Source organism: Staphylococcus sp. Y174-1 (assembly GCF_049897865.1).
Classification (GTDB): Bacteria; Bacillota; Bacilli; order Staphylococcales; family Staphylococcaceae; genus Staphylococcus; species Staphylococcus saprophyticus.
Genome location: NZ_JAFCXB010000001.1, coordinates 1,176,281 through 1,233,951, shown reverse-complemented (window position 1 = coordinate 1,233,951; position 57,671 = coordinate 1,176,281). Strand labels below are relative to the sequence as shown.

Below are 57,671 nucleotides of genomic sequence, written 5' to 3'. Positions count from 1 at the left end.
ATAATCTGCGCCAGATTCAACATAGGCGTCGCCAGCACGTTTAATGATTTCTTGTGTACCTAGCATACCTGTTTTAACAGCATCTGGACCAATGGAAATCGCCGTTTCTAATTGTTTTTCGAATACATCAAATGGAATCGGTGTTACATCATGTGACCATGATTTTTTATCCATCGTGACGATTGAAGTTAGGGCTACAATACCGTATGTGCCTAGCTCTTGGAAAGTTTTTAAGTCGGCTTGCATGCCAGCACCGGCACTTGTATCTGAACCGGCAATTGTTAATGTTTTTTTCAATGCCATGGAATTTCACTCCTAAATATCTTTTGCATATATCATACCACGTTTGTCGAGTATTCTAAATAAAGGAAGTTTGTAGTGAAGTTAAATTTATCACTATTGAAAAAAGATATTATTATAGAAGTAATTGGACTAATAATCTCGATGTCGAGAAAGTAACGAATAAAAGATTACCTGAGCTAAAGCGCAAACGGTCTAAGAACATATGAACTAAAGTTCATACGTAAGTGGTACTAAACTTGCTTAAAGCAAGAAGTTCCACTAATAATTTTTGCGAAGCAAAAAAGTAGTGCTTTATGTTATTATATCAATGAGGTGAGAGGTATATGGAATGGTCGGATGTTTTTCATGAAATAACTACGCGACATGATTTTGCTGCAATGCATGATTTTTTAGAAAAAGAGTATACTACAGAAATTGTTTATCCAGATAGAAAAAATATTTATCAAGCCTTTGATCTAACGCCATTTGAACAAGTGAAGGTGGTTATATTAGGGCAAGATCCTTATCATGGACCGAACCAGGCACATGGTTTAGCATTTTCTGTGCAACCAGATGCGAAATTTCCGCCCTCTTTAAGAAATATGTATAAAGAACTGCAAGATGATGTGGGATGTATTAGAAAATCGCCGCATTTGCAAGATTGGGCACGCGAAGGTGTATTGTTATTAAATACTGTGTTGACAGTACGACAAGGTGAAGCACATTCACATAAAAATGTTGGGTGGGAAACGTTTACCGATGAAGTAATACAAGCTGTATCAGAACATTTAACACACGTTGTGTTTATATTATGGGGAAAACCCGCACAACAAAAAATTAAATTAATCGATACATCGAAACACCATATTATTCAATCACCACATCCAAGTCCATTGTCAGCGTATAGAGGATTCTTTGGTTCTAAGCCTTATTCGCAAGCAAATACGTATCTACAAGCCAATGGTAAACAACCCGTGAATTGGTGCGAGAGTGAGGTTTAAAAATGGAAAAAGATAAAATTATTCAATTAATTGAACAAGAATTAGTACAAGCAGATGAAGCAAATAGTAACGCAGAATTTGAAAAGCATATTTATGCGATTCATACGTTAACGTCATTAGTGAGTGACAGTTCATCTAATAAGAAAGTATATAGTGACAACAGTTTTAATGTGTCTTCTTCTTTTAAAGCGTCTAAGTCACAGAATGTCTCATCTAAGCAGGGTGTATCTGAGGATGAGATTCGCGCAATGGGTGGAAAAGTATCAGGTGTTTCTTCATCTAATACAAGCACAAATTCATCACTTACTGCGAATAAATTAGTAACAGATGATGAAATAGGCAATGGTGATTCCATTTTTGATTTTTAAATAATTTTAAATAGTAAAGGATATGAATAGATCATGATGAAAGTGTTTATTATTTTAGGCGCATTAAATGCAATGATGGCTGTAGGTACCGGTGCGTTTGGTGCACATGGATTAGAAAATAAGCTGTCTGCAAAATATTTATCAGTATGGGAAAAAGCAACAACTTATCAAATGTATCATGGGCTTGGATTACTAGCCATAGGTATTATTAGTGGTACAACTTCGATCAATGTAAATTGGGCGGGTTGGTTACTTTTCTTTGGAATTGTATTTTTCAGTGGTTCTTTATATATCTTAGCGTTAACACAAATTCGCATACTAGGTGCAATTACACCTATTGGTGGCGTACTGTTTATTGTAGGTTGGTTAATGTTAGTGATAGGTACGTTTAAAATATAAATTTATAATTGTTATAGAATTCATCTTGTGGGTATAATACACTCCATGAGGTGAATTTTTTATGAGTCAAAATAATCAGCAAGTAGATAGAGGAGATTTAAAGAAAAATCTATCTGAAAAATTTGTGTGGGCGATTGCTTACGGGTCTTGTATCGGTTGGGGTGCATTTATTCTACCGGGTGACTGGATAGGACAATCGGGACCAATTGCAGCAGCGATTGGTATTGTCATAGGTGCATTGTTAATGATACTTATTGCAGTGAGTTACGGTGCATTAGTTGAACGATTCCCAGTTTCGGGTGGCGCGTTTGCTTTTAGCTTTTTAGGATTCGGAAGATATGTAAGTTTCTTCTCATCTTGGTTTTTAACATTTGGTTACATATGTGTAGTGGCATTAAATGCTACTGCGTTTAGTTTGTTAATTAAATTTTTACTGCCAGATATTTTAGAAACAGGAAAATTATATACCATTGCAGGTTGGGACGTGTATATCACTGAAATTCTCATTGCATCGTTATTGCTTATTGTATTTATGTTAATAGCGATTAAAGGTGCTAGTGTGTCAGGATCACTACAATACTACTTCTGTGTAGCGATGGTTATTACTATATTACTATTGTTCTTTGGTTCGTTCTTTGGAGGTAATTTCTCTTTAGATAATTTACAACCATTAACCAATGAAAAAGAAGGTTGGTTTACTTCCATCATTATGATTGTTGCTGTCGCACCGTGGGCATATGTTGGATTTGATAATATTCCACAAACGGCAGAAGAATTTGATTTTGCACCAAATAAGACGTTTAAATTAATTGTATATAGTTTATTAGCAGCTGCATTTACTTATGTTTTAATGATTTTATATACAGGTTGGTTAGGTACAACATCAACAAGCCTAAACGGTAATTTATGGTTAACGGGTGCTGTTACGCAAGAAGCCTTTGGTTATATTGGTTTAGCTGTATTAGCAATTGCGATTATTATGGGTATATTTACTGGCTTAAATGGATTCTTAATGAGTTCAAGCCGTCTCCTATTTTCAATGGGACGTTCAGGTATTATGCCTTCTGTATTCAGCAAGTTGCATAAAAAATATAAGACGCCTTATATAGCAATTATTTTCTTAGTAACCATTACATTAATTGCACCTTGGTTAGGTCGTACAGCACTAACTTGGATTGTTGATATGTCTTCTACAGGTGTATCAATAGCTTATTTCATTACTTGTTTATCAGCAGCTAAATTATTTAGTTATAATAAATCAAGTAACACGTATGGACCTATTTATAAAACATTTGCGATTTTAGGATCAATTGTATCATTTATCTTCTTGTTGTTATTATTAGTTCCAGGTTCTCCGGCGTCACTTTCAGCACCTTCATACATCGCATTAGGCGGCTGGTTAGTGATTGGTTTAATCTTCTTTATTGTGCGTTATCCAAAATTAAAACGCATGGATAATAATAAATTAAGCTTGCTTATCTTAAACCGTTCGGAAAGTGAAGTTGTAGATTTAATTAATGAGAACAAGGCTGAAAACACGAATAAATAGTTTTTCTTGTGATTATTTTATGAATAAAGCATAGAAAACTTAATAAATAGTGAATTAAAACAAGTAGTATTCCTTTACGGTGTGCTGCTTGTTTTTTATTGGGTTAAATCTATAAATTGGTTTATCCATCAAAAAGATAATAAATCACAGTTTGCAGAAGAATCTGTGTCATAAATGAAACAGATAGGTTTTGATAGCTAATAATTTATGACTAAATGAATTTATAATAAATTTTTAATAAAATAAGCCACACATGCACTCTTTTCAACGCATGTGTGGCTATTTATATAAATATTAGATTCTTTTTTTACGTATTTTTGTACCTGAAATAATTAGTTTAGAAATTTGATCTGCAAAAAGTAGACCTAAGGCGATAGCACCAGCAATAAGCGTTACTTCAAGCATTGTATTAATGGCTTTACTAAATTCTAAAAGTACTAAATTTTTCGTAGCATCAAATGCTAAACCACCAGGTACGAGTGGAATAATACCGGGAATCATAAAAATGATGACAGGTTCTTTTTTAGAGCGTGCCATAATATGACTTAAGCAGCCTAATGCAAGACTACCAAAGAAACTTGAATAAATTGTATGTGTATTTAAACCATCGAAAAATATGGTATAGACCATCCAACCGCATGCACCTACGATACCTACCGTGTTATATAAGCGTTTTGGGACATCAAATATAACGCCGAAGAATAGGGAAGCGGTATAACTAAATATAAAATTTAATATCCAAAACATAGACATAACTCCTAAAATATAATAAGTACTGTACTAACGCCAGCTCCAATACCGAATGCAGTAACGAGCGATTCTAATGATTTGGTGGTAAACATTAACATATGACCGCCAAACAAATCTTGAATTGCGTTTGTAATTAATACACCAGGTACAATAGGCATGACTGCTGCAATTATAATGGTAGAAATTGAACCACCGGGTATGAGATTATGACCGATAATGGTGACTAATCCAATAACTAATGCGCCCATAAATTCTGGGATAAATTGGGCATGCAATTTTTGTTGTAATATTTCGACTACAATATAACCGAAGGAACCAGCTAATAACGCTGTTAATACATCAGTTAAATGGCCGCCTTGTAAATATAAAAAACTGACAGATATGACGGCAGCAGCAATGAATTTATAAAAAAGGTAGTGGTTTTTTATACTTTGTTCTTGATATATTTTTTGAAGTTCTTGAAATGCATCTTCTAAAGAAATGTTACCGAGCGCCAAACGTCTAGAAATGCCATTTGTTCTGGAAATGCGGTGTAAATTCGTATCGCGCGTTCTAATTCTATACATACGTGGATATGACTCATCATGAAGCATGAAGTTGATAACGGTATTTGTAACAAAGCTATTACTTTCTTTGTGTCCCAAAGTGATAGCGATGCGTGTCATCGTATCTTCTACTCGAGAGCCTTCTGCACCAGATTCTAATAATATTCTTCCTGCTAACATGATGACATCTTTTGCCATCTTTTCATCATAACTTTCTATAGCTTGATTATATATTGTCATTTAATCACCAATTAATATTTATTTGAGCAACCCTGACAATCACTGCCTACAGGTTGAGTATAAGTTGCTAAAGTAATATTTTTTATTGTAACACTTTATGATCGTTATTTGTTATTTGAATTGGAACAAGTGCTTAAATGAAGGAAAACTGTATTTTGTGCAATTAATTCAATACATTTATGTTTCAAATATTTCAAATAGGTTAGAATAGTATTAGTTAACTGTTACAGACATGTATTGAGTAGCGACAATATACAACAGTTAATACTAAATTAAGTAGTGATTAAAAGTTCTCCCAAACACACTACATTCAACAAAGGCACACTTATTTATGTGATGAGCGTGCCTTTGTTTATTGCGCTGATTCACACTTAATAAAATTTGAGAATTCTATGATTAAAGTGAATTGATAACACGTGTACATCGGAAATTGAGAAGATGTATGAAAAAATATATAAAGAAGGTAGCGACATCAATTGCCGCTACCTTCTTTAGTTTGAGAAATATGATAAATCCATTGAATGATTTTATAAAGCAAATAAATCTTGTAAGTTATCTTTAGTCACAATATGACCTACATAAAAGCTTCCGAAGTCGCCATAACGTGCAGTTGTTTCATCAAATCTCATTTCATAAACAATTTTTTTGAATTGTAATGGATCATCTGCAAATAAAGTGACACCCCACTCAAAATCATCAAAGCCCACTGAACCAGTGATGAATTGTTTGATTTTACCAGCATATTGTCTACCTATTTTACCGTGAGCATACATTAATTCTTGGCGTTTTTCTAACGGTAACATATACCAGTTATAAGTTTCATTACGACGTTTATCCATAGGATAGAAACAAATATATTCAGATTGTGGTAATTCTGGGAATAATCTTGGTTTGATGTGTGGATTTTCATAAGGATCTTCGTCAGATTTTCCTGCAAGATAATTACCTAATTCGATGATTGATACATAAGAATAGGTTGGAATTAAGAAATCTGCAATCTTCAATTTATTAAATTCGTTTTCAAAAGCATTTAAATCTTTCATTTCTGGACGCAATGCCCATAAAAGAATATCTGCTTTTTGACCTGTAATATTATAAAAAGCATGATCACCTACGTGATTTGTACGCGCTTCTTCATGTTTATTTAAAAATGTTTGTAATTCATCTACGATTGTTTGACGCTCTTCTGTTGGAACTAAGCGTAAACTTGACCAATCAATAGCGTATAATAAATGTAAACTATACCATCCATCTAACGTTTCTGGTGCTTGTGGCATTTAAATCGCTCCTTTTTCATGAAAAATTCTATGTCTTCACTACAAAATTCTACCATAAAGGAACACTTAAAACATAAGTAAATGATTACAAATTGGTGACATGGAATTCTAAGAAACAATAACGTATAATGAGAAACGTAAAATAATTAAGAAAAGAAATTTGAGGAGGCCCCTAATGACTTTATTAGATGTATTACAAGAAAAACTTACGGGAAAAAACGTGAAAATCGTTTTACCAGAAGGTGAAGACGAGCGCGTATTAGAAGCGGCAACACAATTACAAGGTACTGATTATGTTTCTCCTATATTATTAGGAAATGAATCGAACATCAAAGCCTTAGCTAGTGATAAAGGTTTAGAAATTTCAGATTTAGAAATCATTGACCCAGAAACAAGCGAATTGAAACAAGAACTTGTTACTGCATTTGTTGAACGCCGTAAAGGTAAAGCGACTGAAGAACAAGCGCAAGAGATGTTGAAAGATGTTAACTACTTTGGGACAATGCTTGTTTATACTGGTAAAGCAGAAGGTTTAGTAAGTGGTGCGGCACATTCAACTGGTGATACGGTACGTCCAGCGTTACAAATCATCAAAACAAAACCAGGTGTCTCTAAAACTTCTGGTATTTTCTTCATGATTAAAGACGATAAACAATATATCTTTGGAGATTGTGCAATCAATCCAACACTTGAAGCACAAGATTTAGCAGAAATAGCTGTGGAAAGTGCAAAATCTGCTAAAAGCTTTGGCATGTCACCACGCGTTGCAATGTTAAGCTTCTCAACTAAAGGTTCTGCAAAATCAGATGATGTCGAAAAAGTTGCAACAGCTGTTAACTTAGCTCAAGAGAAAATTGAAGCAGATCATTTAGAAGATGTTGTTGTAGATGGTGAATTCCAATTTGACGCAGCAATTGTACCTGAAGTTGCTAAGAAAAAAGCACCTGATGCAAAAATTCAAGGCGATGCAAATGTATTCGTATTCCCAAGCTTAGAAGCAGGTAATATTGGTTATAAAATTGCACAACGTTTAGGCGGATTTGATGCAGTAGGTCCAGTATTACAAGGTCTTAATTCTCCAGTGAATGATTTATCACGTGGCTGTTCTAAAGAAGACGTGTATAATTTATCAATCATTACTGCAGCACAATCATTACAATAATGGATTTAGCAAGTAAATATTTTAATGGTATAGATTGGCGTTATATTGATCATTCCTCAGGATTAGAACCAATGCAGTCTTTTGCATTTGATGATACTTTTTCAGAAAGTGTTGGAAAAGATTTATCGTGTAGTGTAGTGCGAACGTGGGTACATCAGCATACTGTTATACTGGGGATCCATGATTCAAGATTGCCTCATTTACAAGAGGGGATTCGCTACCTCACAGAAGAGCGCGGTTACAATGCAATCGTTAGAAATTCTGGAGGTCTTGGTGTTGTATTAGATCAAGGCGTACTTAATATATCGCTGCTCTTTAAAGGTAAACATGATATTACCATTGATGAAGCTTTTACTGTAATGTATTTATTAATTGCAAAAATGTTTGAAGATGAAGATGTAGATATCGACACACATGAAATCGAAAGATCCTATTGTCCCGGTAAATTTGATTTGAGTATTAATGGTAAGAAATTTGCTGGTATTTCTCAAAGACGCGTCCGTGGTGGAATAGCAGTGCAAGTTTATCTCTGTGTGGAAGGTGATGGTAGTGAACGTGCTGATATGATGAAATCATTTTATGCGCGTGCGTTACAAGGTGAAGAAACAAAATTCACATACCCTGACATTGAACCGCAATGCATGGCCTCACTTGAAACATTATTAGGCAGAACGATTACTGTGCAAGATGTCATGTTTCAATTATTATACGCAATTAAAGATTTAGGTGGCCGTTTGAATATGGACCCTATTACCGATGAAGAATGGTTAAGTTATGAAGGTTATTTTGAAAAAATGATTGAACGTAATGCGAAAATAAACCGCTCTATGGATTGACGTTAATTAAAGAACAGGTGAGATACTTCAAATCGAAGTAATTCACCTGTTCTTTTTGTTTTGCGGATTTCAGCATAATTTGTGGTAATGGATTTTTATATCTGTTGAATTATAGAAATGAAATAAGTAATATAGTGAAAGTATGGTTAAAAATGCAGTACTAATAAAATTCCTTGAATTTAACGTGAGTTTTTTGAATATATGGCTAGTGCGTTTTATAATAGGGAAGTATTGAAAATAATTAGTAGCTGGTGTTAACTTTTTGTAACAACGATTTACAGTGCATTTGAATCATTAATTTCAAGTCCTTTGCTAAAATAATGCATCTATGACTAGAGTCGTATGGTAATATATGAAATTTATGAGATAATGTGTAATGGTATGTGCAAAAATAGAAAAAGAACGATTATTTTAGAATGAATATTAAAGATGCTTTAAATAATTAAGAGAGGCATCGTTATTGAACGCTGTGAAAACAGTTTATTTCCCAGGGAATATAGTTCATTGCATAAGCAGAATTAGGATGCGGGTATACACAAAAAAGGTGTAGTACACAGAAAATATAAAATTAAAGAAAATACTAAAGGTGATTGAAAATATGGCACAACAAGGATACGGGGAAGCGAATGGAAAGGTAATATTAATAGGCGAACATGCTGTTACATTTGGCGAACCAGCTATTGCAATTCCATTTACAACTGGAAAAGTTAAAGCGAAAATAGAATCTCTAGAGACAACAAACGCTTCATATATAAAAAGTGATGTATACGATGGAGAATTACAAAAGGCACCAGAGCATTTGAAAGCAGTCATTACACGTTTTATTGAAAAATATAATATAGCGACGCCTATTAAAGTTTCAATCGATACGAACTTGCCACCTTCTAGAGGATTAGGTTCTAGTGCTGCGATGGCAGTCGCTTTTGTGCGCGCAAGTTTTGATTATTTGGATGAGCCACTATCGGATGAAATGTTAATAGAAGAAGCAAATTGGGCTGAACGCATTGCTCACGGTAAGCCGAGTGGTATAGATACACAAACAATCGTCTCAAATAAACCCGTATGGTTCAAACAAGGTAAGGTTACAACATTGAAACCTTTAGATTTAAATGGTTATATGGTAGTTATCGATACTGGTGTTCGTGGTTCTACTAAACAAGCTGTTGAGGATGTACACCAATTATGTGAAGGTGATAGTACATATCTGCAATATGTTGAACATATTGGTAAACTTGTACATGAAGCAAGTGAATCAATTGAACATCATAATTTTGAACAATTAGCTAAGGTGTTTAATCTGTGTCAAAAAAATTTAAGAACACTTACAGTCAGTCATGACAAAATAGAAGAAATATTAGATGCCAGTAAAGCGCAAGGTGCGATTGCAGGTAAACTAACTGGCGGTGGCCGTGGTGGAAGTATGATTGTACTTGCAACTAATGAAGAGACAGCTAAGCGTATTGCAGAAAGTGCAACGCAATTAGGTGCGCATCATACATGGATTGAATATTTAGGAGGGTAATGAAGTTGGTGAATAGTGGTAAGGCACGTGCACATACAAATATTGCACTGATTAAGTATTGGGGAAAGGCTGACGAAACATATATTATTCCAATGAATAATAGTTTATCTGTTGCGTTAGAACGCTTTTATACTGAAACGAAAGTTACGTTTGATGAAAGCTATACGAAAGATACACTTATACTAAATGGTGAAACAGTTACTGCAAGTGAATCAGCTAAAATTAGTCGTTATATGGATATTGTTAGAGCGACATCAGGCACAACAATGTTTGCATATATAGAGAGCGACAATCATGTTCCAACTGCTGCTGGTTTAGCATCATCAGCAAGTGCGTATGCCGCATTAGCAGCTGCTTGTGACAAGGCTTTAAACCTTGGATTAACGGGTAAAGCATTATCTAGGTTAGCACGTAGAGGCTCTGGGTCAGCATCAAGAAGTATCTACGGTGGCTTTGTAGAATGGGAAAAAGGGCATGATGATGAATCATCGTACAGTTTTCCCATTGAAGCAGATCATTGGGAACAAGAGTTGGCAATGATTTTTGTAGTTATTAATAATAAAACAAAAAAAGTATCGAGTCGTGCCGGTATGTCACATACACGTGATACATCTCGCTTTTATCAATATTGGTTAAATCATGTAGATGAAGACATAGCGTCAGTTAAGCATGCCATTGAGCGAAAAGACTTTATGCAAATGGGTGAAGTCATTGAAGCTAATGGTTTACGTATGCATGCAACCAATTTAGGTGCACAACCTCCATTTACTTATATGGTTGAGGATAGCTATCTTGCGATGGATATTGTTGATCAGTGTAGAAAAGCTGGATATCCATGTTATTTTACAATGGATGCAGGACCTAATGTGAAAATTTTAGTAGAAAAGAAAAATCAACAAGCAGTTATTGATGCGCTACATAAATCTTTTGATAAAGATCAAATTATTGCAAGTGACATTATAAGTACAGGCGTTGAAATTATTGAGTAAGGAAGAGATAAAATGATTCAAGTAAAAGCACCAGGTAAACTCTATATTGCAGGTGAATATGCAGTTACTGAACCAGGATATAAATCCGTATTAATTGCGGTTGATCGATTTGTAACTGCTTCAATTGAAGACTCAAATGCCCCTCAAGGTACCATACATTCTAAAACACTACATCATGATCCAGTGACTTTTCAAAGAAGAGAAGATCAAATCGTCGTATCCGATGTACATGCAGCTAAACAACTTAAATATGTCATTACAGCAATTGAAGTATTTGAACAGTATGTGCGCAGTAACCATATCAGTTTAAAACATTTCAATTTAACGATTGATAGTAATTTAGATGACGCAAATGGCCATAAATACGGGTTAGGTTCAAGTGCAGCCGTGCTTGTTTCTGTAGTTAAAGTATTGAATGAGTTTTATGAAACGCATTTATCAAATCTTTATATTTATAAACTAGCGGTAATCGCGAATATGAAATTGCAGAGTTTAAGTTCATGTGGTGACATCGCTGTTAGTATTTACACTGGTTGGTTAGCGTACAGTACATTTGATCATGAGTGGGTCTCTCAACAAATTGAAGATACATCTGTTAATGAAGTATTGAATAAAAACTGGCCAGGTCTGCATATTGAACCGTTGCAACCACCGGAAAATATGGAAGTATTGATTGGTTGGACAGGATCTCCTGCATCGTCTCATCATTTAGTGAGTGAAGTGAAACGCTTGAAGTCAGATCCAACGTTTTATGGTAAGTTTTTAGAACGTTCCCACCTATGTGTTGAAAAGTTGATCCATGCTTTTAAAACAAACCATATTAAAGGTGTACAACAAATGATTCGTACCAATCGCGAAATTATTCAATCTATGGATAAAGAAGCTACGATAGATATAGAAACGGCACATCTCAAAGTGTTGTGTTCTGTAGCAGAAAAATATGGCGGTGCTGCTAAAACCTCTGGTGCAGGTGGCGGTGACTGTGGTATTACGATTATAAATAGTGATATTAATAAGAAATTGATATATCAAGAATGGTTAGAGAATGAAGTGAAACCATTAGAATTTAATATTTATCATGGTCAATAAAGTCATGACAACTTGAGCAGTATACTAATCTACAGATTAGGTACTGTTTTTATTATTCCAATTTTTCTCTTTGTTATTGTTATTTAAAAGTTTAGTTTTAGAAAACGATATTCAGGAAAAATTACCTTTTAATGAAAATAAAATCATTCAAAGGTACATAGTGTCAAAATCCCCTAGTTATATTGATGTTATATAAACTAAAGCATATCATCACCTTAAGAGAACGCTTACATTAACTGCGTGGAAAAAGGGTGATTATTATGAACATTGGACGGAATTTTGGTAATGCTATACGTAGATTTGGCGGGGCAATGATTGTTCCAGTATTATTGTTTCCATTCTTTGGAATCATTATAGGTATAGCTACACTTTTCAAAAATGAAGCCATAATGGGACATCTTGCGGATCCAGAAGGTTTATGGTTTCAAGTATGGTCGCTAGTTGAAAATGGTGGATGGACTGTATTTGAAAATATTGAACTTATTTTTGTCATTGGGTTACCTATTTCATTAGCGAAGAAATCGGCGGGGCATGCGGTCATGTCTTCAGTGGTTACTTATATGATGTTTAATTATTTTATCAATAGCATATTAACAACTTGGGGGCCAGCTTTTGGTGTGGATTTTAAAGGTAGTCCTGACGATGTAACTGGGATAACTGAGTTAGTTGGTATTAAAACATTAGATACTAATATCATTGGTGCATTAATTATTTCTGGTATCGCCATATGGTTACATAATCGGTATTACGATAAGAAGTTACCTGAATCTTTAGGTATATTTCAAGGTTCTCCATTTGTGGTAATGCTTGCGTTCTTTAGCATGATTCCTTTGGCTTTTCTAACAAGTTGGGGATGGCCAATAGTTCAAGGATGGATCGCATCGTTACAAGTATTTCTTGCTTCATCTAGCTATGTTGGGGTTTGGCTCTTTCATTTCTTAGAAAGAATACTAATTCCAACAGGATTACATCATTTTATTTATACGCCATTTGAATATGGACCTGCAGTTGTGAATGGTGGCATTAAATCATATTGGATTTCGCACCTTACTGAATATTCAGAGACCAAGAAATCATTGAAAGACATCTTCCCTGGCGGCGGATTTTTATTACAAGGGAATACTAAAATATTTGGATCAATAGGTATAGCACTTGCAATATATTCCACTGCCAAACCTCATAAAAAGAAAGAAGTCGGTGCGTTATTATTAGCAGCTACATTGACGGCAGTATTTGCTGGTATTACAGAACCATTAGAATTTACCTTTATTTTTATTGCACCTTTCTTATTTTTAATACATGCCATACTAGGGGCAACAATGGTTACGACTATGCATGCATTTGGATTAGTTGGTAACTTAGGAGGCGGTTTTATTGAAATTGCAGCAACAAATTGGATTCCATTATTTGGTTCACATTGGGGGACATATGTAGCGCAATTTATCATTGGTATCATTTTTATCTTTATTTACTATTATTTATTTAGATTTATCATATTGAAGTTTGATATACCGATGCCAGGTAGAGAAAAAGACGACAATCAAGATACTAAATTATATACGAAAAAAGATTATCGTGAAAATAAAAATCAAAGCAACGTCTCTAATAGTTCTAACGAATATCAAAGAAAAGCTGAAGTATATATTGAAGGTTTAGGTGGCACAGAAAATATAGTGGATGTTACCAATTGTGCAACGCGATTACGTGTAACAGTGGCAAACCCTGAACAAGTAGCGGCAGATGATTACTTTAAATCAAATGGAGGCGCACATGGATTAGTGAAGAGTGGTAAAAACGTTCAGGTCATTGTTGGACTTTCAGTTCCTCAAATAAGAGAGGAAGTAGAGCAACTACTTAATAAAACTGCTAAACACTAAAGTGTACATGTTAGTGGAAGTGAGAAAAGAAATATCAACTTGATCAATTTCTTTTCTTACACTTTATTGAAATGAAGCATGGCACCTTGAGTGAAAGTAGCCTATATTATTTAGAAAAACACATATGCATCTATAATGTTTTCTAGACTTAGATGAATTATTACAGGAATGAGTTATTATTGATTTTATAGTTATGGTACGTTCTAGCTATAAAATCAAATACAACATAGTAAGGTGTAAAACTATAGTATGTTGTAGTATTAAAAAATTGAATAGGTGCACTATTAACATATACATTAAACGCAGCATTTTTAGCGATATAGTTATCATGCAAAGTCGTAATAGATACGTAATGCAATTCACGAGATTTAATGAGTTGTATGGGATCAATTAAATTCTTGGTTTCTCCTGATAATGAGATGATAAACAGTAAATCATCAGCAGACATTTGATCTATGGCTAAACGCAATTCGGTTTCATCATTTATAACGATTGCTCTTTTTGAAATAGATAACATATGTCGTTGCGCTTCACGTGCAACATTTTGCTGTGCCATACCAGTACCAAATATATAGATAAATGGAGCAGTTTCGATTAATTGATTAAGTGTGTGATAGTCAAACATTTCAAGATGTTCTACGGTTCTTCTCACATCTTCAATAATTGGATCGGCGCTTGCAAGTTGAGGTGATTCATTATTTGAATCCATTTTTATATAAAATTTAAAATTACTATAACCTTCAAATCCCATTTTTTTAACAAGTCTATGGATAGTGGAGATGGAAGTATGGGTCAGTTTACTTAAATCATGAATTTTCATATTTGAAATTTGATCAATATTTTGTCTAATAACATTGATAATATGTAAATCATTTTCTGTTAGTTGTTCAAAGTGTTTATTAATAAGATGATCTAGAACCATATAAAAAGATGCCACCTATTCATTGGAAAAATTTCCGAATTTTGAAAATATATTCTAATGTTAATATATAAATTCTAAATACGTCAAATTTATTGGTGTTTTTACTTATTTAATTTACTATTAACTTAATTTAGATTTAAATTATTAAAAGTATATTTTTTTTGCTATTTGTAAGCGTTTACTTCAAAGAAATTGATTAATGTTATATAGGAGATGAGACGATGACAATAAAAGTTGGTGTTATTGGTTGTGGCGGTATAGCTAATGGAAAGCATTTACCAAGTTTAGAAAAAATCACTGAAGTAGAGATGGTTGCTTTTTGCGATATTGACATTGCTAAAGCATATAAGGCTGCAGAAAACTATGGTAGCAATAATGCAAAGGCATATGAAGATTATAAAGCATTATTAAAAGACAGCAATATAGAAGTGATACATGTTTGTACTCCGAATAATACACATCAAGAAATTACAGTTGCAGCATTAGATGAAGGTAAACACGTAATGTGTGAAAAACCTATGGCAAAAACTTCTATTGAAGCGCAGGCAATGATTGATGCGTCAGTCCGTAATAATAAAAAATTGACAATAGGTTATCAAAATAGATTTCGAGCAGACAGTCAGTATTTGCATAAAGTAACACAACGTGGAGATTTAGGAGAAATTTACTTCAGTAAAGCTCATGCTATTCGCAGACGCGCAGTTCCAACGTGGGGTGTTTTTCTAGATGAAGAAAAGCAAGGTGGTGGCCCCCTAATTGATATCGGGACACATGCATTAGATTTAACGTTATGGATGATGGATAATTATGAACCTGAATCGGTGATGGGCTCAACATTCCATAAATTAGGGAATCATGCGAATGCAGCAAATGCATGGGGGCCATGGGATCCAAGTAAATTTACTGTGGAGGACTCTGCATTTGGATTTATCAAAATGAAAAATGGTGCCACGATTATATTAGAAACGAGTTGGGCGCTTAATTCCTTAGAAGTTGATGAAGCTAAATGTTCTTTATCAGGTACAGATGGTGGAGCAGATATGAAAAATGGTCTACGTATTCATGGTGAAGATTTAGAAACGTTGTATACATCTGAAATTGAATTAGAAAATACAGGGGTAGATTTTTATGAAGGTGAAACAATAGACGAAGCAGAGGAAGAAGCACGTGCTTGGATAAATAATATCATTCACGATACAGAACCCATAGTTAAACCACATGAGGCTTTCGTTGTCACTCAAATTTTAGAAGCTATATATGAATCAGCGAAAACAGGTAAAGCTGTATATTTAAACGATAAATCAAATGAATAGGAGACATTTTATGAATATTACAATTTGGAATGAATATCGACATGAGAAAGAAAATGAAACAGTAAAAGCAGTTTATCCCGAAGGTATACATCATGCGCTCGCATCGTTTTTGAATGTTGAGCATAACGTAACTACAGCAACATTAGATGAACCACAACATGGTTTGACTGACGAAGTATTATCGCAGACAGATGTACTTGTTTGGTGGGGGCATAAGGCACATGATGAAGTAGAGGATTTAATAGTAGAGAAGGTGAAGCAGCGTGTATTAGACGGCATGGGGCTTGTAGTCTTACATTCTGGACATTTTTCAAAAATTTTCAAATCCTTAATGGGTACGTCGTGTGATTTAAAATGGAGGGAGGCAGATGAAAAAGAACGTTTGTGGGTTGTTGATCCAACACATCCCATCACAAGAGGCATAGAATCACATTTTGAACTAGAAAAAGAAGAAATGTATGGAGAACATTTTGATATTCCAACGCCAGATGAAACAGTATTTATAAGTTGGTTTGAGGGCGGAGAAGTATTTAGAAGTGGTGTAACGTTTAAAAGAGGTAATGGCAAAATATTTTATTTCAGGCCGGGACACGAAAGCTACCCAACATATTACAATACGAATGTCCAACAAGTTATAAAAAATGGCATAGTATGGGCTTACAGTAGTGGGACACCTAAACATGAGTATGGTAATGCGATACCGTTAGAGAAAATATCAGAAAAATAATTCTGGGGGCATCTTGTTATGGAAAAATTAAAGATAGGTATTATTGGGTGTGGTGGTATTGCACGTAATAGGCATATACCAGCTTTTCAACAATTAAATCATTTGGCTGATGTTGTAGCAGTTCAAGATATTAATTTTGAATTAGCTAAAAGCGTTGCTCAAAGTCATCAAATTCAAAATGTGTATGAAACGTATCACGCTATATTTGAACATGTAGACGCTGTCGCTGTATGTACACCTAATAAATATCATGCAGAAATTAGCATTGCTGCTTTAGAAGCTGGTGTACATGTATTTTGTGAAAAGCCAATGGCTATGAATCCATCAGAATGTGAAAAAATGATAAATACTGCAGAAAAAGTCAATAAAACACTTGCTATAGGCTATCATTATCGCTTTACAGATGCTGCAATCAATGCCAAAAATGCTGTTGATAAGGGTGTTTTAGGCGATCCATTAGTAACACGTGTACAAGCAATGCGTAGACGTAAAGTACCCGGATGGGGTGTTTTTACAAACAAAGCACTACAAGGTGGAGGTAGTTTAATTGATTATGGATGTCATATGCTTGATTTATCACTTTGGCTATTAAACGATATCGCACCAGTAGAAGTGATTGGAAAAACATACAATCGACTTAGTAAAATACCCAATCAAATAAATGATTGGGGCGCATTTGATAATGAATCATTTGATGTAGACGATCACGTGACAAGTTATATTACTTTTAATGATGGCTCAACGCTTTTATTTGAATGTTCTTGGTCAGCCAATATTAAAGAAGATATGAGACATTTAAGCATTTCTGGTGTAGATGGTGGCTTAAATCTATATCCTTTTGAAATTTATCAACCCAGACTAGGCACTTATTTTATTGAACAAGCACAAGCAGAACATGATGAAGAAATAGCTGCACAACGACAAGCAAAGAATTTTGTGGATAGTTGCCTTGGTTATGAGTCTCTTGTTGTTCAACCAATGCAAGCGATGCAAATCAATATACTGATAGACGCGATTTATCAAAGTAGCAAAATTGGACAAAGTGTTCGACTGGCAAAGGTATAACTTTTATGGAGGTTTTTTTATGAAAATTGGTGTGTTTTCCGTGTTATTTCAAGACAAAGAATTTGAAGAAATGTTAGATTACGTAGCAAAATCAGGTGTGAAAATGCTTGAAATAGGGACAGGAGGCAATCCAGGAGACCAGTTTTGTGCATTAGATGACCTACTAAATGATGAATTTCAAAGAAAATCATTTATTGAAGCGATTCAGCAGCGTGGATTAGAAATTAGTGCATTGAGTTGTCACAATAACCCTATTTCGCCAGATCAAAGAGAAGCTCAAGAAGCGCATGATACTTTATACAAAACGATAAAATTAGCGTCGCTGTTAAACGTACCAGTGGTAAATACGTTTTCGGGAGTGGCTGGTTCGGATGACTCAGCAAAGTATCCTAATTGGCCTGTTACACCATGGCCAACAGTGTACACTAATATTCTAGAATGGCAATGGGATGAAAAACTTGTCCCTTTCTGGAAAAATGTTGCTGACTATGCAAAGTCACTCGATATAAAAATTGGTATAGAACTTCATGCTGGTTTTTTAGTTCATACACCGCATACACTATTAAAATTAAGAGCGGCAACCAATGATGCTATTGGTGCGAATTTAGATCCAAGTCATCTGTGGTGGCAAGGTATTGATCCAATAGCTGCAATAAAAATATTGGGAAAAGAAAATGCAATTCATCATTTTCATGCAAAGGACACATATATTGATCAAGAGAATGTGAATATGTACGGTTTAACGGATATGCAGCCATATGGCAATATACAAACGAGAGCCTGGACATTTCGAACAGTAGGATATGGTCATAATATTCAAGAATGGGGAGACATGATTAGTGCATTAAGAATAAATGGTTATGATTATGTGGTGAGCATTGAACATGAGGATCCAATTATGTCAATTGAAGAAGGATTTAATAAAGCAGTGAATAATTTGAAATCGGTTAATATTGAAAATCATGCACCAGATTTATGGTGGACGTAAATTCTATCAATAGTTATATTAAGTATAAAGGGACAAGTTAGTATCGTCATTTACATTGTGATGATACTAACTTGTCCCTTTGAATGTTGATATTAAAAGAATATAAACTTGAAATTTTAATAAAATAGAGTAAAATAATTAGAGTTGTAAAATCTAAAATACATATTAAGTAAGGCATCATAAACCTTATGATGATACATATAAATGAATGTTTACATTGTGAAATGATATTTAAGCTGTTTTGATAAACTGTAAACCATAAGAAAGGAATGGGTGTAGTTGCAAAATAAATTTTTAATTTGTGATGATTGCCAAGGGGTAAACTGTAAGTCATTAGAAAAAAAGTTAACGAAATTAGATCCTGAAGCTGAAATAGAAATTGGCTGTCAGTCGTATTGTGGACCGGGTCGCCGAAAAACGTTTGCTTTTGTTAATAATCGTCCACTCGCTGCACTCACAGAAGATGAACTTATGGAAAAAGTGGAAAAACAATTACAGAAACCGAGAGACCCTGAAGAAGAAGAACGATTAAGAAAACGTAATGAAGAACGTAAACGTCGTAAAGAAGAACAAGATAGAAAATTAAAAGAAAAGTTAGCGCAAAGAAAACATACATAATAGCTGGGAAGGCTTTAATAAAATAAAGTACGAAAATAAAATGAATACTATATAGTTCAAAAGCCGGACGTGGATGGGATTACGAAATCAACAAATTATATTTGATGCCGTAATCCCATTTTTTCAATATACGCTTTTAAAAAACATAATAGGTATGAAAATTTGATGTCGTAATCAAGCAAATATGTTTAGTTTTATAGCGTAATCATGCTAAATTTTAAATAGATATCATATTAGATAATATCTATTACTTACGTTTTTATTTTAAATATAAAGAAAGAGGGTAGAGTATAACTACTTGTAAAAATAACAGTGATATATGGTTAAATCAATTGCTGTGGATAGCACATACATCGCTATGTGTAAAAATATAAGAGAATTATAGAAGGAGTTGGGCTAGATTGACTAAGAAAACAAAGATTGGTAAGTCAAATGTTGAAGTAACACCTATCGCATTAGGTGCAAATGCAGTAGGCGGACATAATTTCTATAATGATTTAGATGAAGAACAAGGTAAAGAAACTGTACGTACCGCAGTGAGAAATGGTATAACGTTGATAGATACAGCTTATATTTATGGACCAGAGCGTTCAGAAGAACTCGTTGGTGAAGCGGTCAAAGAATTTGGTAGAGATGATTTTGCAATTGCTACTAAAGGCGCACACTATTTTGATGATGATGGTAATGTAAAATATTCAAATGATCCTCAATTTTTAAAAGATCAGGTTGAGCAAAGTTTAAAACGTCTGCAGTTGGACTATATTGATTTATATTATATACATTTCCCGGATGAGGACACGCCTAAGAATGAAGCTGTCGCAGCATTAAAAGAGCTCAAAGATGAAGGTAAGATCAAAGCGATTGGGGTGTCCAATTTCAATTTAGAACAATTAAAAGAAGCGAATAAAGATGGCTTGGTAGATGTTGTACAAATGGAATATAATTTATTAAATCGTGAAAATGAGCATATTTTTGAATATACTTCAGAACACGACATCACGTTTATTCCATATTTCCCACTCGTTTCTGGTTTATTAGCAGGTAAATATAATGAAAATTCGACATTTGATGATATTCGTGCTAAAAATCCAGAATTCCAAGGTGAAAAATTCAAAGAAAATTTAGAGAAAATTGATCAACTACGTGATATTGCTGATAACCACAGAGTGGATGTTGCACACATTGTGTTGGCATTTTATTTAACAAAATCGTCATTAGATATTGTTATTCCAGGTGCTAAGCGTCCAAATCAGGTCGTTGATAATTTAACAACTTTAGATGTTGAATTAACTGAAGAAGAGATTGAAAAAATCGAAAAATTATTTCCTATAAAATAAAAAAATAAAAGTAGGTGAACATGTATTATGTTTATCTACTTTTTATATTTATAAAGATCTTTTTAAAAATATACATTTATAGTAGGGGTTATAAGTTCAATTTTTGAGCAAATAATTTAATTTATTATTCTATTTTAAGTAAACTGTTTAGTAATTGTACTTTTTAGTGTAGAATTATTAATTAAGTTTAATGATTTTATGGAAATGTATATTTATAATTTTTGAAGGGAATATAAAATGAGTAGTAGAAGGAGATTATTATGATCGCAGTTTTATTTGGAGGCAGTCGACCAGAAGGGAATACTGCACGTTTAACTAAGATGGCCATAGCTGGATACGACTACGAATGGATAGACTTAACGCAATATCAATTAAATCCGGTTAGAGACTATAGACACGTAGACAAAAGCATAGATTCATATGCGGATGACTATAAGACGATTATAGATAAAGTATTAGCAAGTGACACAGTTATAATTGCTTCGCCAGTTTATTGGTATAGTTTATCGGCATCAATGAAGGCATTTTTTGATCATTGGTCTGAAACTTTATTGGATTCAAATTATAAAGACTTTAAAGATAAGATGTCTAAGAAAGATTTTAGACTTATTATCGTTGGTGGCGATTGTCCTAAAGTCAAAGCCAAACCATGCATCACACAAGTTAAATATAGTTTAGAGTTTCTAGGTGCGAGTCTAGGGGGCTATATTATTGGTACAGCTGAAAGACCGGGAGATATTGAAAAAGATGTTTATGCACTGTCACGTGCAAAAGAATGGCAACAAACACTTGGGAAGAACTAAATATAACATAGATAGTTTGGGTGAATTATAATATTGCCCAAGCTATTTTTATATAAATAGCTAAAGTATTTTGAATACTAAAATTATGATATAATGTAGCTATTATGACCTATCTAAATAGGGGGAGAACAACATGCATAAAATTAGAAAAGCAACACCGCAAGATGTTGTAGGCATCAGAGATGTAGCAACAAAAGCTTGGTATAATACGTACATGAATATTTATGCGGCTAAAACTGTAAATGAGTTATTGGCTGCTTCATATAATGAACAACATTTATTAAAACGATTGGAAGATCAATTGTTTTTAGTCGTAGAAGAAGATGAAAATATTATTGGTTTTGCGAATTTTATTTATGGTTCTGAATTATTTTTATCAGCACATTATGTAAGTCCATTGTGGCAACATCATGGCTATGGTTCTGAATTATTAACTGAAGGTTTAAGTTATTTCAACGATGAATATAAAGAAGTCTTCTTAGAAGTCGATAATAAGAATGATGAAGCTGTTTCGTTTTATGAGCAAAAAGGCTTTGAAAAATTACGTTCATATACGCATGTTATGTATGGTGAAGCCATGGATTTAGCGTTAATGCGTAAGACAATAAATTAGTCTGCATAAGTATAGGATATGGATAGGAGGACTACATTGACATTTACAACATATGCTACACAAAAATTACCAGAAGAAAAAGTGTTTAAAGATCCAATTCATAGGTATATCCATGTCAGAGATCAAGTGATTTGGGATTTGATTAAGACGAAAGAATTTCAAAGACTAAGACGTATAAAGCAATTAGGCCCATTATATCTTTCATTCCATACGGCAGAACATAGTAGATTTGGCCACTCGTTGGGTGTATATGAAATTGTACGTAGGTTAATTGATGATTCATTTAATGGAAGAGAAGCATGGAATAACGAAGATCGCCCGTTAGCCTTATGTGCAGCATTATTACATGATTTAGGACATGGGCCTTTTTCTCATAGTTTCGAAAAGATATTTAACACGGATCATGAAGCATTTACACAGGCAATTATTACGGGTCCGACGGAAGTTAACGAAGTATTAAGTCGTGTTTCGGATGATTTTCCACAACAAGTTGCAGATGTTATTAATAAAACACACGATAACAAATTAGTCATCTCCATGATATCTTCACAAATTGATGCTGATAGAATGGATTATTTACAAAGAGATGCTTATTTTACCGGTGTATCATACGGAGAATTTGATATGGAACGTATCTTGAGATTGATGCGTCCATCTAAAGATGAAGTGTTGATTAAAGAAAGTGGTATGCACGCAGTAGAGAACTTTATCATGAGTCGCTATCAAATGTATTGGCAAATTTATTTTCACCCAGTCAGTAGAGGAGGAGAAGTGTTATTAAATAATTGTTTGAAACGTGCGAAATACTTGTACAATGAAGGCTATACTTTTAAAATGTATCCAACAGATTTCGTACCATTTTTCGAAGAATCCATGACAATTGAACAATATGTAGATTTAGATGAAGCGGTTGTCTTATATTACTTAAAGGCATGGGTGAAAGAAGAAGATCCCATCTTGAGTGATTTATCACGACGTTTTATCAATCGAGATTTATTAAAATATATGCCTTTTGATGGTTCGATTATAACAATCTCAGAATTAACTGATTTGTTTATTCAAGCAGATATAAATCCGAATTATTATTTTGTCAGTGAGTCCTTCTCAGATTTACCATATGATTATGATAGACCTGGATCAAATAGACAGCCGATTCATTTACTAAAACGTAATGGAAAAATTCGTGAAATTAGTAGTCAATCATTGGTTATCCATAGTATTACAGGAATTAATCGAGAAGATTATAAATTATATTATCCAAAAGAACTCATTGCGGATATTGAAGATGATCATGTAAAAAATGCAATTAATAGTATATTAGATGAATTGAATTCATAATATGATAACAGGTAAAATGAAATAAATGCCTTAGATAATTTGGGAGGTGCACGTGAGTGGCTGGAAATAAAGGATTTAAGTTTAACATTATTAAGAATGACCCACTTGATGGGCACAAAGGTACAAATATAGGTTCTATCAGTTTGGATAATGTGGCACCTGTCTTTATTGATGTTCAAAATAAAGAAGCCTTTATTGATATTGGTGGTATGCACGCACGTTCAAGTGTAGAAAAAGGTGTTAAATGGATTAAAGAGAAAGAAGTTGTAGAAGGTGACGAAGCCAAGGCATATTGGTTATGTTGGGTTACGACTGAAAGAGGCGAAAATGGACCTTACTATGCTGGCGTGACAGGATGTTATTTATTAGTGAATAAGAGCATTCGCAGAGGGTACAAAAGCATGCCTGAACATGTTAATATGATGGATAAATCAATGAAACATCAAATCGATATAGATCATATTGGTGAGGACAATAAAGCAGTTTTGAAAGATTTTCTACAGACACATGATTTAGCTATGTGGAATAATTCAGATAAAGCATTACATGAAGCATTAGCAAGTAAATAATAAGTATAGGGATGTAGGACAGAAAGTGAATTTTAAATAATCTTTCATAGCCCTACGTATCCTATTAAGACACAGATGCTTGATACCATATTTTCCCTAATTAAAGGGCATGTATAAGAACTACTAAAATTTTGAGTGGATTACATGTGCAAATGCTCATGCATAAGAACTACTAGAATGGTTAAGGATTACGTGCGCTAAAACGAATGCATAAGAACTACTCATTCACATAAAATGTGAAAGTAGTTCTGAAAAACAGCTTTAAAGAGGTTTAGACTATCAAAGTCGGAACCTCTTTTTTAATGTCATGCGTTATTACAGATAATTGGATTTTAGCTATGTAGCATAACATCCTTAAAAACGATTTACCAACTGTATAGCGACTATCAAGTATGCTATAATGGTTTGTATTATTTTAAAAGATTAGGGTGAAACGTACATTGGAAAACAATGTTAATATCCAAACGAAACAAGTTGTTAAACAATTTGATAATAAAGAGAAATTTACAGCAAATACGCAAGGGCATTGGCAAAAACGTAATGCAGAATTTATACGTTATCAAGAAGAAATTGATGGTGTTGCTGTCAATGTAACTGTTAAAATTGAAGAAACAGGTGTGAAAATCATTCGTAAGGGTGAAATCAAAATGAACCTCCATTTTGTAGAAGGTGAAGATACGATTACTTTGTATGAAATTACTGGAGGACGTATACCTTTAACTGTGCGAACACATTCTATTCTGCATTTTGTAACGGAACATGGTGGTAAATTAAAAGTGCATTATGATTTAATACAAGATGATGAAAAAATGGGATCTTACCAATATGAAATTACTTATAAGGAGCAGTCTTAAATGAATATAATTGATCAAGTGAAACAAACGTTGATTGAAGAAATTAACCACAGTATTCAAAAAGCAGCGTTAGCTGAGGCAAGTGATATACCAGATATTAAAATAGAAATACCTAAAGATGATGCAAATGGTGATTATTCTACAAACATCGCGATGGTATTGACGAAAATAGCAAAGCGTAATCCTCGTGAAATTGCGCAAGCGATTGTCGATCATTTAGATACGACAGCTGCTAATGTTGAAAAAGTTCAGATTGCAGGACCTGGATTTATTAATTTCTACTTAGATAATGCTTATTTAACTGAAATTATCTCAGAGGCTATAGATAAAGATGAAAAATTTGGTAGCACTGCCGAACAAAATGGCAAAAATATATTATTAGAATATGTGTCAGCTAACCCAACTGGAGATCTACATATTGGCCACGCACGTAACGCTGCTGTAGGTGATACACTTGCTAATATTTTAACTGCGGCTGGTTATCATGTAACTAGAGAATATTATGTGAATGATGCGGGTAATCAAATTACGAATTTAGCGCGTTCAATAGAAGCGCGTTATTTTGAAGCGCTTGGAGATGATTCATTTGAAATGCCTGAGGGTGGCTATCATGGTAAAGACATCATTAATATTGGTAAAGATTTAGCCGAAAAACAACCTGAACTTAAAGATTTGTCAGAAGATGAACGTATTAAGACATTTAGAAAATTAGGCGTAGATTATGAAATGGAAAAATTAAGAACAGATTTATCTGATTTTAATACGCATTTTGATAATTGGTTTAGTGAAACGTCTTTATACGAAAAAGGTGAAATTACAGAAGTATTAAACAAAATGTCTGAGCTTGGCTACACATATGAACAAGATGGTGCAACGTGGTTGCGTACGACGGACTTTAAAGATGACAAAGACAGAGTGTTAATTAAAAATGATGGCAATTATACGTATTTCTTACCAGACATTGCATATCATTTTGATAAAATCAAACGTGGTAACGATACGTTAATTAATTTATTTGGCGCGGATCATCATGGGTATATCAATCGTCTTAAGGCTTCATTAGAAACGTTTGGTGTTGAAAGTGACCGTCTTGAAATACAAATCATGCAAATGGTGCGTTTAATGCAAGATGGACAAGAAGTTAAGATGAGCAAACGTACTGGAAATGCAATCACGTTACGAGAAATTATGGATGAAGTTGGCGTAGACGCAGCACGTTATTTCCTCACAATGCGTAGCCCTGACACACACTTTGATTTCGATATGGAACTTGCGAAACAAGAATCACAAGATAATCCAGTTTACTATGCACAATATGCACATGCGCGTATTTGTTCTATATTGAAACAAGCTGCTGAAAGAGGTATTACACCATCTAAAGATGCGGATTATACCTTGATTACAAATGATAAAGCGATTGATTTATTGAAGAAAGTTGCTGAATTTGAAACAACAATTCAAAGTGCGGCTGCCAATAGAGCACCACATAGAATTACAAATTATATTCAAGATTTAGCATCACACTTCCATAAATTTTATAATGCTGAAAAAGTATTAACAGATGATGTTGAAAAAACAAAAGCATTGATTGCACTTATAGATGCAGTAAGAATAACGTTACGTAATGCGCTAAGTTTAGTGGGCGTAAATGCACCAGAAACAATGTAATCGGAAAGTGTAATGATTGGGAGCTAGTATCAGATTTATCATGGATGAAGATAGGATGTTTCATCAAGTGACAAATCTTACTAGCTCTTTTTGTTAGTGAAAATAAGCGTGCAAATGAGGTGTGTAAAATGACATTGGATACAGAGAGTTTATATCGCATTTTATATAAACATATGGGGCCACAAGGTTGGTGGCCTGCAGATTCGAAAATAGAAATCATTTTGGGAGCGATTTTAGTTCAAAATACGAATTGGCGAAATGCAGCCTATGCCATTGATTCATTAAAACAAGCTACTCTATTGGATCCACACCATATCTTGAATTTAGAATTAGAAGATCTACAAATATTAATTAAGTCGAGTGGATTTTATAAAAATAAAGCGAAAACCATACTGGCATTACTAAGTTGGTTGCATCAATACGATTTTGACTATAAAGCCATTGCTGATAAATATCATTCTAATCTTAGAGACCAGCTGTTGCATATAAAAGGTGTTGGAAGTGAAACAGCCGATGTACTCATCGTTTATGTATTTGAAGGTATCGAATATATACCTGACAGTTATACAAGAAGAATTTATCGTTTACTCGGATATGAACATACAGAACAATATGACAAATTGAAACGCAACGTATCATTACCTGAAACCTTTACGAACCAAGATGCAAATGAATTTCATGCTTTATTGGATAATTTTGGAAAAAATTATTTTAACGGCAATGCCTCACATCAATATACATTTTTAGATGAATACTTTGAATACAATGACTAAAATAATATAGAAATTAGACTCTAATCAGTATTAATTAAGGGTTATCATCAATCAAATAATAGAAAGTTTATATATATGTGTAGCTTAAAAAATTAAATTAAATAGTTATTTTTAAAAATAATAGTAAAAAACGCATGAAAATTTGATATGATTAAAGCAAATCATAAACTAGGAGATTATATCATGAAAAAGCAATTTAAAGTCATTTATCTTTTTATTATTTTAGCTGTTATATTGGCTGCATGTAGTACCAATTCTGACAAATCCACTAAAAACGAGCAGTCAGAAAAATCATATGACAGAATTATTTCTCTCATTCCTAGTAATACGGAAATATTGTATGAATTGGGTCTAGGAGATAAAGTGGTCGGTGTATCAACTGTAGATGACTATCCGAAAGAGGTAAAAGATAAAAAACAGTTTGATGCTATGAAATTAAATAAAGAGGCGTTATTAAAGGCTAAACCTGATTTAATACTTGCACATGAATCTCAGAAATCAACAGATGGTAAAGTACTGAATGGATTGAAAGACAGTGGTGTTAAAGTGGTCTATGTTAAAGATGCACAATCTATTGATGAGATGTATGAAACTTTTAAGCAGGTCGGTAAAGTGACAGGTAAAGAAAAAGAAGCCAATGCGTTAGTGAAAGAGACTAAAAATAATATTAAAAAAGTTGTGAATTCAGTGCCAAAAGACACAAAATCTCAAAAGGTTTTTATGGAAGTATCTTCAGAACCTGAGATTTATACGGCAGGAAAAAATACATTTTTTGATGATATGTTGAAGCAACTGAAAGCTAAAAATAGCTTTTCAAATCTAGATGGTTGGCAAAAAGTTAGCAAAGAATCAATTATTAAGAAAAATCCAGATGTGATGATTTCAACGATGGGTATTTCAGAAAAAGATTATCAACAAATTATCGACAAGAGAGGCGGATTTGAATCACTAAATGCTGTGCAAAAAGGTAGAATTGAAGCGGTGAATGGTGATCAAATTTCTCGACCAGGACCTCGTATTGATGATGGTCTCAAAGCTTTAAGAGATGCAATTTATAATGAAAAATAGTCAGTGTAGTGAGTTCTAATTAAAAAGATTATTTAAGTAACACCCTGAAGTTTGTTTGTGCATACTTTTCAGGGTGTTTTTTCTGTTTACTAATTTATAATAAATGGGATAGTGTTCGATGTGTTCAGATGGTATTGTAGGAGAGTGAAGATTTATTTGAAAGTGTGGCAAAAACATGAAGTATACTAAAACGATGTGTTTATGGATCGTGTTCATTATCATTAGTTTATTGTTGAGCTTATTTTGGGGTTTGGGTGATATAAGTGATACGCTATCACAAACAATATTATATCAAGTAAGAATTCCACGTACTTTACAAGCCTTGTTAGCCGGTGTTGGTTTAACACTTGCTGGACATATGTTTCAAACATTGTTGAACAACCCGCTTGCAGATAGTTTTACATTAGGATTGGCAAGTGGTGCTACATTTGGATCTGGGCTAGCTGTCGTTATAGGTGTTTCATTTATTTGGTTACCTATATTTTCAGTGTTATTTAGCATAATGACTTTAATACTGGTTATTGTACTAACTAGTGTAATGTCTAGAGGGTATCCGGTTAGAACACTAATCTTGGCTGGCATAATGATTGGTGCATTATTTAATGCATTTTTATATGTGCTCATTATTTTTAATCAAGAAAAAATGAACAATATCGTTAATTATATGTTTGGTGGCTTCTCATCTGCAGAATATAACGAAGTGATTTATATCGGTATTGTATTATCCATAGGTATGATAATTTTATTGAGCTTGGTGTCAAAAATTAAAATATTACAGCTTGGTGATTTACGAGCTCAGTCATTGGGGCTTAATGGGCGTAGTGTAACGTATAGTGTCTTGTTAATCGCCTCCATCATAACTGCCGTCATTGTTGCATATGTAGGTGTTATTGGATTTATTGGGATGGTTATTCCACAACTCGTACGAAGAAGTCGCGCACATTATAATTTAAGACAACAAATGTTATTGAATATTGTGATTGGTGGTACAATTATGGTACTTTCAGATTGGTTAGGTAGTGTCGTATTAGACCCTTTCCAAGTACCAGCCAGTATTATACTCGCATTGTTGGGGATTCCCGTATTGTTTTACATTATGGCGACACAACCGCGAATGCAAGAATAGTCATTTTAAGGTAAAATAAATAAATCAGATTGCAGTAAATACAGGGAATAATATCATTTTAATAGAGTGACATATTAATTAAAGAGGTTATGATAATGGATTTAACACAAATAAAAGCGATTGTATTTGATTTAGAAGGCACCCTTTTGGATAGAAAAAAATCACGCGAGAAATTTATAGAAGAACAATATGAGCGGTTCCATGATTATTTAGTACGTATTCAATTAGCAGATTTCAAGAGAAAATTTATAGAGTTAGATGATGATGAAGACCATGATAAACCAGAACTTTATAAAGCCATCATTAAAGATTTTCATGTCGATCGATTAACATGGAGAGACTTGTTTAATGATTTTGAAATGCATTTTTATCGCTATGTGTTTCCATACTATGACACATTGTATACTTTAGAGAAATTAACAGAAAGTGGTTATCTAACAGGTGTTATCGCCAATGGCAGATCTAAAATTAAACAATACCGAATGCACGCCTTAGGTGTAGAAGATGCTATAAACTACTTATCTACTTCAGAAACAGTGGGTTATCGAAAACCACACCCGAAAATTTTTGAAGACATGCTTGATCAATTAGGTACTCAACCTGAAGAAACAATATATGTAGGTGATGACCCATTAAATGATGTTGCGCCAGCGAGAGCAATGGGAATGGTAAGTGTGTGGTTTAAAGAAGATGATGAAGTGGATGTTGAACCATTGCCAGAAGAAGTTGATTTTACGATTAACACGACAGAAGAATTATTATCTATATTACCAATTGCAAAGGAAGGAAGAGAATAAATGAATTTATTTACAACAAGCGACGGTACTGCACTCAATTACAGAACGAGTGGTGAAGGCAATGCAATAGTGATGATTCACACTGCATTCGATAATTTAACAGTATTTGATATGATAGAGGAAAATTTTACTGATGATAACCAAGTTATACTTGTTGATTTAAGAGGTCACGGATACTCTGACAAACCACAACATATTGATTTCAAGGAATATGCTGAAGATATTAAAGAGCTATTAGACTATTTATATGTCACACAAGCATCATTGATTGGTCATGAATTAGGAGGATCTGTTGCTAGCGCATTTGCAGCAATGTATCCAGAAATGACTGACTCAATTACATTAGTAAATCCAACGCTGTTAAACGATATGTCTCCAGAAGAACGTTTATATCGCAGGTATGCCAATCAAATTAGAAATTGGGATAAAGAAGAACAACAGAAATTTTTAGATAAGCATTTATATTACTCAAAACGTAAAGCTAAGAAATTCTTAAAACATGTAGATAATACAAATGGTATCGCTACAGAAGCGGAATTAGAAGCAGTCAAAGATTCATTTAATGACAATAATATCATGAGTTATTTAAGTGAAATTGATTTACCTACTTTGATTATTGCTGGTCAACATGGTGAAAGAACAACCATTGTTGAAGCGAAAGAAGTGGGAGATTATATGGGTGAAGTACAATTTGAAACATTTACTGCGTCTGGATTATATCCATTTGTTGAAGAAAAAGATAAATTTGTAGATTTGGTGTTAAAATTTATCAAAGACAATGAAAAAGAATTAACATATTAACCTTCAATTCGATATGAATGAAAGTTTGTAAGTGCTGTTATGCAGCAATTTTTTATTACAAGTCGCACTGTTTTTGTAATCTTATTGTAACAATACTGTTATTTTAGTAACATTTATAGTACAATATGGGTGAGCACAAAGAAACTTATAAACAGAAGGAGAGCGTGCTTATGAAAAAATTATTTGCAGCAGTAATCGTATCGGGGTTAGCACTTTCCGGAATGAGCACAGGTAGTGTTGATGCCGCGTCAGGTAACTCTATCCAAAATGTTAAATCACTGCAACAAGGAGATACAACGTTAGAAGGTGCGAAAATCGGCGAACCTGTTCAAAACTTATTGAAATCTAATGATGTATCCGTATACTCACACAGACCGGATGGCAAAGAACATTATTATGAATTTAAAAAAGATAATGGTGTACTTGTTGTAACAGCTGACGGTAAAAAGAACAACGGTAAAATTACGCGTGTTTCTATGAGTTATAATGATACAGACGGTCCAACTTACAAAGCGGTTAAAAATGTTGTTGGTAGTAATGCTGTTACACGTGAGCATTATAATAATGTAACTGGTAATTTCGGTTATGTTCAAGACAATGATTTATCATATCAATTTAGTTCTTCATCACCAAGTGATAAAAACATTAAATTGTACCGTATTGATTTGACTGAATCATAAATATCAGTGAAACAATGTAAATAGCTTATATAAGCCGAAACGCATGCGCAAATATTGCTACAATGCGCTATTGATTACAAGCATTGCGACATTTGTATAAGAACTACTTTTTCACGAAAGAGTAGTTCTATAGAAAACGATGTATTAACGTCACCTGAGTTAGAGATAGTCGCTAACGTATAATATAAATTAGAGTCTGGGACTTATATAGTGTCTCAGACTCTAATTTATATTGGACATTAAATCATACGAATAAGCAATGGCTTGTGTATGGTAAATCAAGTGGGGTTTCGAAACCCTTATTGAAAATGAAATTATCTATCCTGTACTTGTTATTTTATTGTTAAAATCAAGTGTAGTATGAGATTATTAAAGAAACAGCTTTGATATCTCAACTACAATAGTGTTGATAGATTAAAGTGAATTTTATAAAAGGAGTCAAATATGAGAGTTAACGATAAGGTTTTAGTAGAAAATATTAATGACTATTTTACTCATAAAGGTCTTTCTCCAAACTTAATAGAAGATATTAAAGAGAAATTAAAAAAGGATTTCCAAAAATCTGAAGCCAAAGATGAAGACTATATTGAATATAGACGAAAATCACCAGCAGAAATAATACTAACGATTCAACGCAATTTATTCACACTACAACTCAATCCTATTATTTTTTTTATTGTTAATTTTATTTTACTTTCTTACTTATATGATAAGCAATATGTACCATTTCAAGCAGCTACGGGCACATCTATTTTTTACTTTTTAATTATTTTACCAATTTCAATCTTCATATACTTGCGAATTGATTGGAAGAATTATTTATACAGTAATAAGTTTGAAATGGTTATTGGCTTAGTAGTGGCAATGGCTGCGTTTGTCCTTGTGATATTACATACATTTGATATTAATTTAGGTATTGTAGCGGTTACAATCTATGCACATCAAGTCGTATTTTTTATAGGTATATTATTCAGTATTTCAGGTATTTATTTTAAAAGATTAGAGTTTACAGGAATTGGATTACTATTATGTCAAAAAACAATTGATGCGATGATTGGAAACGCGAGTATTGCACAAATTGGCTCAATCATTATTTGGATATTATTGTTAATTGTCATTATTTATTATACAATCCGCATCTCTTCTAGAAATTAATAGTATTTATGATTTAAACACTTAAATGAAGCGAACACGTTTCAGTGCTAAACACCTAAGGTATGGTGTGGCACTGGAACGTATTTTTTTATTTATAAGCATGTATTTAATGTTAATTGAATATGGGGACATAATTTAAAATTAAAAAGATAGCATAAGGCGATTCAATTACGGGTATATGAATTTTGTAAAGGGAGGTGGCCCAAAATGGAAAAAGTCGCAACAAATTATAACAACGAGATTGCATACATCCGAGAGGGTCAAGGTTTTCCTGTGATACTAATTCATGGCCTAGATGGCAACATGGCTTCATTATATAGCCTAAAAGATGAATTAAAACATAAATTTGAAGTGATTGTTTATGATGTAAGAGGACACGGTAAATCAACAAAAAAGAATTCGTTTAATTTAGAAGATCATGTAGAAGATTTAAAAGCTTTGATGACAAAATTGAATATATCATCTGCCCATCTTATTGGTCATGACATGGGAGGATTAATTGCAAAGCATTTCACTGATAAATATGAATCAATGGTCGCAACATTAACCTTAATTGCTTGTAATCTTATTGATAGCGTACATGCTTTAAATAAATTAATGATTGAACACCAAGATGAAATTGAAGGTTTTGATAAATCTGAAGCACTGATATTATTATTGCCTTATATGTATAAAGAACAAGAAAAAGCTAAGAAATGGTTTCAAAATCAATTGATTTATAGTAGACAATCAGCAGAAGATAGTGCTGTAGCCACACGAGCATTAATGAATTTTCCTGTATTTAATAAAGATGTTGTTATTAAACAAACGGATGTGCCTACATTAATTGTTAATGGTGTATATGATCCTTTAATGACAACAGAGACTATTGAAAAATATCATTATTCATTTACAAGACTGCTAATTCATACATTTAATGAGTCAGGTCATGCGCCACATATTGAAGAACCAGAACATTTTTTAGATGTTTACAGTGATTTTATAGAGGCTAATGAATTTCAAAAAGAATAATTAGATTTAGTATATTTTTAAAGAAATGAATATATCAACGTACTTCTCAAATGAAGCGGTTTGAATTTTAGATAAAATTGAGCTGAGACAGAAATCAAATTTTAAAAAACTTGGTTTCTATCTCAGTTATGTAATTAAAGAGGATTAGGATGGAGGCGCAGCTAAAATACATAAATAGGGGTATTTTAATATATAATTACCTGTCTTATCATAGTCAAAGAGGCCGAGACATGCATTGCATGTCTCGGCCTCTTTTATATTAAGCTTAAACTTCTTTTTCGTCGTTAGCTTCTTTAATGCGATCATTCACACGTGATAGTAACTCATTAATTTTTTTACGTTGTTTAGTGTTAACTAAAATTAATACTGTTCTTTCATCATGTTCATTACGTTTTTTATCGAAATAATCTTCTTGAGATAAGTTTTTAACAGCTTTAACAACTTGAGGTTGTTTATAGTTCAAATGATTAATAATATCTTTTAAATAATATTCTTCACTTTCGTGTTCGCTAATATAAGTTAATACAGCAAACTCCTCGAAACTTATTGAAAATTCTTTTTTGATAATTCCTTTTAATTTATCAGCGTAAGTAACCATCGCTAATAATTCAAAGCAATCATTGATTTTGGTGATAGCCATCCTTATTCCTCCCTATTTTATTGCCCAATCAAATATACATATTAAAAGTGTTTTTGTATAAATATTTGTCTTAATTCAAAGTTAAATACAAAGAGTTTATCATAATTTGCAGACCTATTATATTTGAGTAAAATATATTAAAACTGCTATTATTTAGTTTATTATAACTAAATAAAAATAGAAAGTAAACAAAAAACTGTTTTAGTGGTACATGAATGATTTAAGATATTAATTCAATTCTTTAAATACCAATGAGGGAAATATAATTAATATTTCTCATTTTCAATTTTCCATGATTTGATAAAATTACTAAAAAACTAATTTCTATTTAAAGGTGTTTACTATTTATACTGTGTACGTTTAATTTTTCGACAGAACATAGTTCGCATTTTTAGCAATTGTATCGCCTACATTTAAACCTTCTATAACTTTCATATCTTTGTTATTACCCAATTTTTCTGTTTTAATAACCCTTTTAATAAATTTTTTATTTCTTTGTAAAAAAACGAATTGCTTTTTATATATTGCAGTTTTTGGAATTTCAATAGTGTAATTAGGTTTTTCTACGCGTAAATGACGACCGAATTTAATATCCGGTGTTGAACTGATTTCAACATGATACTGAGATGATTTTGTATTAGCTTCAGTATTTAAAGGTAATTTACTAATGAAATTTACAGTACCTGTGAAACTATGACCTGGATCAATGCATATGTGTACTTTATCCTTTAATTCCAATGTATTTACTATTGATTCTGGAACTTTAGCTTTGATTATAGCACTGGGATTAAAAATTTGCAGAATAAGACCATTATTTTGAGAAGGCACATGTTGATTAATGGCAATTTGACCATCCATCGATGCGTAAATCGTTGTGCGTAGTTGTGTTTGCAGGGTTTCAATTTCATGTTGTGTACGATTTCTTTCAAGTGAGATTGTAGGATACTTAAGTGGGTCAATGTTATTCAAGTGGGATAAGTATTTTTGTTTAGAAGTGATTTGGTGCTCGATGTCAACATTGTAATATTCAAATAGGGGCTGGTTCTTCTTGACGTGTTCTTCATTCTTAACAAACCAATTGTGGATGATACCTTTATTTGAATCGAAAAAAATATTTGTTAGTTGAGAAGGCGATTGTATACCTGTGAAGTGTTGTGGTTCTTTATATTGAATTTTGAGTGTTTCCACTGTATGGGGATGGTCAGTATGAGACTTTGTTAAATAGAGCCAGCTTAGTAGGGTGATACTACAAAATAAAGCGAGTAGTGTGATAAAAATTAAAAATTTCCGCAAAGAAGTCACCTCTTGATGTTTTGATAACCCTATTATACTGCGGTGTAGCATTGCTTTTCTATAAAAAAATAGCGTCATTTACCAAAAGTTTAAAGTAAATAACGCTACGATACATTTTTAGAATAATCTCAATAAAATAATACCAATCATTATCGCAATGATGCCAATGATTTTTCGCGTAGTGATTTTATTAATGCGCGTACCTAATAAACCAAAATGATCAATGATTACACCCATTAGCATTTGACCTAACATAACGATAATCGTCGTTAGTGCAGCACCAAGATGTGGCATTAATATGATATTTGTAGTTACGAATACAACCCCCAGCATACCACCGATAAAATAGATTGGTTTGAGTTTACCTTGTTTTGCATCGACTGTCTTAAGTTTAAGACTTCTATTAAATATCAATGTAAGTATGAATAGGACAATGGTACCAACCGCGAATGAAATCAATGAGGCCATAACAGATGAGTGTATTTGTTGACCTAAAGCACTATTGATAGCTGTTTGGATTGGAGGACAAAAACCAAAGATAAATCCAATCACTAACCAGATATAAACGGTTGATGACTTATTTGTTTCAATGGGTGTTCTTTTTACATAGTTCATAAGTATGATGCCGAAAATTAAAACAATGATACCTAGTACTTTAAAGATAGTAAAAGGTTCTTGATTTGCACCAAACCAGCCAAAGGTATCAATCATGACGCCCATAATAATTTGACCAGCCACAGTCATAACAACGGTTAATGACGCGCCTAAACGAGGTAATAGCAATAGATTACCAGTAAGGAAAATAACACCAAGCATACCACCGACAAACCATATGTAACTGAAAGATTGATTATTGTAAAACTGTGCTGTAAATACATGAGGATTGGTAATAAGATTAATTAAAATTAAAAAAATAGTTCCGGTTGCAAATGAGATTGTAGACGCATAGAATGAAGATTTCGTATAAAGACTTAATCTAGAGTTGATTGAAGTTTGAAAAGGAACCACCATACCTGCGACAATCCCGATTATATATAAGAGGATCATTAAATCACGCTTTCTTTCAAGATATATATATATACATTATATAGGAAAGAGAAAAATATGCATACATTTAAATTCAATCAAGAAATATTTGTATATTACAGAAAATAATGTACACAATACACAAAATGTAATAAAATACGTATGTTGATAAATTTAGAATTTTAAAAATTAGCAAAATTAATCAATTTTAAATAACAGAAGTAATAAAAGAAGTGAGTGACTATAGATAGTGAAACGGCTTTCCATAATTCGACTTTTAGATCAAGAAACTTTTTTCTTGGGTGTAGGTAGAAATGATAATATAAAAAAACATCAATTTTTAGAAGTGTTGAATTCAAGGCATTCTTATAAAAATTTAGCCCAAGTCGTCGAAGTATATGATCAGTATGCGATATGTAAAAAATTAGGTAAGAAAAAGATATTTTTTGGCGATACTGTTAGATTACGACCACATAGAGATTAAGCCACCTTCAAAAATAAAGGAGAACTAGTCCGTTCATGGATCAGTTCTCCTTTATATTTAAAATCTATTATTAGATATCGGCCATTTTGTAGAAGGTTATGAATTTTGTTCTAAGCGTAGCATAACGTAACCAACTCATTACAATACGTATAAGTATATTCAAATACAAGCTTTATTGGGCTATTAACAATAATAGTTTAGTAAATTATCAATTTCCATAATAATGAAGAAAACGGCAATCTCTATTTGAATTAAATAGAAATTACCGTTTTTTTATTAATCTAAGATGTTTATGACCTATGACCAGTTACTTTATAGCAATTGTAGGCGACCAACGTAATTAGATTTATAACTTACTTTCGTTCAAGTAAATGACATAGTCTGATTGTAGGGCATAGGTATCTACTTTAGCTAACTTTTTAAATCTTCTATATTATGATTTAATAGTGTGACTAGGAAGTCCGTTATAAAAGTTTCTACCATTAAGTTAAATAGTTTAGTTTTCAAATATGAGTTTAGTAGATTTGTCTATAATCTGTGCTGAATGAATAGACGTTGGAATACCAGATTTAGGTCGTAAAATATCTAAATCTATGATTTTAGTCATACCTTCTTTAACTGCTGATTCGGTTACGAAGTGTTCAATTTTGGGTAATGGTAATTTGATTGCTTTATTTACTGCATCATTGAATATAAGCTCTAGGGTTTGTGACATTGTTTAGTACCTCCTCATTTAGTTAATAGCTTCGGTCTTAATGACTTCTAGCTTGTCAAAACGTTCTCCAGTGATTTGTTCGATAATTGATTTAAAGCTTTTGAGTTGTTCTGGTGTCGATTCAGTATTTAAATTAGTAAAGTGACGTTTGACCAGACTGGCTTTTCCATCTTTATCGTACAGTGTGCGTGACATTGTTACTGCAAGTTGACTAATTGTACTCATCTGTTTCAACCTCCTTTCACTATATATATCGAAATTAAATAGTGAATTGGCCAAAAATAATTTGAGAAATTTAAGCTAATCCCTTTCATGTGACATAAATATCATATATCATTAAATAAGAAACATTTATGGTTGAGAGGTGAATATATGAACCAAGTAGATCCAATTAGGGATATTAATGAGATAAAGGCAATGTATAAAGTACTTAGTTGTAAATCAAAACGTGATTATTTATTTTTTAAATTTGCGATACATACAGGTGTGAAACTGTCCGAATTATTAAACCTTTGTGTGAGTGATGTAAAAGGTGAAGAAAATAAAATTAAATATTATTGGCTTGAAGAACATGCATCGAATATTCATATTAGATTGCCAGATAAATTAAGAAATGAATTGGCACAATATATAGAAGAAGAACATTTAGAGGATAGTCAATTATTATTTCAATCCAATAGAACATTGAAAGGTTTGTCACGTCAGCAGGCGTATAGAATTATACATGCTGCAGCAGTAGAACTAGGCATGTTACATATAGGTTTAACTACGCTCAGGAAAACATTTGCGTATCATGCGTATCAATCAGGTATTTCAATTTCTATTATTCAAAAGTATCTAGGTCATCAAACCACGTATGAAACGATGAAATTTATTGGTATTTCAACTAAAGCAAGTAAAACAACAATAGCTTTAAATTTATAAAATAATAACTAAAGGGGGGATACGATGAGTTTAGTATATCTACTAAGCACTTTAATATTAATAATGGTCATTCTATTATTTACACTGACAAATATAAAATTCCAGAAATATGCTGGACATATAGCACTTTTAGCACCCATAGTTGCTTCGGTTTACTTTTTGTATCAGCTACCATCTGTGATGCAAGGAAACTTTGTATCAGTTAAAATACCTTGGCTCACATTATTAGATATCAATATAGACTTTCGACTTGATGGTTTAAGTTTATTTTTTAGTTTATTAATTTCTCTTATTGGATTAGCCGTTGTTTATTATTCAACACAATACTTATCTAAAGAACATGATAATTTACCACGTTTTTTTGTGTATTTATTATTATTTATGTTCAGTATGTTAGGCATTGTAACAGCTAACAATACAATTTTAATGTATGTATTCTGGGAATTAACAAGTGTTTCCTCATTTTTACTTATTGTTTATTGGTACAGTAAGGGTGATAGTCAGTTCGGTGCAATACAATCGTTTATGATTACAGTATTTGGTGGACTGGCATTATTGGCAGGTTTCATCATGATCTACATTGTAACTGGTACGAATTCAATCACTTCTATTATTGAACAGAGTGATAAAATTGCACAAAGTCATTTATTTATACCAATTATCATCCTGCTACTACTTGGCGCATTTACTAAATCTGCCCAATTTCCTTTCCATATATGGTTACCAAAAGCCATGGCAGCACCGACACCTGTGAGTGCGTATCTACATTCAGCTACTATGGTAAAAGCAGGTATCTTTTTACTATTTAGATTTACACCTGTATTAGGATTAAGTGATTTTTACATTTATAGTGTCACATTTGTTGGTTTAATTACGATGATTTTTGGTGCAGTGAATGCCACAAGACAATTTGATATGAAAGCAATATTAGCTTACTCAACCATTAGTCAATTAGGAATGATTGTTTCTATGGTAGGCATTGGAGGTGGCTTTGCACAACATCCAACAGGTGAGTTGTCAAAAATTTATGGCATGATTTTATTTGCAGCACTATTCCATCTGATGAATCACGCATTATATAAAGGTGCCTTATTTATGGGCGTAGGTATTATCGACCATGAAACGGGTACAAGGGATATTCGCCGTTTATCTGGTTTGAAAAAAGTATTTCCAATCACACACATTGTGATGTTACTATCTGCTTTATCTATGGCAGGTATACCGTTTTTAAATGGCTTTTTAAGTAAAGAGATGTTCTTTGATGGATTAGTAAGTGCAGTTGAATTACCTCAATTTAATCTCACGCTTACAGTTATCATTACTGTAATCGGTGTGATCGCAAGTATATTCACATTGGTTTATGGTGTTTATATGATTAAAGAAGTATTCTGGGGAGATTATCAACAAGCAGACTTACCAAAAAAATCACCGCATGAACCATTTTTATTCACGCTACCTTCTGCAATTATGATGATTTTGTTACCGGTCATATTCTTTATTCCTAATGTATTTGGACATAATATCATTTTACCGGCATTACGAAGTATCACAATTGGAGAAAAAGTAGATCAAGTTGCACCGCATGTATCACAATGGCATGGCTTTAACTTACCGTTAATCTTAAGCTTAATTGTGATAGTATTCGGATTTATCATGGCACTTAGAATTAATTGGAAAAAGTATGCAAATCAAGTGAAAGTAAAAACGATTACTGATTTATATTTAGGTTCATATAAACAATTTGAACATTATTCTGGTTATGGTATTCGCTCATTAATGAATAACCGTTTGAATCATTATATTACGATTACCTTGCTCATTTTTAGCATGGTTGTCATCTACGGTATGATTCAAGCTGGTTTCCCAGAAGTACATCAAATTCATGTAAGTGATTTCGGTCCGATAGAGGTCATTACGTTAATTGTTGTATTCGTCCTGGGTATTGCACTCACCTTTATTAGACAACGTTTAACTATGGTTGTCCTTAATGGGATTATTGGTTATTGTGTAACGATATTCTTTATCTTAATGAAAGCACCAGATTTAGCGTTAACGCAATTAGTAGTAGAAACAATAACAACAATTCTATTTATTGTTAGTTTCTCTAGACTGCCTAACGTACCACGTGCGAAAGTTCATAAAAAACGTGAAGCAGTCAAAATTATTGTTTCATTATTAATGGCAGTCATTGTTGTTACACTTGTATTTATTGCACAACAAGGCGATTCGATGCCAACAATTTCAACATTCTATCATGATGCATATAAATTAACAGGTGGTAAAAATATCGTGAATGCAATTCTTGGAGATTTCCGTGCCATAGATACATTGTTTGAAGGTATGGTACTCATTATTGCCGGATTAGGTATTTATACGCTACTTAACTTTAAAGAACGGAGGGGTCAAGATGAAAGAGAATGATGTTGTATTAAAAACCGTAACGAAGATCGTTGTGTTTATTTTGTTAACATTTGGATTCTACTTGTTTTTGGCAGGTCATAATAATCCAGGTGGCGGATTTATCGGCGGTCTCGTGTTTAGTTCAGCGTTTTTACTAATGTTCTTGGCTTTTGATGTTAAACAAGTATTAGTAGCGTTACCGCTTGATTTTAGAATTCTAATGATTTGTGGTTCATTACTATCATTTCTCACTGCTGTTGTACCTATGTTCTTTGGTAAACCGTTCCTTTACCAAACAGATGCTTATGTACAATTACCGTTATTAGGGGAAGTGCACTTAACGACAGTTACCGTATTTGAAGCGGGAATCGTATTAGCCGTTGTGGGTGTTGTTGTGACCGTTATGTTGTCTATCAGTGGTGGTCGTTCATGAATCTGATATTATTAATGGTCATTGGCTTCTTAATATTTATAGGAACGTATATGATATTATCAGTCAATTTAATCCGTATTGTTATAGGCATTTCGATTTATACACACGCAGGTAATTTAATTATTATGAGTATGGGTAATTATAGTAAAAATAAAGTGGAACCTTTAATAGGTGAAGGAAGTCAAAATTTTGTCGATCCTTTATTACAAGCCATTGTTTTAACGGCGATTGTTATTGGTTTTGCTATGACGGCTTTCCTTCTTGTATTAGTTTACAGAACCTATCGTGTGACAAAAGAGGATGAAATTGATGTATTGAGAGGTGATGACGACGATGCTAATGAGTAATTTATTGATTTTACCATTACTTCTGCCAGCTGTATGTGCTTTAGGCCTTGTGTTTATACGTACACACAGTAGATTATCTAGAATATTTTCTATCGGTACAATGGCAGTAACGACAGTTGTTTCCTTGCTTCTACTAATTTATGTTATGTACCATAAGCCGATTGCTTTAGATTTTGGTGGTTGGCAAGCACCTTTTGGTATACAGTTTGTCGGTGACTCACTAAGTCTCTTATTGGTTACAACATCAAGTTTTGTTGTCACACTGATTATGGCATATGGATTTGGTAGAACTGAAAAACGTGCCATTCGTTATTATCTACCAAGTTTTATTTTGTTTTTAACAGTGGGTGTCATCGGTTCGTTCTTAACGGCAGATTTATTTAACATCTATGTTATGTTCGAAGTGATGTTACTAGCGTCATTTGTACTTATTACTTTGGGACAATCAGTTGAGCAGTTACGTGCAGCCATTATCTATGTAGTATTGAATATATTAGGTTCATGGTTACTCTTGCTCGGTGTTGGTTTGTTATACAAACTGACTGGTACACTAAACTTTACGCTTGTTGCACAAAGATTAAATGAAATGGATGATAAGAGTTCAATTGTCATTGTCTCTATGGTCTTCTTGATTGCATTCAGTGCCAAAGCAGCACTTGTGCTATTTATGTGGTTACCTAAGGCATATGCCGTATTAAATACTGAACTGGCTGCATTGTTTGCTGCTTTAATGACTAAAGTCGGTGCATATGCATTAATTCGTTTCTTCACATTAATATTTGATGAACATAGTGGTATTACACATCCATTATTAGTCTTTTTATCTTGTATTACGATGTTGATTGGTGCATTTGGTGTACTTGCTTATAGGGATATTAAGAAAATTGCTGCCTATCAAGTTATTCTATCGATTGGTTTCATAATTTTAGGATTAGGTACGAATACAATCGCTGGTGTAAACGGCGCAATCTTTTATTTAGCAAATGATATTGTAGTGAAAACATTGCTTTTCTTTATTATTGGTAGTTTGGTATACATTACTGGTCTTAGACAATATAAAAGTTTATATGGGCTTGCCAAACAAGAACCCTTCTTTGGTGTAGCTTTTGTAGTCATGATATTAGCAATCGGTGGCGTGCCACCATTTAGTGGTTTTCCAGGTAAAGTATTTATTTTTAAAGGTGCGATTGAAAATGGAAATTACATTGGTTTAGCATTAATGATTATAACGAGTTTAATTGCTATGTTTAGTTTATTTAGAATTTTCTTTGTGATGTACCTTGGTAATGAAAGCAAAGGAGAGGCAATTGTATTTAATAAAATACCTACTTATCGTAAAAATTTAATCGGCGTACTGGTTGCTATGATCATCGTAATGGGCTTAGCCGCACCATTACTATTTAAAGTGACAGATAATGCGACACATTTAAATATGGATGATGGATTATATGAAAAAATGGTAAATCCTCATTTAATAAAGGGGGATAAATAATGAGACAAGTCTTACTTAATATTGTCATCGCATTTTTATGGGTATTATTTCAAGATGAAGACTCTTTTAAATTATCCACCTTCTTTGCAGGTTATCTCATTGGTATATTAGTTATCTATATTTTACACCGCTTTTTCGGCCAACAATTTTATTTAAAAAAAGTTTGGGTTGGTATTAAAATTTTAGTTGTGTATCTTTACCAATTAATAACATCAAGTATGACAATAATCAATTATATTTTATTTAAGACCAAAGATTTAAATCCAGGATTAGTGACTTATGAAACAACATTAGATAATGATTGGGAAGTCACATTCTTAACTATATTGATTATCATCACGCCAGGATCAACTGTAATTAGAATATCTAAAGAAAAGAAAAAGTTCTTTATACATGCAATTGACGTTTCCGACAAAGAGAAGCAAAAATTGCTGAAAAGTATTAGACAATATGAAGGACTCATATTGGAGGTGGCAGAATGATCGGCACACTAACAGATTTTTTCATAACAAGCGCACTGATTTTATTTGGTATTGCTTTATTATTAACTTTATTTAGATTAATTAAAGGACCGACCACTGCGGATAGAGTTGTCACATTCGATGCTGCTAGTGCTATATTGATGTCTATGGTTGGTTTGTTAAGTATTGTATTTGGAACTTTTTCGTTCTTGGATTCAATCTTACTTATCGCTATCATTTCATTCGTAAGTACGGTGTCAATTTCTAGATTTATAGAAGGGGGACACGTCTTCAATGCAAATAACAAGCGAAATCGTTAATCTAATCGCAGCAATTATGATTTTCTTAGGGAGTATCATTGCTTTAATAAGTTCTATTGGATTAATCAAATTCCAGGATGTTTTTTTACGAAGTCATGCAGCGACTAAAAGTTCTACGCTATCTGTATTATTAACATTAGTGGGTGTTATCATATTCTTTATTTCTTCACAAGGCTATTTAAGTGTAAGACTAATATTAGCGCTGGTGTTTATTAATTTAACATCTCCAGTTGGTGGACATTTGATTTCACGTGCCGCTTATCGAACTGGCGCTTATATGTATAGAAAAAGTGATGCACCAAGACAAACGAATATTTTACTGAGTTCCTCTGAAAACAATACGTTTGAGCAACTGAAACAACGTGCGCATGAACGTGAAGAACGAAGACGTAAAACTTATGAAAAAGAGCATGATTATTAATGAACGAATATAATCGCAGGAAGTAGGATGATGAGACCCGTTTCGGCTGGGTTTCCATGCTACTTCTTTTTTTATTGTTAAGTACATGATGATAAAATATGATTGCTGCACAATGAATTTAATTGCTTAAATAAAAAGTTTTATAGCAATAGAATGATGTAAGAGTGAATAAATAAAAAATATGTATGAAATATTTTATTTTCAAGTGCAATACGTTTAAGTGATGGGGCATAAAATGATAAAATAAAATATATTTGTAATTGTGTTTATTTTTAAGTTCATTATCAAATTGGGGAATGAAATTAATTTGATAATTTGTGATTAAGAGTTTGGGACGCAATATATTCATGTAAAGACGATGTTATTTTTTGTTTCAACCTCAACAATTATGAAAGAATAATGACGTTGAAAAGAGGTGAAACCTTGCAAATATTTGAAACTATACTTATATTTTTAGCACTAGTCATATTAAGTTCATTCTTACACACTTTTCTTCCAAAAATACCTTTAGCTTTCATTCAAATTATATTAGGTATGCTATTGTATGTCACACCTATTCCAGTACAATTTAATTTTGATTCAGAATTATTTATGGTGGCTTTAATTGCTCCGTTACTTTTCGTAGAGGGTGTTAAAGTCTCTCGTGTTCATTTAAGGCGATATATTAAACCTGTGCTAATGATGGCATTAGGGTTGGTAGTGACAACTGTGATTGTAGTAGGTTTATTTGTGCATTGGATTTGGCCTGAGTTACCTATGGCAGCTGCTTTTGCGCTCGCTGCAATCTTGTGTCCAACGGATGCCGTTGCAGTCCAAGCAATCACGAATGGCAAAGTACTTCCCAAAGGTTCTATGACAATTTTAGAGGGTGAGTCTTTATTAAATGATGCAGCAGGTATCATATCTTTTAAAATTGCCGTAGCAGCATTGATTACAGGCGGATTTTCAATGGTGAATGCAGTTGAACAATTTTTAATTTCTTCAATTGGTGGATTTATTGTTGGGTTATTAATTGGGGTCGCACTTGTTCGTTTCCGTGTGACGTTGTCAAGACGTGGCATTGAAAATATTAATATGTTTACATTTATCCAACTTGTAACACCATTTATCACATATATCGTTGCCGAAATGTTCCATGCTTCTGGTATTATTGCAGCAGTTGTTGCAGGTTTAGTACATGGTTTTGAACGTGATCGAATTGCTCAAGCACGTACTAGGTTGCAGATGAGTTATAATCACACATGGAATATATTAGGATATGCATTAAATGGATTTGTGTTTTCTATCTTAGGATTTTTAATTCCTGAAGTTGTAGGGAGAATTATTGAGAACGAACCGCATAACTTAATATTCTTAATTACTGTGACATGTCTTATTGCATTAGCAATTTATCTGTTCAGATTTTTATGGGTTTTTGTTTTATATCCTTATTTTTATTTACCAGTGAGCCCGTTCCAAAAAATGATTTCACATAATGAGGATGATCAGAAAACTGCAGAAACCCCGCCAAAAAGAGGTATGTATGCGTTTATAATGACGTTGTGTGGGGTGCATGGTACGATTTCCTTAGCAATCGCACTGACATTGCCATATATGTTAGCAGATCATCATTCATTTATTTTTAGAGATGACCTATTATTTATTGCCTCAGGTATGGTTATTATCAGTTTAATTGTGGCACAGATGATTTTACCAGTCGTTACACCGAATGCTAAAAAACCTAAAATCGTTGGTATGAACTTTAAGCAGGCACGTGTTTATATTTTAGAAAAAGTTATCGATTCATTAAATCAGCAATCCTCAGTTACGTCTAGTTTCCAATATGGTAATGTAATAAAAGATTATCATGATAAGCTAGCATTTTTAAGAACGGTTGAAAATGAAGATGAAAATACTAAAGAGCTTCAGAGACTTCAAAAATTAGCATTTGATGTAGAAAATCAAACATTAAATGGTCTTGTTGAAAATGGCGATATTACTACAAACGTGTTGGATAACTACATGCGTTATACAGAACGAACACAAGTATATAAACAAGCTTCGTTATTACAACGTATCAAAGTTGAAGTAAGAGCAATGATTTTAAAGAGAAGAATACGTACGAAAGTGAAAACGAATGCGGCCTCTCCATTATCTGTTGTAGATAACTTACGTGAGATTTCCAACATTATGCGTACAGTACATTATCGTGTAGTGAGTCGATTAGGCAAAGAAACAACGGAAAACAATAAATTAGAAGTTGGTATGATTTGTGATAGTTATCTTATTCGTATCGATAATTTAACACCTTCCAATTTCTTTAATCCTAAAAATGAGAACTCTATCACGAAAATTAAATTAAGCGCATTAAAAGAGCAACGTCGTATTTTAAATCAACTTGTAGAAGATGAAGAAGTAAGTGAAGTAACAGCTTTAAAAATTCGTGAAGCAATTAATTATGATGAAATGATTATTGTAGATAGTTTAACGGATTGATAAGGTAATAAATAACACTAGATTCCATTTTGGAAGATGGTTATAAACTGCTAACAAAGTCTCCAACTTTGTTGGCAGTTTTTTTGTGAACGCTTTTCGCAGGCACTGTCTTAACCTGTAGTTTTTGGCTAGTATTTTCCCGTAAGAGTCAGTCGAATATGATATGTAAAAGAGGAATACTTGAGCTAAAGCGCATGCATAAGTGCCACTAAGTCATGTAATGAGAAGGAATACTTGAGCTAAAGCGCATGCATAAGCGAAACTAATTTTTTCAAAGTGGAGGAATACCTGAGCTAAAGCTCATGCATAAGTGCCACTAAGTCATGAAATGAGGAGGAATACTTGAGCTAAAGCTCATGTATAAGCGAAACTAATTTTTTCAAAAAATTTTCGCTAAAAAAAACTCCATCAAAGGGGGGGAGGAGCCACCATTGATGGAGTGTAAGGGAGATGATTTAAGGCTTGAATACCACCATGCCGTACGCTTAATTAGGAGGGAAGTCGTACGACATGGGACTATTCACCTATGACTAGGTCAATAGCCCGCACCATCTATTCCATGCTGCCATGTACAGTTTCTATATTCGATTTCATCATATTGTAATATGAATCACCTTTAGAACCTTCTTGTCCGATTGAATCGGTAAATACTTCACCGTATATATCTTTCTTCGTTTCTTCACTTAAACTTTGCATACTCTTCTTATCGACACTTGTCTCGACAAGTAAGTGTTTAAGTTGATTATCTTTTACGAATTCAATTGCTTGTTTCATTTGTTCAGGAGTACCTTGTTTTTCAGTATTAATTTCCCAAATATAACCTGGCTTAATGTCGTATTGTTTAGAGAAATATTTAAAAGCACCTTCACTTGTAATCATTGCTCTGCGATCTTTTGGAATATCATTGAATTTTTCGTGACTCTCTTTATTTAATGATTCTAATTTAGCGATATAGTCTTTACTATGAGATTCGATATCTTCTTTGTGTTTTTCATCATGTTTTAATAAGGTATCACGTATCGTTTCAACATATTTAATCCCATTTTCTAAACTTAGCCATGCATGAGGATCTTGTTTAGATTCATCGCCTTCAGCACCATTTAAATAAAAAGGTTTTACTTTTTCAGATACTTTAACCACACTGTCATCTTTAGTTGATTTATTAGCTTGAGATAACGCTTTGTCGAACCAACCATTACCAGTTTCTAAATTTAAGCCATTATAAAAAACAATATCTGCATCTGTTAATGCTTTGATGTCTTTTGGTTTTACTTCATATTCATGAGGATCTTGACCAACAGGGACAATACTGTGAATTTCGACATTATCACCACCGGCATTTTTCACCATATCGTATAAAATAGAGTTAGTCGTAACGACTTTTAGTTTTTCATTTGAATTTGAGTTTGAATCACTTTTTCCATTACTACATGCTGCTAAAAATAATAGTAGGATAAGTGCAATCGATATTAACCTTTTCATATTTGTTGTCCTTTCTTATTGAAAATATTGAATTTGTTTAAAATGAATATCACAACATAAATTATAAATGCACAGAATACAATTGTGGCACCACTTGGAATGTTATAAACATAACTAATATACAAACCAACAATTGCACTAATCGTACTTATAATACTTGAAATAATCATCATAGTATGTAATTTTTTGGCAATTAAAAATGCTGCAGAAGCAGGTGTAATCAATAGTGCTACTACTAAGATAATGCCAACGGTTTGAATACTTGCGACAGTTACGAGAGATAATAACAACATTACAAAATAATGAAATACAGTTGTATTTAATCCGCTCATTCTACTGAAAACTGGATCAAATGTAGATACCATTAATGGTCTATAAAAAATGATGATTAACACCATTACAATGATACCTACAATAATAGTTGACCAAAATGTAGATTGTGTAACAGCAAGTAAATTACCGAATAATATATGATATAAATCAGTGGTACTGTTAATCAAACTGATTAAAATAACACCTGTGGCTAAAAATGCTGTAAAACTAATCCCAATGGCAGCATCTGGTTTGGTTTTACTATTTTTAGTAATGAAGCCAATGAAAATACTTGCAATCATACCTGTAATTAATGCACCAATAAACATTGGTATACCAAATAAAAATGATAATGCAACACCAGGTAATACGGCATGACTCATTGCATCACCCATAAGTGAAAGTCCCCTTAAAACAATAAGACAGCCAACAGTACCACATACAATCCCAACAACAATTGAAATGATTAGGGCGTTGCTCAAAAATTTATAGTCTAGCAAATGTTGTAAAAATTCCATAATAAGTTAAGTCCTTTCTATAAAATTAAGCCGTTTCGTTTTGTACTGTGGCATTTAAAAACGTTTTGTTTAGATTTTCAGGTTGCATAGCGGTAATGCTATCCCCAAAATAGCGAATATTTCTATTTAATAGAATGACACGATCAAAGTATTCTTCGGTTTTAGATAGATCATGATGGACAATGAGTAATAATTTGCCTTCCTTTTTTAACTTGCGTAATTGATGCATAATGATTTGTTCACTATGGAAATCAATCCCTACAAAAGGTTCATCTAATAAGTACAAGGTACTTTCAGACATTAAAGCACGTGCTAGAAGTACACGTTGTAATTGACCGCCACTTAATTCTGAAATTTGACGGTGGCGCAAGTCTTCTAATTCCAAAGTTTGCATTAATTGATTTAAACGCTGTTTCGTAGTTGGTGTCACCCACCTAAACCAACCGATATCTTTGTAAGCCCCTGATAAGACTACATGCTCCACATTTATAGGAAAATCTAAATCTATGTGCGCTTTTTGAGGGATATAAGTGACATGCTTCAAATTATTTTGTATGGAATGATCATTTAACTGAGCAGAACCTGTTGGTCTGAATTCGCCAATCAGTGATTTAATCAATGAGGATTTTCCGGCACCATTAGGACCCATAATACCTATGATTTCACCCTGAATAGGTATGGATAAATTAATATCTTGAAGTACATGTTTATTCCCAAGTGTAAGATTTAAGTTTTCTACCTTTAACATTTTAAACCTCCTTAATAACATTTTTAGGCTAACCTAATTTAATTTATAATATACCATGAACTTTTAGCGTGTCAAGTTGATTCGTGATACAATAAGGTGAATGATTTGAGAGGTGAGATAATGCTAACTGAAGAAAAAGAAGACTATTTAAAAGCAATTTTAACGCATGATGGTGACCATTCTTTTGTTTCGAATAAGACGCTATCCCAATATTTAACTATTAAGCCACCATCTGTAAGTGAGATGGTTAATCGTTTGGAGAAGTCAGGGTATGTTGAAACAAAACCATATAAAGGTGTAAAGCTTTCAGAGGAAGGTTTAACATATACATTAGATATCATTAAACGCCATAGATTATTAGAATTATTTTTAATAAAAATTTTGCAATATAATTGGGAAGAGGTACATCAAGAAGCAGAAGTACTGGAACACAAAGTATCTCACTTATTTGTGGAGCGTTTAGATAAGTTATTAGATTATCCAATCACATGTCCACATGGCGGTATTATCCCGAGAAATAATCAATATAAAGAATTATATACAACCAATTTATTAGCGTTTGATACTGGTGATACAGTGACAATCAAACGTGTACGTGATAGAACGGACTTATTAATCTACTTATCAAGTAAAGATATATTGATTGATGAACGTATTGAAATCTTGAGTAAAGATGATACAAATAAAGTTATTATTGTAAAGAAAGATGAGCAAATTACAGTATTAAGTTATGACAATGCCGCGCATATATACGCTGAAATTTAAACTTTCTGGTAACCGTGCATAACATAGTTGAAAAACATAAAAAAGCAACCGCCAAAAAATTGAGCGGTTGCTTTTTGTATGATAGAAACGCTTTTATTGTCAGAATGAAAAATAAGATTGCAGTAGATGATAAATTGTAAATAAATTAATGGCAATCCATATTAAACTAAATAAGGTCGTTGGCAAATGCGTGAGTTCTTTGAGTGTCGTGCCATCCCATGAGACACTTTGACGTGAAAATGTTAGCTTGAAAATCGTCCAAGATGATTGAAAAACTTCGCCGAGTAACACACCTAAAATAAAATGATAGCTAATGGATACGATATAAAGCATCATTTGTTGATTATCACTTTGGAATAAAAAATATAGTAAAGCGATGAGCAATAAGACAATTAAAATAGGGACTAACTTTCTAGATGTTAACGCTAGAAAGTAAATGAAAATGATTAAGTAAGCTGTAATAAATAAACTAGGATATTGATTTTCTAGCGCTAAAAATCCTAAAAGCAACATTAATGGGGGCATGATGTAACCGCCAAATGTTGTGATAGCTTGACCTAACGTTGATTTAGATTGAGTTATCGCGAATCCTTGTTGAGAAGTTTCTATACGTTCTGAAGGTTTAGCAACAATAACTAAATCTTTTGCTTTACCACCACTTATTTTATTGAATAAGATATGGCCAAATTCATGCGTTAGTACTGGGATATAATTTAAATAAATATCGAGTATCTGGTTTACAGATTTATATCTGTAAGTATGAATGATGATATAAATTAATGCAATAATCAGAACCCAAATTAAGTTGAGTTGTATCGTAGAACTTAAAAATGCTTGTATTTTTGTCATAATGTAACCTCAGTTTAGAATTCCTACAATCTCTTTTTTAATTGAGATTGTTATAGCATAAACTTAATTATAAAGTAATTTAATATAGAAAGCATTTGGACTTTTGACGTAGATTGTGGTTAAAGTTGAATATTAAAAGCATGCGCATATAACGTTTAGAGTTGAATTAATGCTTATGATAATAAATTTAGATCAGTATAGGTTACAAAATCGTTTAATTTATAGTCACGTGTACTTATTGAATATGTTACTATGACAATAATAAATTGATAAGATGTATTTGAGTGAGGAGATTCTAAATCATGATGGAAAACAACCATATAGATAAAATAGATGTGTTATCTGTCTATTTTGATAATGTGACATTATTGGAAATGCGCAACAATATTAAGCGATTTTTTCTGGCAGATGAAGGGGAAAATTTATTTATCGTTACTGCAAATCCTGAAATTGTGGACTATGCTACAGAAAACGAAGCATATCGTAAATTAATTAATAGTGCAGATTATGTTATTCCAGATGGAACTGGTATAGTCAAAGCGGCAAGTATACTGAAAACACCATTGAAGACGCGAGTACCTGGAATTGAATTAATGGAAGAATGTTTAAAAATTGCAAATGCTAATAACCAAAAAGTTTTTTTATTAGGTGCTAAAAATGATGTTGTGATGAAGGCAGAACAGAAACTTACTGAGAAATATCCAGATATAAACTTTGATTTTCATCATGGTTTCTTTGATTTAACAGATGAAATGGTATTAAAACAAGTCACATCATTTAATCCCGATTATATCTTTGTGGGTATGGGTTATCCGAGACAAGAGCAATGGATAGAGCGACATGCACACCGTTTTAATAAAACGGTACTCATGGGTGTAGGTGGCTCAATTGAAGTGTTTAGTGGGACGAAAAAAAGAGCGCCTGTATTATTTAGAAAAATGAATTTAGAATGGGTATATCGCTTACTTATTGATTGGAAACGTATCGGTAGAATCAAAGCGATTCCCAATTTTTTGTATAAAGTATTTAAATTGAGATTAAAGAAATAACATTAGATAGCACAGTGATTGTAATCTGTTATTCATAAAACAGGTTGTAGTTTTAAGTTAGTGTCATAAGCAAAAATATTACTTGAGCTGAATTTTACTTAAGTACATATAAATTAGGAGTCCGAGACATGGGTTTATTGATGTCTCGGACTCCTATTTAAATTTAAGTCATTTATTTTACAACAAATCTTGAACTATCTAAGTCATTTCTGAATTTCTTTTGTTCTCCTTTAGAACGCTTTTTAAAGTCGTTTAAGAATTTTTCATATTCAGGGAGAACGTCGTCTAATTCACCGAATTGTTTAAGTTTGCCTGCTTCAATCCAAGCAATTTTAGTACAGAATTCACGTACTTGTTTCATATTATGACTAACAAAGAATATCGTTTTACCTTGTTCTTTATATTCAAATATCTTATCTAAACATTTTTGCGCAAAGGTTTGGTCACCTACAGATAATGCTTCATCGATGACGAGAATGTCAGGGTTAGTTGTAATGTTGATAGAGAAACCGAGCTTAGCACGCATACCACTTGAATATTTTTTTACAGGTTGATATATAAATTCACCTAGTTCACTAAATTCAATGATTTCAGGTGTGAGCTTTTTAATTTGCTTACGCGTAAAGCCCATACAAAGCATTTTGAATTCAATGTTTTCAATACCTGTTAATTGACCATTTAGTCCTGCATTAATCGCAATGACACTTACATCACCATCACGTTTGATATCGCCTTCAGTAGGAGACAGAGAGCCACCAATCATATTACTCAAAGTAGATTTACCCGAGCCATTTATACCTACTAAACCGATGACATCACCTTCATAAGCCGTTAATGATAAATCATTTAATGCATAGAACGTTTTATTTTTATGAAAAGGAACAATGACATCCTTTAAACGTTCTTTATTATTACGATAAATACGATATTCTTTAGTTACATGTTCAATGTTAACCGATACGTTCATATTTTTACCTTCCTTGTTTACAGTTAATACCATTATATTATACATTATATTAGTTGTTAAATTTATTAACCTATTGTAAAGTAAGTGAGTACAATTTAACATAATTATTACTTATACAGTTGTTAAATTTTACTGAATATACATTATAAAATCAACTATTAATGATAAAGTTAAAAAATAATATAGATACGAAACGCTTTTATCTGAATTTATAATAACTATTTTTCATTATTTTAATATATAACATGCTAACTTAATAACACTTTTCAAAATGAGTCATATGCGAATAGAATGAAAGTTGTTATGTAACGACATAAAGCGTATATTGGAATTGAATACAATAAATAGCGTCATGAATAAATGATGATAAGCAAATCGATTGAAAGTGTGGTTTATTTAAATGAATGCAGTGTGGATAGTATTTAGAGAGCATTTTAAAAATTTCTATCTTATACAAAGGCTTGCGCAGTTCCAAGTGAAAATTACGAATACGAATAATTATTTAGGTATGGCTTGGGAATTAATTAATCCAGCGATGCAAATTATGGTTTATTGGTTTGTCTTTGGTCTGGGTATTAGAAGTAATAATCCTATAGACGGTGTGCCATTTATTTATTGGTTACTCGTAGGTATAAGTATGTGGTTCTTTGTTAACCAAGGTATTTTAGAAGGAACAAAGTCAATAGCAACGAAGTATAATCATGTAGCGAAGATGAATTTTCCGTTATCCATCATACCTTCCTATATTGTAATGAGTAGATTCTACGGTCATCTAGCATTACTCGTTGTTGTTATATTCATATGTATGTTAGCTGGCTATTATCCAACAATTTATACATTACAACTGTTTTTATACGTACCATTTGCACTAATCCTTACAACAGCGATTGCTTTGTTCACCTCTACATTAGGTGTACTCGTTAAAGATACGCAACAGGCAATTCAAGCTTTAATGAGAATGGTATTCTTTGCTTCATCTATTTTAATTGTACCGCCAGAAGGTATTGTAAAAGATGTAATGAAATTAAATCCGATTTATTATTTAGCAGAGGCATATCGTTCTGCTGTGTTACACAAAGAGTGGTACTTTATTACACATTGGGAATTAACGTTGTATAACATGTTTATTATTATACTTCTGTTTATACTCGGTTCAATACTTCATATGCGTTATCGAGATCATTTTGCAGATTTCATGTAAATAAGTAGATATTTAAAGTATAGAGAATGCTGAATCAATGAATTTAGCGCGTGATATATTGAAATCAAAGTCTGGGACATAATGATATGTCTCAGACTTTTTTACACTCAACATAATTGCTTACTACGCTTTAGAACTACTGTGATTTGCGTGAAATGAGCCGTATAAATGCATGAATTTAAGTGCATGTAATCCTATTAAAATTTTGGCGGTTATTATAAAGGCCTTTCAACATTTGTATTAAGTATGAAATGCGAAAGATGTACGGATTTGCATTGGTTCAATAAAATTGAGTATTTCAAATGGATAAAAAGGATTTTTCTATAATTTTCTATTTATGATAGATATAATATAAACAAGCGCATTGAAAAAATAATTGGCGGTGAACGTAGTGAGACAACTTATTAAAAATTTATATATGGGTATAATTCGCTTTTTGAATTTAATATATATAAAGAAGAAAGTACAAAGTAAGCATATTGTTATCATGATGACATTTGCTGAAGACGTGTGTCCAATCGTTGAAGCATTATACCGAAAAGGGTACGCAATCACTGTGATTGGAAATGAAGAAAATCGTAAATATTTACAACAATTTGAAACAATAAACTTTTTACCGGCGGGTAATAAGCGTGTATTTAAACATATCAAAGCACTTAGTTCTGCAAAAGTCATCGTTATTGATACGTATTATTTAATGCTTGGAGGATTAAAGAAAAAACCGAACCAAACCATTATTCAAACATGGCATGCAGCAGGTGCATTGAAACAATTTGGATTAACGGATCATCAAGTGGATTTATCCAATGCTAAAATGGTGAATCAATATAGAAAAGTCTATAATGCGACAGATAAGTATCTGGTAGGCGGTGAACCAATGATTGAATGTTTCAAAGCATCTTTTGAGGCGTCAGACGACCAATTTTTAAGAACTGGACTACCAAGGTTGGTTCCTTATACGAGACTCGATGTAGTAAAAAGGCAGAATGAATTGAAAAAACAATATGGTATAGAGGGGAAGGTAGCAATTTACGTCCCCACTTATCGTGAACATAAGCAAGCCAATCGTCAAATTGATAAAAGCCAATTTGAAGCAGCGTTACCAGAGTATACGCTACTTAGCAACTTACATCCTTCTATCGCAACAGAAGACCAAACAGCGATTAATTTACAATCAATGATGATTTTAGCTGATGTGATCATAAGTGATTATAGCTCATTAGCGATTGAAGCTAGTATTTTAGATAAGCCATCATTATTTTATGTCTATGATGAAGCACAGTATGAGGAAGAGCGAGGATTAAATACATTTTATAAAGCTATTCCTGAAGCATATAAAGCCTATACAGAAACAGAATTAATAGAAAAGCTAAAAGATCATGATGTACAATTACCCCCTTTATTTAATGATTGGCACGAGTATAATGCCAAAGATAGTTTGACTAAAGTTATTAATGAAATAGAGAAAATGGTGAAAATATGAAAATTTCAATTATCATTCCTGTATTTAATGCAGTGAATACAATTCGTAGAGCAATTGCATCCGTTGATACGAAACAAAATTATGAAATTATATGTATCAATGATGGCTCAACAGATGATAGTAAAATAGAACTCGAAAAACTTCAAAATGAATACAAGCATGTCATTATTATTAATCAAGAGAATCAAGGTGCGGCAGCTAGTAGAAATGTTGGGCTTGCTAATATGACAGGTGATGTATTTATGTTTTTAGATGCAGATGATGAATTTTTGCCAAGCAGAATTGATTTTATGGCAGATTATTATCAGCAAGATGACAATGTGGATATTGTAATTGGTCAAATTGGTCGTGAAAAAGATGGCGATTGGCAAACGATTTATTCACATCAAGCTATTCAAAAACTTGATAAAGTCAATCTCGCACAATGTCCAGATATGATGCAATCTATCGGTCCGGGCGCTAAAATGTTTAACGCCAAATTTGCAGACTTACGCTTCGATGAAGATGTGGTGTTCTGTGAAGAACATACTTTTATTATTAATGCATATAAAAAAGCACATGATATTCAACTATTACCTGATATTGTGTATGGTTATAACGAGCAAGAAGGGTCCGTAACAGATCAACGTGCAGAGCAATTTGCTTCGTATATGCAAGATGCAGTTAAAGTAAGAGCGCGTGTTATGGATACGTTATTACTTAGAGAATCAAGAATTTATTATAGCTACCGCATGGATGAGTTGATTGTCAGTTA

Annotated in this window: 60 protein-coding genes (2 of these 60 running past the window's edge); 45 read left to right on the top strand and 15 right to left on the bottom strand. The window is 32.8% G+C overall.

Translation table 11 applies throughout. The features are described 5' to 3' along the window. Window positions 1-303, bottom strand: partial view of a bifunctional hydroxymethylpyrimidine kinase/phosphomethylpyrimidine kinase gene (thiD, locus tag ACP7BT_RS06205; RefSeq protein ID WP_002484078.1) — the 5' portion only. It extends 528 nt beyond the left edge of the window; the window shows 303 of its 831 coding nt (coding positions 1-303); its start codon is at window positions 301-303; its stop codon lies off the left edge, out of view. 323 nt (window positions 304-626) lie between these two features. Between thiD and ACP7BT_RS06200 the strand changes: the two genes are divergently transcribed. The 4 genes from ACP7BT_RS06200 to ACP7BT_RS06185 all read left to right on the top strand — a co-directional run bounded on the left by ACP7BT_RS06200 (window position 627) and on the right by ACP7BT_RS06185 (window position 3,599). Beyond that, window positions 627-1,283, top strand: a complete 657-nt coding sequence (locus ACP7BT_RS06200) for a uracil-DNA glycosylase (RefSeq protein ID WP_002484077.1) — start codon at window positions 627-629, stop codon at window positions 1,281-1,283. A gap of 2 nt (window positions 1,284-1,285) precedes the next feature. Then, window positions 1,286-1,651 (top strand): DUF5327 family protein, encoded by a 366-nt coding sequence (locus ACP7BT_RS06195; protein ID WP_002484076.1) that lies wholly within the window; start codon window positions 1,286-1,288, stop codon window positions 1,649-1,651. 36 nt (window positions 1,652-1,687) lie between these two features. Further along, a complete protein-coding gene (locus tag ACP7BT_RS06190) occupies window positions 1,688-2,050 on the top strand; it encodes a DUF423 domain-containing protein (RefSeq protein ID WP_002484075.1) in 363 nt (120 codons plus the stop codon). 61 nt (window positions 2,051-2,111) lie between these two features. Continuing rightward, window positions 2,112-3,599: an APC family permease gene (locus tag ACP7BT_RS06185; protein WP_041079772.1), complete on the top strand. Its 1,488-nt coding sequence runs from the start codon at window positions 2,112-2,114 to the stop codon at window positions 3,597-3,599. Between the two features lie 294 nt (window positions 3,600-3,893). Here the strand turns inward: ACP7BT_RS06185 and ACP7BT_RS06180 are convergent, their stop codons facing one another. The 3 genes from ACP7BT_RS06180 to hemQ all read right to left on the bottom strand — a co-directional run bounded on the left by ACP7BT_RS06180 (window position 3,894) and on the right by hemQ (window position 6,411). Continuing rightward, entirely contained in the window at window positions 3,894-4,346 is a 453-nt protein-coding gene (locus tag ACP7BT_RS06180) for a threonine/serine exporter family protein (RefSeq protein WP_011303765.1), read from the bottom strand. Between the two features lie 11 nt (window positions 4,347-4,357). After that, window positions 4,358-5,128 carry a threonine/serine exporter family protein gene (locus ACP7BT_RS06175; protein ID WP_374057449.1) on the bottom strand — a complete coding sequence of 257 codons (771 nt, stop codon included), beginning with the start codon at window positions 5,126-5,128 and terminating at the stop codon, window positions 4,358-4,360. Between the two features lie 533 nt (window positions 5,129-5,661). Then, window positions 5,662-6,411: a hydrogen peroxide-dependent heme synthase gene (hemQ, locus tag ACP7BT_RS06170; RefSeq protein WP_002484071.1), complete on the bottom strand. Its 750-nt coding sequence runs from the start codon at window positions 6,409-6,411 to the stop codon at window positions 5,662-5,664. Between the two features lie 175 nt (window positions 6,412-6,586). On the opposite strand from hemQ, the gene pta reads away from it, so the two are divergent. The 6 genes from pta (at window position 6,587) to ACP7BT_RS06140 (ending at window position 13,886) form a co-directional block, all read left to right on the top strand. After that, window positions 6,587-7,573: a phosphate acetyltransferase gene (gene pta, locus ACP7BT_RS06165; protein ID WP_011303762.1), complete on the top strand. Its 987-nt coding sequence runs from the start codon at window positions 6,587-6,589 to the stop codon at window positions 7,571-7,573. After that, window positions 7,573-8,409: a lipoate--protein ligase family protein gene (locus ACP7BT_RS06160; RefSeq protein ID WP_037539047.1), complete on the top strand. Its 837-nt coding sequence runs from the start codon at window positions 7,573-7,575 to the stop codon at window positions 8,407-8,409. Before pta ends, ACP7BT_RS06160 begins: the two co-directional genes overlap by 1 nt. Window positions 8,410-9,007: 598 nt before the next feature. Beyond that, window positions 9,008-9,931 (top strand): mevalonate kinase, encoded by a 924-nt coding sequence (gene mvk, locus ACP7BT_RS06155; protein ID WP_041079770.1) that lies wholly within the window; start codon window positions 9,008-9,010, stop codon window positions 9,929-9,931. Window positions 9,932-9,936: 5 nt separating this feature from the next. Beyond that, a complete protein-coding gene (mvaD, locus tag ACP7BT_RS06150) occupies window positions 9,937-10,920 on the top strand; it encodes a diphosphomevalonate decarboxylase (RefSeq protein WP_037539081.1) in 984 nt (327 codons plus the stop codon). Window positions 10,921-10,932: 12 nt separating this feature from the next. After that, on the top strand, window positions 10,933-12,009 hold the full coding sequence (locus ACP7BT_RS06145) for a phosphomevalonate kinase (RefSeq protein ID WP_041079769.1): 1,077 nt from the start codon (window positions 10,933-10,935) through the stop codon (window positions 12,007-12,009). 260 nt (window positions 12,010-12,269) lie between these two features. Further along, entirely contained in the window at window positions 12,270-13,886 is a 1,617-nt protein-coding gene (locus tag ACP7BT_RS06140; protein ID WP_037539044.1) for an alpha-glucoside-specific PTS transporter subunit IIBC, read from the top strand. Window positions 13,887-14,046: 160 nt separating this feature from the next. On the opposite strand, the gene ACP7BT_RS06135 is transcribed toward ACP7BT_RS06140, so the two are convergent. After that, on the bottom strand, window positions 14,047-14,808 hold the full coding sequence (locus ACP7BT_RS06135) for a MurR/RpiR family transcriptional regulator (RefSeq protein ID WP_002484064.1): 762 nt from the start codon (window positions 14,806-14,808) through the stop codon (window positions 14,047-14,049). A gap of 221 nt (window positions 14,809-15,029) precedes the next feature. Between ACP7BT_RS06135 and ACP7BT_RS06130 the strand changes: the two genes are divergently transcribed. The 20 genes from ACP7BT_RS06130 (at window position 15,030) to ACP7BT_RS06035 (ending at window position 34,112) form a co-directional block, all read left to right on the top strand. Then, window positions 15,030-16,121 (top strand): Gfo/Idh/MocA family protein, encoded by a 1,092-nt coding sequence (locus ACP7BT_RS06130; RefSeq protein WP_002484063.1) that lies wholly within the window; start codon window positions 15,030-15,032, stop codon window positions 16,119-16,121. Window positions 16,122-16,131: 10 nt separating this feature from the next. Next, window positions 16,132-16,848: a ThuA domain-containing protein gene (locus tag ACP7BT_RS06125; protein WP_002484062.1), complete on the top strand. Its 717-nt coding sequence runs from the start codon at window positions 16,132-16,134 to the stop codon at window positions 16,846-16,848. Between the two features lie 18 nt (window positions 16,849-16,866). Then, on the top strand, window positions 16,867-17,913 hold the full coding sequence (locus ACP7BT_RS06120; RefSeq protein WP_002484061.1) for a Gfo/Idh/MocA family protein: 1,047 nt from the start codon (window positions 16,867-16,869) through the stop codon (window positions 17,911-17,913). Between the two features lie 19 nt (window positions 17,914-17,932). After that, window positions 17,933-18,901 (top strand): sugar phosphate isomerase/epimerase family protein, encoded by a 969-nt coding sequence (locus ACP7BT_RS06115; RefSeq protein ID WP_002484060.1) that lies wholly within the window; start codon window positions 17,933-17,935, stop codon window positions 18,899-18,901. Between the two features lie 279 nt (window positions 18,902-19,180). Continuing rightward, window positions 19,181-19,519 carry a DUF1450 domain-containing protein gene (locus ACP7BT_RS06110; RefSeq protein ID WP_041079768.1) on the top strand — a complete coding sequence of 113 codons (339 nt, stop codon included), beginning with the start codon at window positions 19,181-19,183 and terminating at the stop codon, window positions 19,517-19,519. 401 nt (window positions 19,520-19,920) lie between these two features. Then, window positions 19,921-20,856: an aldo/keto reductase gene (locus tag ACP7BT_RS06105; protein WP_041079767.1), complete on the top strand. Its 936-nt coding sequence runs from the start codon at window positions 19,921-19,923 to the stop codon at window positions 20,854-20,856. A gap of 260 nt (window positions 20,857-21,116) precedes the next feature. Next, the gene (locus ACP7BT_RS06100; protein WP_041079766.1) at window positions 21,117-21,659 is read left to right on the top strand and encodes a flavodoxin family protein; all 543 of its coding nucleotides are present in this window, start codon (window positions 21,117-21,119) and stop codon (window positions 21,657-21,659) included. A 133-nt stretch (window positions 21,660-21,792) separates the two neighbouring features. Then, window positions 21,793-22,272: a GNAT family N-acetyltransferase gene (locus ACP7BT_RS06095; protein ID WP_002484056.1), complete on the top strand. Its 480-nt coding sequence runs from the start codon at window positions 21,793-21,795 to the stop codon at window positions 22,270-22,272. Between the two features lie 36 nt (window positions 22,273-22,308). Further along, complete coding sequence (locus tag ACP7BT_RS06090) at window positions 22,309-23,610, top strand: HD domain-containing protein (RefSeq protein WP_041079765.1); 1,302 nt, start codon at window positions 22,309-22,311, stop codon at window positions 23,608-23,610. Window positions 23,611-23,666: 56 nt separating this feature from the next. Beyond that, window positions 23,667-24,179 carry a YwhD family protein gene (locus ACP7BT_RS06085; RefSeq protein ID WP_002484054.1) on the top strand — a complete coding sequence of 171 codons (513 nt, stop codon included), beginning with the start codon at window positions 23,667-23,669 and terminating at the stop codon, window positions 24,177-24,179. 440 nt (window positions 24,180-24,619) lie between these two features. After that, on the top strand, window positions 24,620-25,033 hold the full coding sequence (locus ACP7BT_RS06080) for a DUF1934 domain-containing protein (protein WP_011303752.1): 414 nt from the start codon (window positions 24,620-24,622) through the stop codon (window positions 25,031-25,033). After that, window positions 25,034-26,701, top strand: a complete 1,668-nt coding sequence (gene argS / locus ACP7BT_RS06075; RefSeq protein ID WP_002484052.1) for an arginine--tRNA ligase — start codon at window positions 25,034-25,036, stop codon at window positions 26,699-26,701. Window positions 26,702-26,829: 128 nt separating this feature from the next. Then, complete coding sequence (locus tag ACP7BT_RS06070) at window positions 26,830-27,474, top strand: endonuclease III domain-containing protein (protein WP_002484051.1); 645 nt, start codon at window positions 26,830-26,832, stop codon at window positions 27,472-27,474. A 183-nt stretch (window positions 27,475-27,657) separates the two neighbouring features. Continuing rightward, on the top strand, window positions 27,658-28,542 hold the full coding sequence (locus tag ACP7BT_RS06065; protein WP_041079764.1) for an ABC transporter substrate-binding protein: 885 nt from the start codon (window positions 27,658-27,660) through the stop codon (window positions 28,540-28,542). Between the two features lie 175 nt (window positions 28,543-28,717). Beyond that, window positions 28,718-29,668 carry a FecCD family ABC transporter permease gene (locus ACP7BT_RS06060; protein ID WP_041079763.1) on the top strand — a complete coding sequence of 317 codons (951 nt, stop codon included), beginning with the start codon at window positions 28,718-28,720 and terminating at the stop codon, window positions 29,666-29,668. 95 nt (window positions 29,669-29,763) lie between these two features. Next, window positions 29,764-30,465, top strand: coding sequence for an HAD family hydrolase (locus ACP7BT_RS06055; protein WP_041079762.1), 702 nt, complete (start codon window positions 29,764-29,766; stop codon window positions 30,463-30,465). Next, window positions 30,466-31,266 carry an alpha/beta fold hydrolase gene (locus tag ACP7BT_RS06050; RefSeq protein WP_041079761.1) on the top strand — a complete coding sequence of 267 codons (801 nt, stop codon included), beginning with the start codon at window positions 30,466-30,468 and terminating at the stop codon, window positions 31,264-31,266. It abuts the gene before it with no gap. Between the two features lie 170 nt (window positions 31,267-31,436). Beyond that, complete coding sequence (locus ACP7BT_RS06045; RefSeq protein WP_041079760.1) at window positions 31,437-31,946, top strand: SA0570 family protein; 510 nt, start codon at window positions 31,437-31,439, stop codon at window positions 31,944-31,946. A 444-nt stretch (window positions 31,947-32,390) separates the two neighbouring features. Further along, window positions 32,391-33,101 carry a hypothetical protein gene (locus tag ACP7BT_RS06040; RefSeq protein ID WP_002484045.1) on the top strand — a complete coding sequence of 237 codons (711 nt, stop codon included), beginning with the start codon at window positions 32,391-32,393 and terminating at the stop codon, window positions 33,099-33,101. 207 nt (window positions 33,102-33,308) lie between these two features. Continuing rightward, window positions 33,309-34,112, top strand: coding sequence for an alpha/beta fold hydrolase (locus tag ACP7BT_RS06035; protein WP_041079759.1), 804 nt, complete (start codon window positions 33,309-33,311; stop codon window positions 34,110-34,112). A gap of 265 nt (window positions 34,113-34,377) precedes the next feature. On the opposite strand, the gene sarA is transcribed toward ACP7BT_RS06035, so the two are convergent. The 3 genes from sarA to ACP7BT_RS06020 form a co-directional block, all read right to left on the bottom strand. Continuing rightward, window positions 34,378-34,752 carry a global transcriptional regulator SarA gene (gene sarA, locus ACP7BT_RS06030; protein WP_002484043.1) on the bottom strand — a complete coding sequence of 125 codons (375 nt, stop codon included), beginning with the start codon at window positions 34,750-34,752 and terminating at the stop codon, window positions 34,378-34,380. A gap of 360 nt (window positions 34,753-35,112) precedes the next feature. Beyond that, window positions 35,113-35,940, bottom strand: coding sequence for an efflux RND transporter periplasmic adaptor subunit (locus ACP7BT_RS06025; RefSeq protein WP_235304911.1), 828 nt, complete (start codon window positions 35,938-35,940; stop codon window positions 35,113-35,115). 222 nt (window positions 35,941-36,162) lie between these two features. After that, complete coding sequence (locus ACP7BT_RS06020) at window positions 36,163-37,092, bottom strand: DMT family transporter (protein ID WP_041079757.1); 930 nt, start codon at window positions 37,090-37,092, stop codon at window positions 36,163-36,165. A 229-nt stretch (window positions 37,093-37,321) separates the two neighbouring features. Between ACP7BT_RS06020 and ACP7BT_RS06015 the strand changes: the two genes are divergently transcribed. Further along, on the top strand, window positions 37,322-37,555 hold the full coding sequence (locus tag ACP7BT_RS06015; RefSeq protein ID WP_011303740.1) for a hypothetical protein: 234 nt from the start codon (window positions 37,322-37,324) through the stop codon (window positions 37,553-37,555). 496 nt (window positions 37,556-38,051) lie between these two features. Here ACP7BT_RS06015 and ACP7BT_RS06010 read toward each other — a convergent pair whose 3' ends face one another. Then, window positions 38,052-38,270, bottom strand: coding sequence for a DUF2922 domain-containing protein (locus tag ACP7BT_RS06010; protein ID WP_002484040.1), 219 nt, complete (start codon window positions 38,268-38,270; stop codon window positions 38,052-38,054). An 18-nt stretch (window positions 38,271-38,288) separates the two neighbouring features. After that, entirely contained in the window at window positions 38,289-38,495 is a 207-nt protein-coding gene (gene sroA, locus ACP7BT_RS06005) for a sigS mRNA-stabilizing protein SroA (RefSeq protein ID WP_041079756.1), read from the bottom strand. A 147-nt stretch (window positions 38,496-38,642) separates the two neighbouring features. Between sroA and ACP7BT_RS06000 the strand changes: the two genes are divergently transcribed. The 9 genes from ACP7BT_RS06000 to ACP7BT_RS05960 all read left to right on the top strand — a co-directional run bounded on the left by ACP7BT_RS06000 (window position 38,643) and on the right by ACP7BT_RS05960 (window position 47,543). Next, window positions 38,643-39,194, top strand: coding sequence for a tyrosine-type recombinase/integrase (locus tag ACP7BT_RS06000; RefSeq protein ID WP_002484038.1), 552 nt, complete (start codon window positions 38,643-38,645; stop codon window positions 39,192-39,194). A 24-nt stretch (window positions 39,195-39,218) separates the two neighbouring features. Beyond that, the gene (locus ACP7BT_RS05995) at window positions 39,219-41,615 is read left to right on the top strand and encodes a DUF4040 family protein (protein ID WP_041079755.1); all 2,397 of its coding nucleotides are present in this window, start codon (window positions 39,219-39,221) and stop codon (window positions 41,613-41,615) included. Continuing rightward, entirely contained in the window at window positions 41,602-42,027 is a 426-nt protein-coding gene (gene mnhB2 / locus ACP7BT_RS05990) for a Na+/H+ antiporter Mnh2 subunit B (RefSeq protein WP_011303737.1), read from the top strand. Before ACP7BT_RS05995 ends, mnhB2 begins: the two co-directional genes overlap by 14 nt. Further along, the gene (gene mnhC2 / locus ACP7BT_RS05985; RefSeq protein ID WP_011303736.1) at window positions 42,024-42,374 is read left to right on the top strand and encodes a Na+/H+ antiporter Mnh2 subunit C; all 351 of its coding nucleotides are present in this window, start codon (window positions 42,024-42,026) and stop codon (window positions 42,372-42,374) included. Before mnhB2 ends, mnhC2 begins: the two co-directional genes overlap by 4 nt. Beyond that, a complete protein-coding gene (gene mnhD2, locus ACP7BT_RS05980; protein ID WP_080773284.1) occupies window positions 42,367-43,866 on the top strand; it encodes a Na+/H+ antiporter Mnh2 subunit D in 1,500 nt (499 codons plus the stop codon). Before mnhC2 ends, mnhD2 begins: the two co-directional genes overlap by 8 nt. Beyond that, the gene (gene mnhE2 / locus ACP7BT_RS05975; protein ID WP_002484033.1) at window positions 43,866-44,348 is read left to right on the top strand and encodes a Na+/H+ antiporter Mnh2 subunit E; all 483 of its coding nucleotides are present in this window, start codon (window positions 43,866-43,868) and stop codon (window positions 44,346-44,348) included. Before mnhD2 ends, mnhE2 begins: the two co-directional genes overlap by 1 nt. Continuing rightward, window positions 44,345-44,647: a Na+/H+ antiporter Mnh2 subunit F gene (gene mnhF2 / locus ACP7BT_RS05970; RefSeq protein WP_002484032.1), complete on the top strand. Its 303-nt coding sequence runs from the start codon at window positions 44,345-44,347 to the stop codon at window positions 44,645-44,647. The genes mnhE2 and mnhF2 overlap by 4 nt, the downstream gene beginning before the upstream one ends. Beyond that, the gene (locus tag ACP7BT_RS05965; protein WP_011303733.1) at window positions 44,622-45,068 is read left to right on the top strand and encodes a Na+/H+ antiporter subunit G; all 447 of its coding nucleotides are present in this window, start codon (window positions 44,622-44,624) and stop codon (window positions 45,066-45,068) included. Before mnhF2 ends, ACP7BT_RS05965 begins: the two co-directional genes overlap by 26 nt. Window positions 45,069-45,491: 423 nt before the next feature. Next, on the top strand, window positions 45,492-47,543 hold the full coding sequence (locus ACP7BT_RS05960) for a cation:proton antiporter (RefSeq protein ID WP_041079753.1): 2,052 nt from the start codon (window positions 45,492-45,494) through the stop codon (window positions 47,541-47,543). A 552-nt stretch (window positions 47,544-48,095) separates the two neighbouring features. Here ACP7BT_RS05960 and mntC read toward each other — a convergent pair. Genes mntC through ACP7BT_RS05945 form a run of 3 tightly spaced genes read right to left on the bottom strand, consistent with a single transcriptional unit; the run spans window position 48,096 to window position 50,603 of the window. Beyond that, on the bottom strand, window positions 48,096-49,025 hold the full coding sequence (gene mntC / locus ACP7BT_RS05955; RefSeq protein ID WP_041079752.1) for a manganese ABC transporter substrate-binding lipoprotein MntC: 930 nt from the start codon (window positions 49,023-49,025) through the stop codon (window positions 48,096-48,098). Further along, complete coding sequence (locus ACP7BT_RS05950; RefSeq protein WP_100217406.1) at window positions 49,022-49,858, bottom strand: metal ABC transporter permease; 837 nt, start codon at window positions 49,856-49,858, stop codon at window positions 49,022-49,024. The genes mntC and ACP7BT_RS05950 overlap by 4 nt, the downstream gene beginning before the upstream one ends. 22 nt (window positions 49,859-49,880) lie before the next feature. After that, window positions 49,881-50,603 carry a metal ABC transporter ATP-binding protein gene (locus ACP7BT_RS05945; RefSeq protein WP_041079750.1) on the bottom strand — a complete coding sequence of 241 codons (723 nt, stop codon included), beginning with the start codon at window positions 50,601-50,603 and terminating at the stop codon, window positions 49,881-49,883. Between the two features lie 120 nt (window positions 50,604-50,723). Between ACP7BT_RS05945 and ACP7BT_RS05940 the strand changes: the two genes are divergently transcribed. Further along, entirely contained in the window at window positions 50,724-51,368 is a 645-nt protein-coding gene (locus ACP7BT_RS05940) for a metal-dependent transcriptional regulator (RefSeq protein WP_041079749.1), read from the top strand. A gap of 99 nt (window positions 51,369-51,467) precedes the next feature. On the opposite strand, the gene ACP7BT_RS05935 is transcribed toward ACP7BT_RS05940, so the two are convergent. Then, window positions 51,468-52,217 carry a M50 family metallopeptidase gene (locus ACP7BT_RS05935; RefSeq protein WP_041079748.1) on the bottom strand — a complete coding sequence of 250 codons (750 nt, stop codon included), beginning with the start codon at window positions 52,215-52,217 and terminating at the stop codon, window positions 51,468-51,470. Between the two features lie 302 nt (window positions 52,218-52,519). Here ACP7BT_RS05935 and tarA point away from each other — a divergent pair, with 302 nt between their 5' ends. Continuing rightward, window positions 52,520-53,266, top strand: coding sequence for an N-acetylglucosaminyldiphosphoundecaprenol N-acetyl-beta-D-mannosaminyltransferase TarA (gene tarA / locus ACP7BT_RS05930; protein WP_002484024.1), 747 nt, complete (start codon window positions 52,520-52,522; stop codon window positions 53,264-53,266). Between the two features lie 172 nt (window positions 53,267-53,438). Here the strand turns inward: tarA and tagH are convergent, their stop codons facing one another. Continuing rightward, window positions 53,439-54,233 (bottom strand): teichoic acids export ABC transporter ATP-binding subunit TagH, encoded by a 795-nt coding sequence (gene tagH / locus ACP7BT_RS05925; RefSeq protein ID WP_011303725.1) that lies wholly within the window; start codon window positions 54,231-54,233, stop codon window positions 53,439-53,441. Between the two features lie 400 nt (window positions 54,234-54,633). Between tagH and ACP7BT_RS05920 the strand changes: the two genes are divergently transcribed. From ACP7BT_RS05920 to ACP7BT_RS05910, 3 genes are all read left to right on the top strand, one after another. After that, window positions 54,634-55,434, top strand: a complete 801-nt coding sequence (locus ACP7BT_RS05920; RefSeq protein ID WP_002484022.1) for an ABC transporter permease — start codon at window positions 54,634-54,636, stop codon at window positions 55,432-55,434. Window positions 55,435-55,825: 391 nt separating this feature from the next. Next, window positions 55,826-56,917 carry a teichoic acid glycerol-phosphate primase TarB gene (gene tarB / locus ACP7BT_RS05915; RefSeq protein WP_037539035.1) on the top strand — a complete coding sequence of 364 codons (1,092 nt, stop codon included), beginning with the start codon at window positions 55,826-55,828 and terminating at the stop codon, window positions 56,915-56,917. Then, window positions 56,914-57,671, top strand: partial view of a glycosyltransferase family 2 protein gene (locus tag ACP7BT_RS05910; protein WP_041079747.1) — the 5' portion only. Its footprint extends 301 nt past the window's final position; the window shows 758 of its 1,059 coding nt (coding positions 1-758); it begins with the start codon at window positions 56,914-56,916; the stop codon falls past the right edge of the window. The genes tarB and ACP7BT_RS05910 overlap by 4 nt, the downstream gene beginning before the upstream one ends.

Bases quoted from the DNA above. Each gene is read 5' to 3' on its own strand.
- ACP7BT_RS06200 (WP_002484077.1), top strand. From the start codon at position 627: ATGGAATGGTCGGATGTTTTTCATGAAATAACTACGCGACATGATTTT.
- ACP7BT_RS06195 (WP_002484076.1), top strand. From the start codon at position 1,286: ATGGAAAAAGATAAAATTATTCAATTAATTGAACAAGAATTAGTACAA.
- ACP7BT_RS06190 (WP_002484075.1), top strand. From the start codon at position 1,688: ATGAAAGTGTTTATTATTTTAGGCGCATTAAATGCAATGATGGCTGTA.
- ACP7BT_RS06185 (WP_041079772.1), top strand. From the start codon at position 2,112: ATGAGTCAAAATAATCAGCAAGTAGATAGAGGAGATTTAAAGAAAAAT.
- ACP7BT_RS06180 (WP_011303765.1), bottom strand. From the start codon at position 4,346: ATGTTTTGGATATTAAATTTTATATTTAGTTATACCGCTTCCCTATTC.
- hemQ (WP_002484071.1), bottom strand. From the start codon at position 6,411: ATGCCACAAGCACCAGAAACGTTAGATGGATGGTATAGTTTACATTTA.
- pta (WP_011303762.1), top strand. From the start codon at position 6,587: ATGACTTTATTAGATGTATTACAAGAAAAACTTACGGGAAAAAACGTG.
- ACP7BT_RS06160 (WP_037539047.1), top strand. From the start codon at position 7,573: ATGGATTTAGCAAGTAAATATTTTAATGGTATAGATTGGCGTTATATT.
- mvk (WP_041079770.1), top strand. From the start codon at position 9,008: ATGGCACAACAAGGATACGGGGAAGCGAATGGAAAGGTAATATTAATA.
- ACP7BT_RS06145 (WP_041079769.1), top strand. From the start codon at position 10,933: ATGATTCAAGTAAAAGCACCAGGTAAACTCTATATTGCAGGTGAATAT.
- ACP7BT_RS06140 (WP_037539044.1), top strand. From the start codon at position 12,270: ATGAACATTGGACGGAATTTTGGTAATGCTATACGTAGATTTGGCGGG.
- ACP7BT_RS06135 (WP_002484064.1), bottom strand. From the start codon at position 14,808: ATGGTTCTAGATCATCTTATTAATAAACACTTTGAACAACTAACAGAA.
- ACP7BT_RS06130 (WP_002484063.1), top strand. From the start codon at position 15,030: ATGACAATAAAAGTTGGTGTTATTGGTTGTGGCGGTATAGCTAATGGA.
- ACP7BT_RS06125 (WP_002484062.1), top strand. From the start codon at position 16,132: ATGAATATTACAATTTGGAATGAATATCGACATGAGAAAGAAAATGAA.
- ACP7BT_RS06120 (WP_002484061.1), top strand. From the start codon at position 16,867: ATGGAAAAATTAAAGATAGGTATTATTGGGTGTGGTGGTATTGCACGT.
- ACP7BT_RS06115 (WP_002484060.1), top strand. From the start codon at position 17,933: ATGAAAATTGGTGTGTTTTCCGTGTTATTTCAAGACAAAGAATTTGAA.
- ACP7BT_RS06100 (WP_041079766.1), top strand. From the start codon at position 21,117: ATGATCGCAGTTTTATTTGGAGGCAGTCGACCAGAAGGGAATACTGCA.
- ACP7BT_RS06095 (WP_002484056.1), top strand. From the start codon at position 21,793: ATGCATAAAATTAGAAAAGCAACACCGCAAGATGTTGTAGGCATCAGA.
- argS (WP_002484052.1), top strand. From the start codon at position 25,034: ATGAATATAATTGATCAAGTGAAACAAACGTTGATTGAAGAAATTAAC.
- ACP7BT_RS06070 (WP_002484051.1), top strand. From the start codon at position 26,830: ATGACATTGGATACAGAGAGTTTATATCGCATTTTATATAAACATATG.
- ACP7BT_RS06065 (WP_041079764.1), top strand. From the start codon at position 27,658: ATGAAAAAGCAATTTAAAGTCATTTATCTTTTTATTATTTTAGCTGTT.
- ACP7BT_RS06060 (WP_041079763.1), top strand. From the start codon at position 28,718: ATGAAGTATACTAAAACGATGTGTTTATGGATCGTGTTCATTATCATT.
- ACP7BT_RS06055 (WP_041079762.1), top strand. From the start codon at position 29,764: ATGGATTTAACACAAATAAAAGCGATTGTATTTGATTTAGAAGGCACC.
- ACP7BT_RS06050 (WP_041079761.1), top strand. From the start codon at position 30,466: ATGAATTTATTTACAACAAGCGACGGTACTGCACTCAATTACAGAACG.
- ACP7BT_RS06045 (WP_041079760.1), top strand. From the start codon at position 31,437: ATGAAAAAATTATTTGCAGCAGTAATCGTATCGGGGTTAGCACTTTCC.
- ACP7BT_RS06040 (WP_002484045.1), top strand. From the start codon at position 32,391: ATGAGAGTTAACGATAAGGTTTTAGTAGAAAATATTAATGACTATTTT.
- ACP7BT_RS06035 (WP_041079759.1), top strand. From the start codon at position 33,309: ATGGAAAAAGTCGCAACAAATTATAACAACGAGATTGCATACATCCGA.
- sarA (WP_002484043.1), bottom strand. From the start codon at position 34,752: ATGGCTATCACCAAAATCAATGATTGCTTTGAATTATTAGCGATGGTT.
- ACP7BT_RS06020 (WP_041079757.1), bottom strand. From the start codon at position 37,092: ATGATCCTCTTATATATAATCGGGATTGTCGCAGGTATGGTGGTTCCT.
- ACP7BT_RS06010 (WP_002484040.1), bottom strand. From the start codon at position 38,270: ATGTCACAAACCCTAGAGCTTATATTCAATGATGCAGTAAATAAAGCA.
- sroA (WP_041079756.1), bottom strand. From the start codon at position 38,495: ATGAGTACAATTAGTCAACTTGCAGTAACAATGTCACGCACACTGTAC.
- ACP7BT_RS06000 (WP_002484038.1), top strand. From the start codon at position 38,643: ATGAACCAAGTAGATCCAATTAGGGATATTAATGAGATAAAGGCAATG.
- ACP7BT_RS05995 (WP_041079755.1), top strand. From the start codon at position 39,219: ATGAGTTTAGTATATCTACTAAGCACTTTAATATTAATAATGGTCATT.
- mnhB2 (WP_011303737.1), top strand. From the start codon at position 41,602: ATGAAAGAGAATGATGTTGTATTAAAAACCGTAACGAAGATCGTTGTG.
- mnhC2 (WP_011303736.1), top strand. From the start codon at position 42,024: ATGAATCTGATATTATTAATGGTCATTGGCTTCTTAATATTTATAGGA.
- mnhD2 (WP_080773284.1), top strand. From the start codon at position 42,367: ATGAGTAATTTATTGATTTTACCATTACTTCTGCCAGCTGTATGTGCT.
- mnhE2 (WP_002484033.1), top strand. From the start codon at position 43,866: ATGAGACAAGTCTTACTTAATATTGTCATCGCATTTTTATGGGTATTA.
- mnhF2 (WP_002484032.1), top strand. From the start codon at position 44,345: ATGATCGGCACACTAACAGATTTTTTCATAACAAGCGCACTGATTTTA.
- ACP7BT_RS05965 (WP_011303733.1), top strand. From the start codon at position 44,622: ATGCAAATAACAAGCGAAATCGTTAATCTAATCGCAGCAATTATGATT.
- mntC (WP_041079752.1), bottom strand. From the start codon at position 49,025: ATGAAAAGGTTAATATCGATTGCACTTATCCTACTATTATTTTTAGCA.
- ACP7BT_RS05945 (WP_041079750.1), bottom strand. From the start codon at position 50,603: ATGTTAAAGGTAGAAAACTTAAATCTTACACTTGGGAATAAACATGTA.
- ACP7BT_RS05940 (WP_041079749.1), top strand. From the start codon at position 50,724: ATGCTAACTGAAGAAAAAGAAGACTATTTAAAAGCAATTTTAACGCAT.
- ACP7BT_RS05935 (WP_041079748.1), bottom strand. From the start codon at position 52,217: ATGACAAAAATACAAGCATTTTTAAGTTCTACGATACAACTCAACTTA.
- tarA (WP_002484024.1), top strand. From the start codon at position 52,520: ATGATGGAAAACAACCATATAGATAAAATAGATGTGTTATCTGTCTAT.
- tagH (WP_011303725.1), bottom strand. From the start codon at position 54,233: ATGAACGTATCGGTTAACATTGAACATGTAACTAAAGAATATCGTATT.
- ACP7BT_RS05920 (WP_002484022.1), top strand. From the start codon at position 54,634: ATGAATGCAGTGTGGATAGTATTTAGAGAGCATTTTAAAAATTTCTAT.